Annotated in this window: 48 protein-coding genes and 2 pseudogenes (1 of these 50 running past the window's edge); 20 read left to right on the forward strand and 30 right to left on the reverse strand. The window is 54.2% G+C overall.

Annotated elements, in window-relative coordinates; translation table 11 throughout:
* Positions 1-162: 162 nt before the first annotated feature.
* Positions 163-1086, forward strand: a pseudogene (gene nhaA / locus LKO31_RS07810) (Na+/H+ antiporter NhaA).
* A 32-nt stretch (positions 1087-1118) separates the two neighbouring features.
* Here nhaA and LKO31_RS07815 read toward each other — a convergent pair.
* The 7 genes from LKO31_RS07815 to ectA are packed head-to-tail and all read right to left on the reverse strand — an operon-like array spanning position 1119 to position 8425.
* Entirely contained in the window at positions 1119-2465 is a 1347-nt protein-coding gene (locus LKO31_RS07815; RefSeq protein WP_227689742.1) for an MFS transporter, read from the reverse strand.
* A gap of 3 nt (positions 2466-2468) precedes the next feature.
* Positions 2469-3731 carry an MFS transporter gene (locus tag LKO31_RS07820; RefSeq protein ID WP_227689743.1) on the reverse strand — a complete coding sequence of 421 codons (1263 nt, stop codon included), beginning with the start codon at positions 3729-3731 and terminating at the stop codon, positions 2469-2471.
* Positions 3732-3751: 20 nt separating this feature from the next.
* On the reverse strand, positions 3752-5191 hold the full coding sequence (locus tag LKO31_RS07825) for an aspartate kinase (protein ID WP_227689744.1): 1440 nt from the start codon (positions 5189-5191) through the stop codon (positions 3752-3754).
* Positions 5188-6108 (reverse strand): ectoine hydroxylase, encoded by a 921-nt coding sequence (gene thpD, locus LKO31_RS07830; RefSeq protein WP_227689745.1) that lies wholly within the window; start codon positions 6106-6108, stop codon positions 5188-5190. Before thpD ends, LKO31_RS07825 begins: the two co-directional genes overlap by 4 nt.
* A gap of 32 nt (positions 6109-6140) precedes the next feature.
* A complete protein-coding gene (locus LKO31_RS07835) occupies positions 6141-6554 on the reverse strand; it encodes an ectoine synthase (protein WP_227689746.1) in 414 nt (137 codons plus the stop codon).
* Positions 6555-6567: 13 nt separating this feature from the next.
* A complete protein-coding gene (gene ectB, locus LKO31_RS07840) occupies positions 6568-7872 on the reverse strand; it encodes a diaminobutyrate--2-oxoglutarate transaminase (RefSeq protein ID WP_227689747.1) in 1305 nt (434 codons plus the stop codon).
* A gap of 4 nt (positions 7873-7876) precedes the next feature.
* Positions 7877-8425, reverse strand: a complete 549-nt coding sequence (gene ectA / locus LKO31_RS07845; RefSeq protein ID WP_227689748.1) for a diaminobutyrate acetyltransferase — start codon at positions 8423-8425, stop codon at positions 7877-7879.
* Between the two features lie 236 nt (positions 8426-8661).
* Between ectA and LKO31_RS07850 the strand changes: the two genes are divergently transcribed.
* Both LKO31_RS07850 and LKO31_RS07855 read left to right on the forward strand, forming a co-directional pair.
* Complete coding sequence (locus tag LKO31_RS07850; RefSeq protein ID WP_227689797.1) at positions 8662-9141, forward strand: MarR family winged helix-turn-helix transcriptional regulator; 480 nt, start codon at positions 8662-8664, stop codon at positions 9139-9141.
* Positions 9142-9316: 175 nt separating this feature from the next.
* Positions 9317-11119, forward strand: a complete 1803-nt coding sequence (locus LKO31_RS07855) for an SLC13 family permease (protein ID WP_227689749.1) — start codon at positions 9317-9319, stop codon at positions 11117-11119.
* Between the two features lie 123 nt (positions 11120-11242).
* On the opposite strand, the gene LKO31_RS07860 is transcribed toward LKO31_RS07855, so the two are convergent.
* Positions 11243-12445, reverse strand: coding sequence for a tyrosine-type recombinase/integrase (locus LKO31_RS07860; protein WP_227689750.1), 1203 nt, complete (start codon positions 12443-12445; stop codon positions 11243-11245).
* A 682-nt stretch (positions 12446-13127) separates the two neighbouring features.
* Here LKO31_RS07860 and LKO31_RS07865 point away from each other — a divergent pair.
* From LKO31_RS07865 to pcaF, 5 genes are all read left to right on the forward strand, one after another.
* Positions 13128-13451: a hypothetical protein gene (locus tag LKO31_RS07865; RefSeq protein ID WP_227689751.1), complete on the forward strand. Its 324-nt coding sequence runs from the start codon at positions 13128-13130 to the stop codon at positions 13449-13451.
* Between the two features lie 385 nt (positions 13452-13836).
* Positions 13837-15855 carry a TonB-dependent receptor gene (locus LKO31_RS07870; RefSeq protein ID WP_227689752.1) on the forward strand — a complete coding sequence of 673 codons (2019 nt, stop codon included), beginning with the start codon at positions 13837-13839 and terminating at the stop codon, positions 15853-15855.
* A 134-nt stretch (positions 15856-15989) separates the two neighbouring features.
* Positions 15990-16679, forward strand: a complete 690-nt coding sequence (locus tag LKO31_RS07875; protein WP_227689753.1) for a 3-oxoacid CoA-transferase subunit A — start codon at positions 15990-15992, stop codon at positions 16677-16679.
* A gap of 17 nt (positions 16680-16696) precedes the next feature.
* Positions 16697-17380, forward strand: a complete 684-nt coding sequence (locus LKO31_RS07880; protein WP_227689754.1) for a 3-oxoacid CoA-transferase subunit B — start codon at positions 16697-16699, stop codon at positions 17378-17380.
* The gene (pcaF, locus tag LKO31_RS07885) at positions 17373-18581 is read left to right on the forward strand and encodes a 3-oxoadipyl-CoA thiolase (RefSeq protein WP_227689755.1); all 1209 of its coding nucleotides are present in this window, start codon (positions 17373-17375) and stop codon (positions 18579-18581) included. The genes LKO31_RS07880 and pcaF overlap by 8 nt, the downstream gene beginning before the upstream one ends.
* A 156-nt stretch (positions 18582-18737) precedes the next feature.
* On the opposite strand, the gene LKO31_RS07890 is transcribed toward pcaF, so the two are convergent.
* From LKO31_RS07890 to LKO31_RS07930, 9 genes are all read right to left on the reverse strand, one after another.
* Positions 18738-19544: an enoyl-CoA hydratase/isomerase family protein gene (locus LKO31_RS07890; protein ID WP_227689756.1), complete on the reverse strand. Its 807-nt coding sequence runs from the start codon at positions 19542-19544 to the stop codon at positions 18738-18740.
* Positions 19532-20317 carry an enoyl-CoA hydratase-related protein gene (locus LKO31_RS07895; protein ID WP_227689757.1) on the reverse strand — a complete coding sequence of 262 codons (786 nt, stop codon included), beginning with the start codon at positions 20315-20317 and terminating at the stop codon, positions 19532-19534. Before LKO31_RS07895 ends, LKO31_RS07890 begins: the two co-directional genes overlap by 13 nt.
* 75 nt (positions 20318-20392) lie before the next feature.
* Complete coding sequence (locus LKO31_RS07900; protein WP_227689758.1) at positions 20393-22561, reverse strand: TonB-dependent receptor; 2169 nt, start codon at positions 22559-22561, stop codon at positions 20393-20395.
* 883 nt (positions 22562-23444) lie between these two features.
* Positions 23445-24947: an aldehyde dehydrogenase gene (locus tag LKO31_RS07905; RefSeq protein ID WP_227689759.1), complete on the reverse strand. Its 1503-nt coding sequence runs from the start codon at positions 24945-24947 to the stop codon at positions 23445-23447.
* A gap of 35 nt (positions 24948-24982) precedes the next feature.
* On the reverse strand, positions 24983-26149 hold the full coding sequence (locus LKO31_RS07910) for an aromatic ring-hydroxylating oxygenase subunit alpha (RefSeq protein ID WP_227689760.1): 1167 nt from the start codon (positions 26147-26149) through the stop codon (positions 24983-24985).
* A 71-nt stretch (positions 26150-26220) separates the two neighbouring features.
* Complete coding sequence (locus tag LKO31_RS07915; RefSeq protein ID WP_320443487.1) at positions 26221-27345, reverse strand: acyl-CoA dehydrogenase family protein; 1125 nt, start codon at positions 27343-27345, stop codon at positions 26221-26223.
* A 4-nt stretch (positions 27346-27349) separates the two neighbouring features.
* The gene (locus tag LKO31_RS07920; RefSeq protein WP_227689762.1) at positions 27350-28321 is read right to left on the reverse strand and encodes an acyl-CoA dehydrogenase family protein; all 972 of its coding nucleotides are present in this window, start codon (positions 28319-28321) and stop codon (positions 27350-27352) included.
* Positions 28322-28324: 3 nt separating this feature from the next.
* A complete protein-coding gene (locus LKO31_RS07925; protein WP_227689763.1) occupies positions 28325-29467 on the reverse strand; it encodes an acyl-CoA dehydrogenase family protein in 1143 nt (380 codons plus the stop codon).
* A 27-nt stretch (positions 29468-29494) separates the two neighbouring features.
* Positions 29495-30709 carry an acyl-CoA dehydrogenase family protein gene (locus LKO31_RS07930; protein ID WP_227689764.1) on the reverse strand — a complete coding sequence of 405 codons (1215 nt, stop codon included), beginning with the start codon at positions 30707-30709 and terminating at the stop codon, positions 29495-29497.
* Positions 30710-31056: 347 nt separating this feature from the next.
* On the opposite strand from LKO31_RS07930, the gene LKO31_RS07935 reads away from it, so the two are divergent.
* Positions 31057-31638: a metallophosphoesterase family protein gene (locus tag LKO31_RS07935; RefSeq protein ID WP_227689765.1), complete on the forward strand. Its 582-nt coding sequence runs from the start codon at positions 31057-31059 to the stop codon at positions 31636-31638.
* 12 nt (positions 31639-31650) lie between these two features.
* On the opposite strand, the gene LKO31_RS07940 is transcribed toward LKO31_RS07935, so the two are convergent.
* Positions 31651-32868 carry a cytochrome P450 gene (locus tag LKO31_RS07940; protein ID WP_227689766.1) on the reverse strand — a complete coding sequence of 406 codons (1218 nt, stop codon included), beginning with the start codon at positions 32866-32868 and terminating at the stop codon, positions 31651-31653.
* Positions 32869-32944: 76 nt separating this feature from the next.
* Positions 32945-34591: a GMC family oxidoreductase gene (locus tag LKO31_RS07945; RefSeq protein ID WP_227689767.1), complete on the reverse strand. Its 1647-nt coding sequence runs from the start codon at positions 34589-34591 to the stop codon at positions 32945-32947.
* 299 nt (positions 34592-34890) lie between these two features.
* Here LKO31_RS07945 and LKO31_RS07950 point away from each other — a divergent pair, with 299 nt between their 5' ends.
* The 6 genes from LKO31_RS07950 to LKO31_RS07975 all read left to right on the forward strand — a co-directional run bounded on the left by LKO31_RS07950 (position 34891) and on the right by LKO31_RS07975 (position 41067).
* On the forward strand, positions 34891-36078 hold the full coding sequence (locus tag LKO31_RS07950; RefSeq protein WP_227689768.1) for a cytochrome P450: 1188 nt from the start codon (positions 34891-34893) through the stop codon (positions 36076-36078).
* A gap of 206 nt (positions 36079-36284) precedes the next feature.
* A complete protein-coding gene (locus LKO31_RS07955) occupies positions 36285-36746 on the forward strand; it encodes a Zn-ribbon domain-containing OB-fold protein (protein WP_227689769.1) in 462 nt (153 codons plus the stop codon).
* Positions 36747-36777: 31 nt separating this feature from the next.
* Positions 36778-37944: a thiolase C-terminal domain-containing protein gene (locus tag LKO31_RS07960; RefSeq protein ID WP_227689770.1), complete on the forward strand. Its 1167-nt coding sequence runs from the start codon at positions 36778-36780 to the stop codon at positions 37942-37944.
* Between the two features lie 32 nt (positions 37945-37976).
* Positions 37977-39491 (forward strand): class I adenylate-forming enzyme family protein, encoded by a 1515-nt coding sequence (locus LKO31_RS07965; protein WP_227689771.1) that lies wholly within the window; start codon positions 37977-37979, stop codon positions 39489-39491.
* A 17-nt stretch (positions 39492-39508) separates the two neighbouring features.
* The gene (locus LKO31_RS07970) at positions 39509-40288 is read left to right on the forward strand and encodes an SDR family NAD(P)-dependent oxidoreductase (protein ID WP_227689772.1); all 780 of its coding nucleotides are present in this window, start codon (positions 39509-39511) and stop codon (positions 40286-40288) included.
* Positions 40288-41067: an enoyl-CoA hydratase-related protein gene (locus LKO31_RS07975; protein ID WP_227689773.1), complete on the forward strand. Its 780-nt coding sequence runs from the start codon at positions 40288-40290 to the stop codon at positions 41065-41067. Before LKO31_RS07970 ends, LKO31_RS07975 begins: the two co-directional genes overlap by 1 nt.
* Before the next feature lie 82 nt (positions 41068-41149).
* Here LKO31_RS07975 and LKO31_RS07980 read toward each other — a convergent pair whose 3' ends face one another.
* Together LKO31_RS07980 and LKO31_RS07985 are read right to left on the reverse strand one after the other, a co-directional pair.
* Positions 41150-42481: an MFS transporter gene (locus LKO31_RS07980; protein WP_227689774.1), complete on the reverse strand. Its 1332-nt coding sequence runs from the start codon at positions 42479-42481 to the stop codon at positions 41150-41152.
* 181 nt (positions 42482-42662) lie between these two features.
* On the reverse strand, positions 42663-43481 hold the full coding sequence (locus tag LKO31_RS07985; protein WP_227689775.1) for an IclR family transcriptional regulator domain-containing protein: 819 nt from the start codon (positions 43479-43481) through the stop codon (positions 42663-42665).
* A 223-nt stretch (positions 43482-43704) separates the two neighbouring features.
* Between LKO31_RS07985 and LKO31_RS07990 the strand changes: the two genes are divergently transcribed.
* Entirely contained in the window at positions 43705-44934 is a 1230-nt protein-coding gene (locus LKO31_RS07990) for an acetyl-CoA C-acetyltransferase (RefSeq protein WP_227689776.1), read from the forward strand.
* 29 nt (positions 44935-44963) lie between these two features.
* Positions 44964-45713: an SDR family NAD(P)-dependent oxidoreductase gene (locus LKO31_RS07995; protein ID WP_227689777.1), complete on the forward strand. Its 750-nt coding sequence runs from the start codon at positions 44964-44966 to the stop codon at positions 45711-45713.
* Between the two features lie 1072 nt (positions 45714-46785).
* On the opposite strand, the gene LKO31_RS15185 is transcribed toward LKO31_RS07995, so the two are convergent.
* From LKO31_RS15185 to LKO31_RS08020, 5 genes and pseudogenes are all read right to left on the reverse strand, one after another.
* Entirely contained in the window at positions 46786-47235 is a 450-nt protein-coding gene (locus LKO31_RS15185) for a lytic transglycosylase domain-containing protein (RefSeq protein ID WP_456115065.1), read from the reverse strand.
* Positions 47139-47363: pseudogene (locus LKO31_RS08005) on the reverse strand (S26 family signal peptidase); the annotation flags it as partial. The pseudogene LKO31_RS08005 and the gene LKO31_RS15185, both read right to left, overlap by 97 nt.
* 11 nt (positions 47364-47374) lie before the next feature.
* Positions 47375-47824 (reverse strand): DUF2840 domain-containing protein, encoded by a 450-nt coding sequence (locus LKO31_RS08010; protein WP_227689778.1) that lies wholly within the window; start codon positions 47822-47824, stop codon positions 47375-47377.
* Between the two features lie 451 nt (positions 47825-48275).
* A complete protein-coding gene (locus LKO31_RS08015; protein ID WP_227689779.1) occupies positions 48276-49214 on the reverse strand; it encodes a HEPN domain-containing protein in 939 nt (312 codons plus the stop codon).
* A 69-nt stretch (positions 49215-49283) separates the two neighbouring features.
* On the reverse strand, positions 49284-49532 hold the full coding sequence (locus LKO31_RS08020) for a sigma-70 region 4 domain-containing protein (RefSeq protein WP_227689780.1): 249 nt from the start codon (positions 49530-49532) through the stop codon (positions 49284-49286).
* Positions 49533-50071: 539 nt separating this feature from the next.
* On the opposite strand from LKO31_RS08020, the gene LKO31_RS08025 reads away from it, so the two are divergent.
* Positions 50072-50350, forward strand: a complete 279-nt coding sequence (locus LKO31_RS08025; RefSeq protein WP_227689781.1) for a helix-turn-helix transcriptional regulator — start codon at positions 50072-50074, stop codon at positions 50348-50350.
* On the opposite strand, the gene LKO31_RS08030 is transcribed toward LKO31_RS08025, so the two are convergent.
* On the reverse strand, positions 50313-51581 hold the full coding sequence (locus tag LKO31_RS08030) for a tyrosine-type recombinase/integrase (RefSeq protein WP_227689782.1): 1269 nt from the start codon (positions 51579-51581) through the stop codon (positions 50313-50315). The genes LKO31_RS08025 and LKO31_RS08030 overlap by 38 nt on opposite strands.
* A 747-nt stretch (positions 51582-52328) precedes the next feature.
* On the opposite strand from LKO31_RS08030, the gene LKO31_RS08035 reads away from it, so the two are divergent.
* Positions 52329-52745 (forward strand): HNH endonuclease, encoded by a 417-nt coding sequence (locus LKO31_RS08035; protein ID WP_227689783.1) that lies wholly within the window; start codon positions 52329-52331, stop codon positions 52743-52745.
* 68 nt (positions 52746-52813) lie between these two features.
* Here LKO31_RS08035 and LKO31_RS08040 read toward each other — a convergent pair whose 3' ends face one another.
* The 3 genes from LKO31_RS08040 to LKO31_RS08050 form a co-directional block, all read right to left on the reverse strand.
* Positions 52814-53308, reverse strand: a complete 495-nt coding sequence (locus tag LKO31_RS08040) for a hypothetical protein (RefSeq protein WP_227689784.1) — start codon at positions 53306-53308, stop codon at positions 52814-52816.
* Positions 53309-53352: 44 nt separating this feature from the next.
* Positions 53353-54507 carry a site-specific integrase gene (locus LKO31_RS08045; RefSeq protein ID WP_227689785.1) on the reverse strand — a complete coding sequence of 385 codons (1155 nt, stop codon included), beginning with the start codon at positions 54505-54507 and terminating at the stop codon, positions 53353-53355.
* Positions 54508-54684: 177 nt separating this feature from the next.
* Complete coding sequence (locus LKO31_RS08050; RefSeq protein WP_227689786.1) at positions 54685-57267, reverse strand: DNA-primase RepB domain-containing protein; 2583 nt, start codon at positions 57265-57267, stop codon at positions 54685-54687.
* 355 nt (positions 57268-57622) lie between these two features.
* Between LKO31_RS08050 and LKO31_RS15180 the strand changes: the two genes are divergently transcribed.
* Positions 57623-57671 carry the beginning of a LysR family transcriptional regulator gene (locus LKO31_RS15180; RefSeq protein WP_227689798.1) on the forward strand. The gene runs 278 nt beyond the window's last position, so only the first 49 of its 327 coding nucleotides appear in the window; its start codon is at positions 57623-57625; its stop codon lies off the right edge, out of view.

Here is a 57671-nt window from a genome sequence, read left to right on the forward strand (position 1 = left end):
AAAAAATCGCTGGAAACTGGCCCGCTTCCCGCTGGGACGAACTCATGCCGTGGAACTGGAAACCCGAGCTGAAAACTACACGTCAAGCAGCATAAGCGCGGCCTGCAGAACTCGCTTACGGATGGCCAGCTAGCGACATGGCTGCGACGAATTCTTCCTGGCGTGGCTGCTGCAGGTGGCATGATCATCCCTGCCTTAATTTATCTGGCTTTTAATCGGGGGCCAACTGCGGTTGGATGGACTATTCCGACAGCTACTGACATTGCCTTTGCGCTAGGCGTTATCGCGCTTCTGGGAAATCGAGTTCTCGCCTCGCTTCGTGTATTTTTGGCAGCGCTCGCCATTATCGACGACCTTGGGGCGGTTTTGATCATCGAGCTGTTTTACAACGCTGATATAGCGTAGTTTGACCTTCTCGCCGCGAGTACCCCTCTTGCATTTTTATTCAGTCTTAATTGGTGCGGCACTCGGCATCTGACGCCATATCTTGCCCTAGGAATATTATTATGAGTTTTTATGCTGCGCTCCGGCGTACAAGCGACAATACCAGGTGTTATGCTTGCGCTCACGATCCCAGTGGATCGCACCCCAGCTAAGCCGGATGCCAATACGCATAGTCCTTTGCACCGCCTTGAGCGAGGTCTACATTTCCCCGTCACATTCCTAATACTCCCGATTTTTGCGCTCGTTAATGCTGCGATCCCGATAATTGGATTGCCCTCAAGTGCATTATTTACACCCATTACATTTGGTGTTGCTGAAGGGCTGCTGATCGGCAAGGTAATCGGCGTATTTGGCTTTGCGACGCTAGCGATTCAACTGGGGCTCGCGGATATGCCAGCGAACGGGGGGCGTATGCAATTGCTCGGTGTCGCCTTACCATGCGGCATTGGCTTCACCATGAGCATCTTTATTACGCTATTGGCATTCCCCGACAGCAGCTTGCTTCAGGTAGAAGCGAAAATCGCGGTGTTAGCGGGTTCGCTAGTCGCCGGTTCGCTGGGCTTTGTTATCTTGCGCATGGCAAAACCCGAATGTCCGCCTTCTTCATGTTGGATGGCTCACCAGATTATACGCAGCGGCTGAGCGTGAACTGATCAATGTGCGCATTCTCCCCATTATTCACTTCTATTTATTTTACGTGCAAATGGATCGTCGCGCAGGGATCTGCCTGCTGTTTCCGGCATATAGCGGAGGGCCACAAGGCCGACGAGGCACGCTAACATCATATAAAATGCAGGCATTAAAGGATTACCCGTGATGCTAATCAGACCGCTGCCAATCATTGGCGCAGTTCCGCCAAATAGCGATGTGGAAACATTATAGGCGATAGCAAATCCCGCAAATCGTACTGCGGTCGGAAACATTGCTGGAAAGGTGGCGGAGATCGTGGCCAGTTGTGGGACATAGAGCAAACCAAGCAGAATGAAACCGATCATCGCGCCCACAAATCCCGTTCCGATGAGTATATATAGCGGAGCGACGAGGATAAATAGGCTGATCAGCGACCATTTCCACATTGGCCGCCGGCCTACTCGATCCGATAGAGCCCCCGCGAAGGGGATGAAAAGCATCATGAAAACCATGCCAATAATGGGGATGAGCAGGGCCTGTTCGTCAGTTAGTCCGATGCGCCGCTGTAGATAGGTCGGCATATAGCTGAGGAGAGAATAGTTGACGACATTCAGCGCAACGACGAGGCCGCCGACGACGAGCAAAGGGCGCCAGAAATGGCGTGTGAGATAGCCAATCGTTGGTGGCTTTCTATGCTCCACTGCGGCCATTTCTTCGCGGAAGATAGGCGTATCTTCCATTTTTGAGCGCACGTACATCCCAATTAAGCCAATCGGACCGGCGATTAGAAATGGAATGCGCCAGCCCCAATCATGCATCGCATCAGAACCTAGATAGAAAGAAAAGAGCAGCATTAAGGTGGCACCAAATGAAAATCCCGCCAATGTGCCAAATTCTAGAAAACTGCCGTAAAAGCCGCGTTGATCATCAGGGGCATATTCGGCCATGAAAGTGGCGGCTCCGCCATATTCGCCGCCCGTTGAAAAGCCCTGAAGCATTCGGAAAAACACGAGCAGCGTCGGTGCCCAAAAACCAATATCGGAATAGGAAGGGATGAAACCGACAGCAACGGTTGCGCCAGCCATCAACAGGATGGTCATTGCCAAAACGGATTTGCGGCCAATACTATCACCCAGCGGTCCCCAGAAAAGCCCCCCAAGCGGGCGAACAAGGAAAGATATTGCAAAGGTAGCCAGTGCGAATAGGACGGCTTCTTCTGCTTCCCCTGGGAAAAGGGCTGCCGAAATATAGGTGACGCCATAGGCGTAAATACCATAATCAAACCATTCCACAGCATTGCCCAGTGCCGAGGCACCTACGGCGCGGTGTAATTGCGTCTTCTCTGATGAGGACAAATGTTCGGATGCGTTGATCGTGACGGATTTGTCCATGTTTCACCTATTTTTTCTGTTGGTGGTGGGTGAGCTTGAAGGCGCAATGCCAGCTGGATCGAGCAGCGAGGCAACGGGTGTCGTTCGCGGCAGAATTTGGAAATCCTGCTGCTCTGTGCCGGGAACGGGATCGCTGATTATCAGGCGCCAAAGCCCGAAGACCATCATGACGATGGCTATGATGGCGATGAAATAGAATAGACCGCCTGCGCCCGCACCCAATTGTTCCATTGCGGCAGCAGCGCCCAATGGCCCCAATGCGGCCCCAACGGAATAAAGAAGTACGAGTTGGCTGCTGGCTGCGACCCGTTCCGAAGATGTGAGCCGATCATTGGCATGGGCAACACACAGCGGATATAATGCAAAGGCCAATCCGCCAAAAGCGGCGCCCAGCAAAAAGAGCCACAATCCCTTTATTCCCATCCCAAGAGCGATGCTGACGATAAAGGTCGCCGCGAAACAGACAATGATGATGTGGCGACGATCGAAGCGATCAGATAATCGGCCTAGCGGCCATTGTAGTGCGACGCCGCCCAAAATGACAGTCGTCATAAAGTTTGCGGTGCTTTGCAGATCCAAACCGCTGCGCCGCACGAATATTGCCGCCAAGCCATAAAAAGCGCCTAGCATCAATCCCGTGAAACCCGCGCCCGCGACGCCAAGAGGAGATGCTTCAAACAAGCGGTGAAAAGGGAGAGAGGCCGCATCCTGCAATATCGGTGCGACGCTTTTTGTTAGGCATACTGGCACAATAGCGAGTGAAATGAGGACGGAAGCCATTTCAAACGGAATTTGCGGTGCGCTTTGCCCTGTACTAAGAAGAAATTGTCCCAAAGCCTGCCCAGAATAAAGCGCGATCATATAAGTAGCGAGAAGCACGCCGCGGGATTTACTGTCCGCGGACTCGTTCAGCCAGCTTTCGATGCAAATGAATATCCCAGCGACGCAGATGCCATCAATCAGTCGTAACACCCCCCATAAGGCAGGCTGGTCGACCAGCGCATAGGTTAAAGTGCTGGTCGAATGTAAGGCGACGAAGACAGCAAAGGCACGGATATGGCCCACGCGGCGAACGACGGAGGCCGCTTTTAGGGCACCCATGATGAGACCAATAAAATAGGCGGTTGCCACCGTGCCAATGACAATGGTGCTGCTGCCTCCGCGCTCTAGGCGCAGCGCGATGAGTGTTGAAAGAAAGCCGCTGCCCGCCATCATCACGAAAATCGCGATCAACAGGCTTCGGACGGGCAAAATGGCTTGTAGCATGATGGATATAGTTAGCGTCCTTAAGCGGCGCGCCGTTCCTTCATGATATGCTCCACATCTTCGATAAGAGCTTTGTGCAGCGCTCTGATGGCTTCGTCGAAATCATCGCTTGGAATGATGAATTGCACATCCACGGTGCGGATTTGATGTTGCAGCGCGTTGATTGCAATCCCGTGCGCCGTTAGTGCACGGAGTGCATCGGAGACTAGGTCCGGGCGAGAAATGTCACTTCCAATGGCCGCTACCATCGCCGCGGTTTCATGTGAAATATCTGCTTCTGGAAAGGATTGCTGCAATTCTATCAGAGCCGGTTGGACGGCCTGAGCTGTTGCCGATAAATAATGGGTGATGGTATTGGCGTTGGATGATTTGCTGACAATCGGCAGATTGTGCCGCGTTAAGGTGTCAAGAATGGCAGCATCATAACCTTTTACACCCACCATATTCTGGTCAAAGAAAGTGAAGGCCTGCATTTCACGAATGCCGGTAATGATCTCAACACGGGGCACTTCGGAAATATACTTGCTGCTCACTAAGGTACCGCTATCTTCCCGATCAAAGCTATTGCGGACACGCAACGGAATATCGGTTTGCCGAAGTCCGCGCGCTGCGCCGGAGTGGATTGCCTCCATTCCCAAATTTGCCAATTGATCGGCTACATCATAATTTGTGCGACCGATTTTATGGACTTTGTCTTCCCCGACGAGCTTTGGATCGGCGCTTGATAAGTGAAATTCTTTGTGAATTACGGCTTCGCGCGCTCCGGTTAAAACCGCTAAGCGTGAGAAGGTCATTTCCGTATATCCTCGTGCATAGCGGCGAACCATCCCGCCTTCACAGCCAGCGTAGCCGGTCACAATTGGCAGGACAGACTTCAGATCAATCGTCGCGAACACGTCGCTCAAGCGGGCATCAAGACTGCGCAAATCCTGTTGATCCCACAAGGTTAGATCAATGAAACGCGCATTCACGCCGCGATCGCGCAGCAACAAGGCTGTGCTGTGCGCGCTATGTGCCTCTCCAATACCAGCAAGCAATTCGCGAACCGTCATTAGTGCATCTTTCAGGCAAAAATGACCATGCTGGCGCAGGCGGGCTAGATCGTTGAGGCAGCTTGTCACCAATGCGATCCGTTCATTAACGAAAATATTGGCTTCTTCGTGGCTATATTTATCGGTGAAGATCGCGGCATTGCGTGCATGCATGGCCTGACGGACTTTATCCATCGCACCATGCCAATGCTCATCGCCTTCATTGGCCAGAAAGCGGCCATAAACACCAGGCAATCCGCTTTTCTTGTTTTCCAACAATAAGTCGGTCATGCCGCCATAGGCGGAAACGACAAAAATACGTTTATATAGCTCTGCCTCCGTTCGATCAGCGATCAGGATGTTGTCGAACAGAGCGTCCGTAGCGGACATTGATGTACCGCCGATTTTTTCGACGCTATGAAGGCTCATGCTGCGACAGTCTCCCTGATTGGTCCGCGCTGGATCGAAATTGGATCGGGCATTCCGCGTTGGGCAAGGAACCAAGGACGCGGTTTTTCGGTGCCAAATGGCTGCTCAAGTTGATTGCTTATGGCATTGTAAACGAGGAAGGCATTGGCGCGCGGAAACGGCGTAATATTGCCATTGGACCCGTGCATCAAATTGCAATCAAACAATATGACCGTGCCGGGCTTTCCCAGCGGCGCAATAATGCCATGCTCTTGCGCCAAATCGCCCAAGCTTTGTGCATCCGGCACGCCATATTCTTGTTTCTTAAGCGAATGAAGGTAATGATCATCCGGCGTTTCCCCAACGCAGGTTAAATAACGGCGGTGTGAGCCAGGGATCAGCATGAGGGGACCGTTGTGCGGCGTATTTTCGGCCAGTAGCAGCGACATGGATAAAGCGCGCATTCGCGGCATGCCGTCTTCAACATGCCATGTTTCGAAATCACTGTGCCAATAAAATTCGCGGCCTTTGAAACCTGGTTTATAATTGAGGCGCGATTGGTGAATATAAACATCATCATTCAAAAGAAAGCGCGCCACATCAGCCAATCGCGCGTCACTTGCTAAACGGGCCATCACAGGATTTTGGGTATGAATGTCAAAGATCGACCGAATTTCGTCGCTTTGCGGTTCCGTTACGATGGTGGCAGCATTCAGCGTAGACGGTGATGCCAAAAGCTGATGGGCAGAATCCTGAAGGAAGGCAATTTCCTCATCCGAAAAGAGGTTTTCGAGAATGAGATATCCGTCTTGATCAAATTGCTGGGCCTGCTGTGCGCTAATAGGGGCTTCGTCGTTCCAACGAGAGTACAGAACGGGATCCAATCTCGGGCGCATCTCGGGTGTAGATGCGTAGCGTGAGGGGTAAAAATCTTGCATAGCGAGATTCCCTTCTTTTCATAAATTATAGTTTAATCAGTGGGAACTGGCGCGCGGAGCATGTCAGGGTCAGCGGGATAGGCGCCTGTTTCATCATGCACTTCGCGGCCCGTCACCGGGGGATTGAAAACGCACGCAGTGAGAATGTCTGTCGCGGGCCGAACGATATGCCGATCATGCTCATTGAGCACATATAGCACGCCTGGTTCCAGCTTATGGATTTCGCCTGTTTCCAAATTTTCAATTGTGCCTGTACCCTTTAAAACGAAGACGGATTCTAGATGATTTTGATAATGCATCTTAAGCTCTGTGCCTGCGAACATAGTTGTAATGTGGAATGAAAAGCCCATTCCATCATCTTTGAGCAACATGCGTGCGCTGACCCAGCCATCCGATCGGATATTGTGTTCGGAGCTACGAATTTCATTTAAATGGCGGATGATCATTATAAGAATTTCCTTATTCGGCTGCGACGGCCATGTCGGCTGCGACGGCTTCACGGATTTGCGTTTCAAGAATGTCGAGGCCCGTTTCGAGCAGGGCATCATCGATGATGAGCGGCGCTAAAACTTTGATAACTTCATCATAAGCACCGCTTGTCTCGATAACGAGGCCCGCGTCAAAACAGGCTGCTGTGATCGTGCTTGCTAAGACGCCGGAGCCCACATTGACGCCGCGCATCATTCCGCGCCCTCTGGTTTCAAAACCATGCTCTGCAGCGATACGCGTAAGCCGCTTTTCTAATAACTCGCCTTTTCGGAAGATTTCGTGCTGGAAATCCGCCGAGTGCCAGAAGTGCCGGAGTGTTGCAGCGGCTGTGACAAAGGCGTGGTTATTACCACGGAATGTGCCATTATGTTCACCGGGGGCCCACCGATCAAATTCAGGGCGCAATAAGGTCAAAGCGAAGGGCAGCCCCATTCCTGACAGCGATTTGGCTAGCGTAATGATATCAGGAACGAAGCCCATATCTTCGAAGCTGAAAAAACCTCCCGTTCGCCCGCAGCCTGCCTGAATGTCATCGATGATGAACAACGCCCCATGGGCTTTCGCGATTTCGGCGATACGGCGTAGCCATGCCGGGGATGCTACATTCAGGCCGCCTTCTCCTTGTACAGTTTCAACGAGAATGGCGGCTGGAGCATCGAGCCCGCTTGAGGGATCACTCAGGCGTTGCTCCAAGAGATCGGCTGTGTTGACCTCTGCGCCATAATAACCGTCATAGGGTTCATGGGCGACATGGCTGAGAGGAACGCCAGCTCCGCCGCGCTTCCCCGCATTGCCGGTGCAAGCTAGCGCCCCCAATGTCATGCCGTGAAAGCCGTTGGTGAAGGCAATCACCAATTCGCGCCCAGTAACTTTACGTGCGAGTTTTATGGCGGCTTCTACGGCATTGGTGCCAGTAGGCCCTGTGAACATCACGCGATGATCGAGCCCGCGTGGCTTGAGGATCAGCCTTTCAAATGTCTCGAGAAAGTTCTCCTTGGCATCGGTATGAAGGTCCAGACCATGAGCAATGCCGTCGGCGGCGATATAATTCAGCAGCGCTTCTTTGGGGACGGGATGGTTATGTCCATAATTGAGTGTGGAGCAGCCCGATAAAAAGTCGAGATAGCGCCCGCCTTGATCATCATGCATCCAAACATCTTCGGCGCGGTTAAACTGGCGCGGCATAGATCGTGCATAGCTACGAACAGCAGATTCTCGCCGTTCGTAAATCGCCCTGTCCGGAATTGAGCCAGACGGATATGGTATCATATTCATATTCTTACCCCCGTTTGTTCTGGATTTTTTCGCTGCTGGCTGGGCGGATGACCGCCAAATATTCCGTGTTATGCGTTCCCGCGAAATGGATGTTTCGCTCGAACAAAGCACTGCGCTCAAGCGTTGCGCCCCAATCACGTGCGAGGCTGCGGAATAGGGCCCAAGAAGCCTGATTATCATCTGTGACCGTCGTGAGGAGGTGCGTAACGCCGCGCTGCGCGGGCCGTAAAAGCAATTCTGTGATCATCCGGTTTGCAAGTCGGCGGCCTCTACCTTCGGTTGCAACGGCAACTTGCCACACAAAAAAGGCGTCTGGATTAGAGGGCGGCCGATAACCGGATACCCAGCCCATGATGCGCTGTGAATTTTCCGCAACAATACAATGGTCTGCGAAATGCTCGCACTGCAAAAGATTGCAATAGCGCGAATTGCGATCCAGCGGCGGACATGCGGCAATTAACGTTGTGACGGCAGGGCCGTCCTTAGAGCGGGGTGGCCGGAACCGAACATCCGCCGATAGAGATGGCACGTTAAATTCCCTGTTTTGAAACAATGGTATCGCTTCATTGCAATTTTCGTCCTTTGTGTGACGATTTAATATATTTCATCTCCCGAAATAGATTTTTGAGCCTCACATATATGCAGCCCCATGATTCGACGGAAATCATAAGGAAAATGAAATCTCCTTCAACCCCGAATGGGAATTTTATTTCAAAAAATGAAATAAAATATTGTGTCGCCGTAAAAAATTAGATTTGGCAGATGTCTGAGGACGAGCTAGGATTTGGTATGGATTCAGAGATCGCCAATGCCACGTTGAAAGCGTTGCGCCGCGTCTTGCGCGCAACGGAGGGGGGCACGCGTAAATTGGCTGCCGCAACCGGCTTGACGCCGTCGCAATTATTAGTGCTTCGTGACATAGATTCAGGTCGTGACGTGACGCCAGGGTTTGTTGCGCAGAGGCTGCAATTTGGCCATGCGACAATTACAGCGATTGTCGATCGCCTTGTTGCATTAAAGCTGGTTACTCGCTCGCGTAGTGAGCAGGATAAGCGCCGTATATTGCTGAATGTTACGGAAGCTGGTCAGCAATGCCTCATGGACGCGCCGGATATGCTGCAAGAAATATTTGCTGTGCGCTTTGCAGCATTGCCGATGTGGGAGCAGGCGATGATCCTCGCTGGGACGGAGCGTTTAGCATATATTTTGGGAGCGGCGGATATGGATGCGGCCCCGTTATTGGATGTTGGATTAATCGATCGGGCTTGATCGACTGAATTGCATTTCATTTTCCCAATTGCCTCTGAACATTAGAGCATTAGAGCATATTGCTCTGCGCCCATGGGAGGCAAAAAAATATCTCCTCGCTTGCATCCTATCTGCGGATGAATAATCATTCTGCAACAAGAACCTAATGCGGGAAGCGCGTAAGTAAGGGAGCATTATGAACGATATCATCACGGCGTTGATGACCAATGATGCTCTTCAAGGTTTGATTTTCATTGTTGTCCTATTTGTTGTTTTTGCTGCAGAGCGCCTTCCGCCAGTGACCATTGCGGTCATTGCTGCGGCCGCGATGATCTTATTCGGCTGGCTTACGCCTGATCTTATCACGGCGGCCTTTGCAAACCCCGCACCGATTACCATTGCTAGTTTTTTCATTCTCTCGGGCGCGCTGGTGCGAACAGGTGCCGTAGAGACAATAACGAGTTTTATTATAAGGCGAGCGCGCCTATTGCCGCAGCGAACGATCGCGGGCGTCTTTGCAGGTGCGGGGATTATTCCTGCCTTCGTCAACAACACGCCGGTTGTTATGATATTGATCCCTGTCGTCACCCGCTTAGCGCGTGCAGTAGGGATCGCATCAACACGTTTGTTGATCCCTTTATCTTATCTGTCAATTTTGGGCGGAACGCTAACCTTGATCGGAACATCGACCAATTTGTTGGTTGACGGTGTCGCCCGCGCAAATGGCCAGCCGGGTTTTGGTATATTTGATATCACGGCAGTGGGCCTCGTTTCCATGACGGCAGGGGGCATCATATTGCTTTTGCTTGGTCCGCGCCTGTTACCAGACCGCCCAGATGGGAATGCAGCAGACCCGCACCGGCTGGATTATTTGACAGAATTGAGCCTTACCCCGCAATATCACGGCAAAGTGGGAAGCATTGCCGATCTCTCCTTCTTGAAACGGGATGCGGTTCGGTTGATCGCGGTTAAGCGCGGCGCAACAATTTTAAGAGACATTGGGCCATCTACATTGGTTGAGCGCGGTGATCGATTTGTTGTTGCGGCGTCTGCTGATGAATTGGATAGTCTTGCACGCAGCAAAACCGTTGTGGTTGGATTGCAAAATGTCGGCCACCAAATACGACTTGCTGAAGATGAGCGGACCAGTGACGTGCGCTTGGTCGGTTTAACAATTGCGCCGTCTCATCCAGCTATTGGTGGTCGCTTGGACCATATTCCATTCCTCTCAAATTTGCCGGCGCGTATTCTTGGCATTGGGCGCGCTCGGCATTTGCCTGGGCCTGATATTGCTAGCGTTCGCTTGCGGGCCGCTGACAGTTTATTGGTGGCCGCCGAAGCACCAGCCGTTGAGGCTTTGCATGGCAACATGCACCTGATTGCTGAAGATACCAGCCGTGTTCGGCGTTATCGCCGAAATCGCGCGCACGTCGCTATTTTAACGCTTGCAGCCGTTGTGATGTTAGCGGCGGCATCCGTGGCACCCATCCTTTCCTTAGCCCTAATTGGCGTAGGAATCGTCTTGGTAACGGGATGTATTGATCCAGCGGATGCGTGGGATTCTATCGACGGCAGCGTGCTGGTTCTAATTTTTGCGATGCTAGGTATCGGAAGCGGGCTGGAAGCGATTGGCACGATAGATCTAGTCGTTGACACAGTCGCGCCATGGCTTCGTGGTTTGTCGCCATTTGCGATCATTATAGTGTTATATTTTCTGACATCGCTTTTGACGGAAACGGTAACCAATAATGCAGTTGCTGTCATAATGACACCAATTGCCATCGCATTAGGGCAAGCCACACATCAGGACCCACAAGCCTTGATTGTGGCTGTGATGTTTGCAGCGTCTGCCAGTTTCGCAACGCCTATTGGGTATCAAACTAATACGATGGTTTATGCCGCTGCAGATTATCGTTTCTCTGATTTCCTGAAATTAGGGATTCCAATGAACATCGGTGTTGGAATTGCTACCTGCATTGCCATCCATTACCTCATTTAAACTGAATCCGACCTCTATTTGCTAGCTAAAGAATCGGGATAAAGGGGCTCGTTAATAGCAGTTAACGCGCTTTTATTCCTCAAAACCCGCCAGTCCGAAAACGGCCCATTAGCTGCCCCTTCGTCACATCGGAAGCCCCTTCCCCTGTAACTTCAAGGCATCCAGATAGTCACTCCACCATTGATACATGTCGACCCTCTCATTCCAATATTGGCTACGATTATAGATACGCCGAATAGCGTCTCGGTCGACATGAGCCAAAGACCGCTCAATGGCATCAGCACTCCACTTCCCGCTCTCGTTTAACATGGTCGACGCCGTCGTACGCAAGCCGTGTGCCGTGAGCTCCTCTGAGGAGTAGCCCATGCGCCGGAAAGCCTGATTGATTGTATTCTCGCTTAGCGGTCGTCGCGATGTATGAAATGCTGGAAGTATGTAACCGCTCGGTCCGGTCAGTTCATGCAGCTCTGAAAGCATTTGTAGAACTTGGCGCGACAGCGGGACCGCATGCGCTTGCCTCATTTTCATGCGCTCGGCAGGGATCGCCCATATCGCCGTTTCAGCACTAATCTCGTCCCATGTAGCTTTACGCAATTCGCCCGGCCGTACCATTAGATGAGGCAGAAGTCGCATAGCCATGCGCGTCAGCTGGTTACCGGAATAATGTTCTACCGATCGCAAAAGTTCGCCAACTGCACTAGGATCCAGAAGAGCGCTTCTGTGCTTTACGGTGGGAACAATTAAAGCCCCCTTCAAAACAGCTGTTGGGTCAGCCTCCGCACGTCCTGTTGCCACAGCGTAGCGAAATACTCGGCTAGCAAAGGAACGGCTTCGCCTTGCTGTCTCATATTTTCCGCGGGCTTCTATACGCTTTAAAGCAGACAAAACTTCGAGTGGCTTTAACTCGCTTACAGGAAGGGATGCGATCGGAGACAGTTGGTCCAGTATCCAGTTCGCCTTGACGATTGTTACATCGGCCAGTCCATCTTTGACCATCTTGTCAATATATTCGCGGGCTACGTCGCCAAAGCTGTTCGCACCGCGATAAGCGGCCACCAACTTGTCCCGCTTTCTTTCCGAGACTGGATCCAAACCGTCTTGAATTTGGCGCCGGGCATCGTCTCGCGCTCGGCGCGCATCCGCCAAGCCAACATCTGGGTAGCGGCCGATAGCTATACGCTTATCCTTCCCAGCCAACCGATATTTGAAACGCCACAACTTCGAGCCATTGGGATGAACCTCTAAATAGAGGCCCCGCTCATCAGCTTTCTTATAAATGCGGTCACGGCCAACAAGGGCGCGAATTTCCAAATCCCTGAGTGCCAAGGCATCTCTCCCAATTGATCATCGGGATTTGCCGCCGCTATGCCATCTGATAACGTCCTTTTCAGGTCCAGGGGGCCACCACAATTCATGATCTTGGTAATGGCCCAAACGATGGCCCTATTACCCCATGAGATGGCCCCAGATCCGATGGAACGCCACGAGACAAATCCAAGAACAAATTGGCAGTTTTCTGCCGTTTTGTCGATGGCTGCGAGATGTTTTGGGAATAGAAAATGGTGCCGCTTACAGAACTCGAAGACAGGATCAATACACTGATTTATATCTCTAAAACGATAAAATAATTTTTTGTTACCGCCAATCTGGCGACTACATTGGACTGCGGCGGTGGTTAGATCCCAATTATCGACGAAGCGTTACTATAGCAAGATGGGGCGTACGTTGATTAGCTCAATTTCCGACTTTTACAGTGCGAGCCTTACGTATGCTTGATCACCTAATCCATCTCCCTTTGCGAGATCAAAGCACTCGGGTGACCAGCCAGAACCGATACCGCCCCAATTCTCGCCGCAAGCAAATCCAACCGGCTGCAAAGTGTATCGCAGCTGAAGCCGTCCCATTCCATCAAAAGATGGATCTGTCCCCTTCTGAGTGCTCCAAAATATCATCAATTTTGGAGCACTCAGAAGGGGACAGATCAGCAGGAGTTTGACGGTTTAGGCCGATGACCAAGGCACTCATCGGTATGAGGGCGCGAGCATCCCTATCGCTGCAAACGCATGATCTGTTTGGCGGACTAAGAATTGTCCTTGCAGTGTCAAAATATGGAATCCCATATCCGCAGAGTCTTGATTGGTGGTCCGCGCGGCGGATGTCCGAGCGTGAAGGTCTCGATATCACAGACATCTGCCCGCAGCAGCAGGGCCACAGCGGGATCGTTGATACCGCCACCCCACTTTGGCCGTCTTCCCGCGGCGAGGCAACCTTCAGCAGTTTGCGTGCCAGCGCAATGCTGCCTTCGCGCGTTAAGCTCGCCAGCAAGCCATAATGACGGATGCCATGGCACATGAAGCAAGAAGCGGTGGATGAACTCATCAGCGCTCAGTCTCATTGTTTGGCGGCGCTCCGTACCGCTGCGGCGCTAGGGTCAGGCCCCATTGAAATGATCGACATCGTGCGCAGTTGACACACTAGAAAGAAATGTCATATATCGTCCGATAGATCGATAATCGCACATTTGTTCAATTGCGAATTTTAAGGGGAGAGGCACGTTGCCCAAGCCGCAGTTTATTTCACTTGTTTGCCGAGGCGCGTCGCTGAGCGCGTTGGTTTTAGCAACATTGCAACCGGTTTCCGCGCAAACCCTGGCAGGTTCGAGTGGTGATATTCGCGCGCAGACAGCAGATGATGAAAACGGGGCGAATGACATCGTCGTGACCGCGCAAAAGCGCAGCGAGCGCCTGCAAGACGTTCCAATTTCCATTTCGGCTGTGACATCTGATACGCTGCAAAAACAAAGCGTTATGCAGGTTTCTCAACTTTCATTAGCAGTCCCTGCTGTACGCATCGACTTCAGCGGAAACACGGTACAGCCAACCATTCGCGGCGTCGGTAGCGCCATCGCTGGGCCGGGCACCAATTCGAATATCCCAACCTATATTGACGGATATTATATCCCGAATCCTGTTGCGACCGATCTTGCTCTGATCAATATCGCTGGCCTCAGCGTTTTGAAAGGGCCGCAGGGCACATTATTCGGGCGCAACGCCACGGGCGGCGCGATTCAGGTAACCACCAAAGCACCGCAGCATGACACCAATATTCTCGCGCGGTTAAGCTACGCTTCCTTCAACCACATCACAGCGGGCGTTTATGGCTCGACCGGCCTGACGCCAAATCTCGCGATCGACCTTGCCGCCTCCTATGAATATGGTGACGGCTTCAAGCGCAATATCGTGACGGGCCAAAGAAATGTTGGCCAGTTCAGCCGCTGGTCCGTGCGGTCCAAGGCTCTGTGGGAACCAACCGACGGCGTCATCTTTACGCTCGCTTATGGCCACACCTATAGTGACGATCCGACACCCAATATGGTCAACGCCCGCAACGGTATGAGTGCTGGCGCGCTGATTCCAGGCAATGTGGTGGCCTCGGGTCGTCGGGACATGTCAAACGGCAGCCCCAATTATGATTATCTGACGACAGATGCCGTAACGCTGACCAGCAATTTTGATCTCGGTTTTGCCGATTTGACGTCTTACACGGCTTATCGCAAAGAAAGTGATGATCAGGGTTTTGATTATGATGCATCCCCCGCTTTCATTCAGGCGGCGAAATGGACGATTCCGGAAAAAACCTTCACACAAGAAATCAACCTGACATCCAAGGGCGGCGGTCGCTTCAACTGGGTGCTGGGCGCGTTTTATCTGTATAACAGCAGCGAATATCATTATAATATCGCGGCGGGTAGCAATGACTATAGCCGCCTGTTCGACAGCCGAAACAAGACCAATTCCTATGCGGTTTTCGCAGACGGCACCTATGAAGTGATGGACAAGCTGTTTGTTACGGTCGGTGGCCGTTACAGCATCGACAAACCCCATGTCGCGTTCAACCTGATGGACACGGTAATAGACGAAGGCGGCGCTACCTTTAAGAATTTCTCGCCGCGCGCCGTGGTACGTTATGAAATCAACCGTGGATCAAGTGTCTATGGCTCTTTCACCAAGGGTTATAAGTCCGGCATTCTGCCTGCGGCTTCCTTCTCGACCGTCGCGGTGGAGCCAGAAAGCATCGATGCCTTTGAACTGGGTTATAAAATTTCCCAAGGGCCGCTGCGCTTCAACCTCGCCGGATTTTATTATGACTATAAGGATGTGCAAGTTGCATCCTTCTTCGCGCAGGGTGTTTCCGTCGTGCGCAACGCCGCCAGCGCGGAAATCTATGGTGTTGATGGTGAACTCAGCTATGATGTGACGCCTGATTTTACCCTGTCGGCCAGCGCGGCTTATACCCATGCGGACTATAAAAAATTCCAGAACGCTATCGGCTACGAACAGGATCTTGACCCAAGCAGCCAAACATATTCGACGTTCCAACCCGTGAATGTTGATGCATCGGGCTTTCAGGTTCTGAGATCCCCTCGTTTGGCGTTTAATGTTGGGGCCAATTATGGCTTTAACTTGGCGAACGGCCGCATGGCGTTGAACGCCAACTATTATCGCACCAGCAAATTCTACTTCGATGCGGTGGAACAATTTGGCCAAAAAGCTTATGGCCTATTGAACTTGCGCGCGACGTGGACGGACCCGTCGGAACGGATGGATGTCTCTATTTTTGGCACCAACGTTACCAACACCAACTATATCACGCAGACGCTGCCTGATACGGTCGCCATCCGCCAAGCCTATGGCGAGCCTGCGGCCTTTGGTGCGGCACTGACCTTCCGCTACTAAGTCAAAAATGGCTGGCTTTCCTCTCATCTGGAAGGCCAGCCATTGTTTTTTTGTTGAGCAGAATGTCGATTGCGACCTGCTCGGCCCATGCCGATCATTTTTACAGCCATTTGTGTATTAGGAGCAATTTTGGGATGATCGATAAAAGCATCGCCTCCGCTGCCGATGCCGTCGCAGACATTCAAGATGGTGCATCGGTGATGATCGGGGGCTTTGGCACGGCCGGTATGCCCGATCAGTTAATTGACGCCCTGATTGCCCGAAATGTGAATGATTTAACGATCATCAACAACAATGCTGGCAATGGTGAAACGGGCTTAGCCGCTTTGCTAAAAGCAGGGTGCGTCAAAAAAATCATCTGCTCCTTTCCCCGCCAATCGGACTCCCACCATTTCGATGCCCTATACCGATCCGGCCAGATAGAATTGGAATTGGTACCACAGGGCAATCTTGCTGCGCGTATTCAAGCCGCAGGGGCAGGATTGGGTGCGATCTTTACCCCCACAGGCTATGGAACATTGCTGGCAGAGGGCAAAGAAACGCGCGAGATTGAAGGCGTAAATTACGTGCTTGAATATCCTATTCACGCCGATTTCGCGCTGATCAAAGCGCAACAAGGCGATCGTTGGGGCAATTTGGTGTACCGCAAGACGGCGCGCAATTTTGGACCAATTATGGCGATGGCAGCCAAGACGACGATCGCCCAAGTTTGCGACATTGTCCCACTGGGCAGCCTGGACCCTGAAACGGTCATCACCCCCGGAATATTTGTTCAGCGCGTGGTCGAAATTGGCGGCGTCGCCAGCGTTGCCGCTGAAGCTTGATCCAGAAAGCCAAGAATATGATCCGTTTGACCCGCGACCAAATGGCCGCCCGCGTCGCCCTCGATATTCCCGAAGGTTCCTATGTCAATCTGGGCATTGGCCTACCCACCAAAGTTGCCAATTATCTGCCCCAAGATCGCGACATTTTTCTGCAAAGCGAAAATGGCTTGCTGGGCATGGGCCCTGCCCCTGCTTCGGGCGAAGAAGATTGGGATTTGATCAATGCTGGTAAACAAGCCGTAACCTTGTTGGCGGGCGGCAGCTACTTTCATCATGCCGATAGTTTCGCGATGATGCGCGGCGGCCATATCGACATCTGCGTTTTGGGTGCATTTCAGGTCGCTATAAACGGCGATCTGGCGAATTGGCACACCGGCGAAGCAGACGCAATTCCTGCTGTTGGCGGGGCGATGGATTTGGCCATCGGCGCCAAAAAAACCTTTGTGATGATGGATTTGCTAACCAAGCAGGGACAAAGTAAATTGGTTGAACACTGCACCTATCCCTTAACCGGATTGGGCTGTGTTTCGCGGATTTACACCGACCTTGCGATATTCGACGTCGGGCCACGCGGCGCGCAAGTGGTCGAGATGGTCGACGACCTTTCGCTGGACGAATTACGCACATTGACGGGCGTACCGCTTGTCATGACCACCGCCAATATGGCGGAAGGTCTGCCAACAGGAACAACCCATGACTGAAGCCTTTATCTGCGACGCCATCCGCACCCCAATTGGCCGATATGGCGGCGGCTTGTCCGAAATCCGCACCGACGATCTGGGTGCCATTCCCCTGCGGGCGCTGATCGCTCGCAACCCACAATTGGATCCGGCGGCGATTGAAGAGCTATTTTACGGCTGCGCCAATCAATCGGGCGAGGATAATCGCAACGTTGCGCGCATGAGCCTGCTGCTCGCAGGCCTGCCATATCAGGTGGCGGGGGTAACGCTGAACCGCTTGTGTGCATCTGGCCTCGAAGCGGTTGGCGCGGCGGCGCGGGCAATCCGTGCCGATGAAATGCAATTAGCGATGGCAGGGGGCGTTGAAAATATGACGCGCGCGCCCTTTGTTATGGGCAAGGCAGACGGCGCCTTTGGCCGTAACCAGAAAATCGAGGATACAACCATGGGCTGGCGCTTCGTCAACCCAGCCCTTGATGCGCTATATGGCACCGAAACCATGCCCCGCACGGGCGAAAATGTGGCGGAGGATTATGGCATCAGCCGCGCGGATCAGGATGCTTTTGCACTGCAAAGCCAGTTGCGGGCCAAGGCCGCTCAAAATAATGGCTTTTTTGCGAAAGAAATTATTCCCGTCATCGTCCCCGGCAGAAAACGCGGTGAAACATATGAGTTGTCAATCGACGAACATCCGCGCGCGGATACGACATTAGAAACGCTGCAAAAACTACGGCCTTTATTCGGTCCAAATGGCACCGTTACGGCGGGCAATGCATCGGGTATCAATGATGGGGCTGCCGCGATGATAATAGTCAGCGAAGCGGCTGCAAAGGCCCATGGCCTTGTGCCCCGCGCGCGTATTTTGGGCATGGCGTCGGCTGGCGTCGAACCGCGCATCATGGGTATTGGCCCCGTTGCGGCGACGCAAAAACTGATGACCCGCCTTGGCATGTCGATTGGCGATTTCGATGCCATTGAATTAAACGAAGCCTTCGCCAGTCAGGGGCTTGCTGTCATGCGCCAGCTCGGCCTTGCGGATGATGCCCCGCATGTAAACCCTAATGGCGGGGCGATTGCGCTTGGCCATCCGCTGGGCATGTCCGGTGCCCGCATCGCGATGACGCTGGTGAATCATTTGGAACAAACCGGCGGCAAGCGCGGCCTCGCCACGCTGTGCATCGGCGTCGGCATGGGGCTGGCGCTAGCCATCGAGCGCGTCTGACGTCAGCGCGCCGAACCGGGCGAGTGACTAACAAAGAAAAGCTGAAGCGTCTTGTCGCCAGCTGCATCAGAATTTGATTATATCACATAAAAAAGCGGACGGGATTTGAACAACCCCGTCCGCTTTTTCATGATGATGCCGTCATGGCGCGGTCGGTTATTGACCCGTGAATTTTGGCGCACGTTTTTCAAGGAACGCCTTGGTGCCTTCGGCATGATCCTTGGTAAACAGCGTCAGTTGATCATAGGCTTGCGACATTTCAAAAGCGCCTGCGGTCAATTGCTTGATCATCAAATTGATCGACATCTTGCTATAATTAATCGCCAGCGGCGCACCTGCTGCCAGTTTCTTGGCATATCCATCTACAAAATCATCCAATTCTGCATCAGGCACGCAATAGTTGATCAAGCCCATTTCCGCTGCTTTCGCCGCATCAATGGGATCACCCGTCATCATATATTCCTTGGCTTTATGAAAACCGATCAGCAGCGGCCACAGCGCCGGACCGCCATCGCCTGCGGCAATGCCCATGCGCACATGGCTGTCGCAAAAACGCGCGCCTTCCGCTGCAATCACCATATCCGCCGCAATGGCAACATTCACGCCAGCGCCATAAGCTGGGCCGCGCACTTTCGCGATAATCGGCTTTTCGCAATCAAGCATGTTCCAAAACAGACGTCGCGCCGCGCCCGTCATAGGTTTTTTCACGCGGCCCGCTTCATTTTCGGCATCCTGCACGCTCAAATCTGTACCAGCGCAAAAAGCATTGCCCTCGCCCGTCAGGATGACCACACGGATATCATCATCCATATCCACATCGGCCCAAATAAACTGCAATTCACGGTGCATGGGCCGCGACAGGGCATTTTTCTTGGTCGGATTGTTCAAGGTCAGCGTCGCGACCCCATCATCCCGCTTGTCGATCTTAATCCATTCATATTTACTGGGATCTATCGCTGGCATATCGTTAAAACTCCTATTTGGTCATCCGTGTCAGCACAGCCACTGGGCATGGCGACATAATCTTTGTGTCCGGCGCGCCAACGTTCCTGCACAAACTCTTCCTGCGCAAGGGCGCGATCCAGCGCAACGCCATCTTGATCGTCTAAGGCCTGCATCTGCCACTGAACCGAGCGAGCGTCACAGGCCGCAATCAGGGCCGCTAGCGCAAGGCAGCGGTGCATCAACTGGTCGCTGGGCACCACTTCATTGGCGATGCCCCATGCACAGGCGGTTGGTGCATCAATGAAATCGCCCGTCAACATCATGTGGCGGGCCCGGCGCAACCCAATGGCGCGCGGTAACAAGGCGCTTTGGCCCCATGCCGGAAAAATACCAATTTTTGCGTGCGTATCCGCAAAGGTCGCGCGATCCGATGCGATAATGAAACTGCAACTCAGCGCAATTTCCAATCCGCCCGTAACACACGGCCCATCGACCGCCGCGATGATCGGTTTACGCAAGGCGCGAATGGCCTCGGCAGGATGCGGACGCACGAGCGGCCCCGGATCCGCCCGACTTTCGCGAATATCCGAACCAGCGGTGAACACACCGTCCGCGCCCGCCAAAATAATAGAATGGACGCTGGGATCGCTGTCGGCCTCTGCCAACAAGATCGCCAGCCTACGTCGCATCGCACGGGACAGCGCATTACGCGCTGCTGGCCGATAAAAAATCAATATGCGCACGCCGCCATCATCCTGAACGATGATCCGCGCATTTCCATCGTCCGTCATATCCGGCCTGCCATCAGCGCCGGATGAACCATCCCATCATAAAGCAAAGAGAATAGGTTCATCCGGCCACCCTGATTAATGAAAGCGGAACTGAACCGAAGCACCGACAGACGCCGGTTCGCCATAGCCTTGCTGCACAGCCGCCGTGGCGGGCTGAACCTGATTGCGATAAGCTTTATCCGTCACATTCGTACCATAGATCGAGAAGGACCACGCCGTGTCGGGCAAAGTATATGTCGCCCGCAAGTTGAGCAGCGCATATTTATTCTGATAAAATTGTTCAACCGGATCAAAATAAATGCGGCTGGTGTAGTAAAGATTGCCATTTAACAGCAATTCGCCGCCACCCACAGGCAGCTTGTAATTCACATCCGCCGATCCTGTAAAACGGGGCGCGCGCTGCATTGCAAAGCCACTGGCATCAACCGTTTCGACAGCGAAGAATCCCGATGGCTGCTGCACATAGCGTACCGCGGTATCAAAATCCTTGTACTGGCCATGGGTATAGGCACCGCCCAAAGTGACGCTGAAGCGAGGGGTAAGTTCGGCGGTGATTTGTGCATCCACACCATAGATTTCGGCAGACGCCGCATTGCGAACAATCGATCCTGGTGACAGGAAAGCCGTTACCTGAAGATCCTTATAGTCATAATAATAAGCCGACATATCGAACCGCAGGCCGGGCCGTGCCATTTTATAACCAATTTCAAACGCGTCGATTTTTTCGGGATCAACAGGCAGAATACGGTTGCTGCTGGCGGGAAGCTGGCCTGATTTAAAGCCCTTGCTGTAGGACGCATAAATGCTGGCACGATCCGCCACTTCATAGCGCACGACCGCGCGCGGGGTCAGGCTTTTCCATGTGCGCTCGCCATGATGGATGCCATCGCTGGGCAAATCCAGATGCAGATCGGCCTTTTCGATGCTGTAACGAAGCCCGCCCGTCAGGAACAAACGATCGCCAATCTTATAAGTACCATCGGCAAATATAGCATAAGCATTGGTGGTGTTGACCGACCCTTGCGTTTTCACAAAGGGTGCACCGAGTGATGAAACATTGACCGAAGGATAGGCAATGTCATTCCAGAAATAATATCCGCCTAGGAACCAGTTAAAACGGTCCCCCATGCTGCCAGACAGATTCAGTTCTTGCGTGAAGGCCTTATCGATGGATTGATAATTGGAATGCACAATCGATTCCGACGATGAATCATTGTCATTAGCAATGAAAACCCGTTCGTCGCGATATTGCGTATAGGATTTTAGGGTCACATCACCCAGATCAAATTCACCGGTCAAATATACCGCATCGCCGTTAATGCGGCTTTGCGTTTCATAATTATTGGCAACATCGCCGCGATCCGATGGGATTAAGGCACCGGAAACTTCCGATCCGGCAGACAGGCCACGATAGACATTTTTGGCCACAAAGGTTGGGTCATCCGAACGCTGATGCGAATAAGCCAAAGTCAGCTTGGCATGGTCGCTCAATTCGGCAAGCAGCTTGGACCGCACGGCCCATTTTTCGAACCGCGCTTCGGAATGGCCGTCGATCAGGCTTGTAACAAATCCGTCGCCGCGCTCATAATATCCGGTCACATCCAAAGCGAGCTTGTCGGTCAGACCGGTGGACGCGTAGAAGCCCAAATTCAGACGATCAAAGCTTTGATAGCTAGCCCGCGCCATCATCGTTGGGGTGAAAGACGGGGCCTTGGTGGTCACCAAAATCGCACCACCCGTGGCATTGCGGCCAAATAAAGTGCCTTGTGGCCCCTTAAGCACCTGCACATTTTCCACGCTCATGAACGACAGATCAGACGTCAGGCTGTTCGGAATATAAAAACCGTCAACATAGGTGCCAACATTGGAACTAAGGCCCGGCCCTGCGACCGAGCTGCCCACGCCGCGAATGGTCGGCTGCGCGAAAGTACCGGACTGGTCAAGGCGCAAACCGGGAACCAGCGCTGGCAATTGGCTGACCCGCGTAACGCCTGAATTTTCCAGCGCCGCGCCGCCGATGGACGCAATGGAGATAGGCACATCTTCCAAACGTTCTTGCCGCCGCTGTGCGGTGACGACGATGTCCATGGAATCGACCACAGCCTGCTCCTGAGGCAGCGCGGTATCCTGCGCCAAGGCCGCACCGCCCACACCCGCCAGCACCAAGGCAGACATGGCGGCAGATACCCGCAACCCACGCGCAACGGCGCGAGGCGAATGCAGATAGGAAACAGTGATCGTCATAACATCTCCCAAGATGTACGTTATTCGTACGTTTGTAACCATTTATTATATAAGTCGGCAAATTTTTTCTGTCAACGGCGTATGTTTTGCAAGTCGCTGAAACAGGAATGGAAATTATGAAACGCCCATCCAAACTGCGCGCGGGATGTGCCGCTAGCGAGCAGGATCAGCCATCGCGCAGGTAAAATTAAAGCGCGCTATGCGCTGCGGTGCGGTCCTAAATATCATCGCCCCGTGCGTCGCGGCGGCATCATGGCTGGCAAATCCGATCAACATTGCGCGGCCCCCGCAACGGACAATGGACCGCTTTCGGAATCAGCGCCCACGCAGAACCGCTTTGTAACCATTATGCGTGCTGGCGCTCCGTTTCAGCGGCGATAGATTATGCGTCCCCACCAACATCAACGGATATCATCTGCGCTGCCGTCCGCGATCATCCAGTCCAACAATTGGGCGCATGATGATTTGTGATGAAACAAACCCTGCACCAGCCCGCATCCCAATCCGTGGATGAACATGACAGCCACACCCATGTGCACCGCAGCGCGCACATGGCGCACAGCCGTGCATTTATGGATGATGGGAAGACCGCTGCCTTAGACACATCGCCTTGCTCTTGCGGTGTATATCCAGCCATTTCGACAATGCTGACCCCGCCCTTGATAATAGCCTGATGATAGTTGGCACAAGATGGCGGGGTCATGGTCGGCAAAATGGTCAGAATAAAACCACAGGATGATCAGTCATCGCGCGTCAGCTCGGTCAGCCGCCCCTACCCAGCGGCGTTCGAAACAGCCGCCGCCAGTTCTGCTCGGCCAATTCATTACATCCGGCCCTGAACGATCAGAAGGGTGACACCGACTTGCGGTGCCACGCCAGAGGATCATGTGGCCGGCGTCTCGGCTTGACGATGCGAGGGCATGCCATCAAGCAACAACACCTTGGTTTCCAAATAAGGGCGCAGTCCCTCTATCCCACCTTCACGGCCCACGCCGGATTGCTTGTAACCACCAAAAGCAATGGTGAAATCCATACGGATCGAATTGTGACCGACGGTGCCGGAACGCAATTCGCGGCCCGCCGCATAGGCTCTGTCCACGTCATTGGTGAAAATCGAGCCATTTAGGCCGAATGGGCTGTCATTGGCGATGGCCAGCAGATCCGCTTCGCTGTCGGCTGGAATAACCGACAGGACAGGTCCGAATATTTCTTCCTGCGCAATCACCGATTTATTGTCGACATGGCCAAAAACAGTTGGTTCAACAAAATAGCCCCGTTCCAGATGCGATGGACGACAACCGCCCGTTCCCACCGTAAAGCCGTCGGCCTTGCCCTGTGCAATATAGCCCTCCACCCGTTCGCGCTGGCGTGCCGTTGCCAGCGGCCCCATGCCGGATGCGGGATCAAAAGGATCACCCACCCGCACCTTGCCCATTTCCGCGCTTAAGGCTTCCAGCAATTGGTCGTGGCGATGGCGGCTGACGATCACGCGCGTCAGCGAGGCGCAAACTTGCCCCGTCATATCCGGCGCCGCAGCAGCAATGGTGCGCGCCGCCGTTTCGATGTCATAATCATCCAAGATAACAGCGGCGGATTTTCCGCCCAATTCCATGGTGTAACGCGCCATGCGGCCACCCAGAACCGATGCGATATTTTTCCCCGCAGCAGTCGACCCCGTAAAAGAAATCTTGTCGATGCCGGGGTGGCTAACCAAGGCTTCCGATGGGCCGCGATCCGCCGTGACCACGTTGATCACGCCGCGCGGCAAGCCCGCCGCTTCGGCGATTTCAGCCATCAACAAGGCATGGCCAGGCGCTTCTGGTGACGCTTTAATCACCACGGTGCAGCCAGCGATTAAAGCGGGAGCAAGCTTGAACGCAATCAAGGAAATGGGGCCATTCCATGGAATGATCGCGCCGACTACGCCCACCGGCTCACGCACCAGCAATCCAGCCTTGGCTCCCGAAAATGTACGATGCTCTTCTTCGAACGGGAAACGTGTCGCCAGACTGGCATAATATTTATACAGTCCGCTGACGCCTGTGGCGTGGGCGCTGGCTGTGCTGTGCAATATGCCCATTTCATTGGGCCAGATATAAGCAACATCGGCGGCGCGTGCATCAAGCAAACGCGCCATTTCCATCATATAGCCAGCGCGTTCAACATGGCTCATGCGCGGCCATGGACCGGTATCAAATGCCGCGCGCGCCGATGCGACAGCGCGGTTGATATCAACTGCTGTCGCGGCGGCCACACGCACAAATAATTCTTCGGTCGCGGGTGCAATAACGTCAATCGTTTCGCCGCTAGAAGCAGCGACCCATTCCCCATCAATAAACAGCTTGTCAGCTTGGCTGATCGGAAAGTCGCGGATGGCCTGTGTCATGATCGTCTCCAATTATTTTTGAACCGCAGCGCCGATCAGGCCTGCCCTGCCTTTTTCAGACGGTCGGTTACCGCGTCCTGAAACATGCGAATTTGGATTTCCATGCCGCCCAGATGAACTTCCTTCATCGTGCCGGAACGCAGGCCCTTGTCACACATTTCAGCCGCCCAATAATCTTCCTGACCAAAAGCGCGGCCCATCAGTTCAAACGACCGGCGCATACGATTTTCCGTCTTCTCATCCGCCGGTGGCTGATTAATCAACATATAATAATCGACTTCGCATTGATCGGTGGCGATCGGGCGCACGATACCCAGACTGATAAATTCCGGGCTGGCGACAATGATGCCGTTCGGGAATGGGATATAAGAAAACACCATCATTTGGCGCATTTCTTCGAAATCTGTCGAAATCTTGGTTTTTTCGAAATTGCCACGATGCGCTGCGTTGCGAATATGCGGTCCGATGCGATCAATGACATTTTCGGAATCAACAAAGAAACGGGCCAAACTATCCTTGTGCAATCGCGTCACATGATAGCTGTCGAGCATGGAATCCATGACCAGCTTCCAATTCGCACCAACCTTGAACGTGGTTCGATCATAAACCTGCATCCGGCCCAGACCCAGCGCATCAAAATCGGCTTCCAATTCGCCGCGCACCTGTGCGAAATCTGGCGGATTATCGGCATCAAGACCAACCCAGATCAACCCGCCCGCTTCCACGCAAGGCAATGGGAACAGTCCCAAATCCTTCTTGTCCAAGCCCGGAAAAGTTTCCGCGCGCGGCAAGCCAATCAGCGCGCCGTCCATATCATAGGTCCAAGCATGATAAGGGCATACAATGCGTCCAGCCTTCACTGGATCATTCGAAACGCACAATTTCATGCCGCGATGGCGGCACACATTGGCAAAGGCTTTCGCTTCGCCATCTTTGTTGCGGGTAATCAGCACGGGCATCCCAGCCAGATCGACACGGGTATAAGCCCGCGCTTCGGGCAGCAAAGCCGAAGGACAAGCCAAAACGGGTTCACGGCGGAAAATCGTTACCATCTCTGCGTCAAAGCGCGCAGGATCGATATAATTGGCAGCGGGAATGGCATCGCGCACTTGGGGAAAAGCGCAATCCGCCAATTCCGGCATAGCGTTTAGCAAACGCTGTTGGCCTTCGGTAAGCGTGGTGTTGATCATATCCTGACCCATGATGTTCTCCATCAGATCCTGTTAAACTCTAAGCGGAGGAATTTGCGTTGCTGATTTGCCGACTGGTCGCCTTAACAGCCGTCCTCGGCTGCTATCCCAAACCCAGGAAAAGCAAGGCGTGCGACCCGTTCTTTATGCTGAGCGCTGTTGCCAAAAATTTGTTGGTTCAGCTTCGCTCGCTTCAAGAATAAATGGCACACATGCTCCCATGTGAAACCAATGCCGCCGTGCAACTGAATGGCGTCGGCCGCCAAAGCGGCATAGACATCGCAGCAATAAAATTTTGCGCTGGCCGCCAAAGTTTCGGCATCCGCTTCTTGGGCAGCGACGGCTTCGGCGGCATGGCGCGCCAAGGCGGTTGCCGCTTCCAACTGGACTTTCCAATTGGCCGCGCGATGCTTCAACGCCTGAAATGAACCAATGGGCCGTCCAAATTGTTCGCGCACGCCCAGATATTCAATCGTCCGCTCCAACGCCGCAGCCGCTCCACCAACCGCGTCACAGGCCAGCGCAACGTCACCATGGCTGCGTAAAATGGCAAGCAGCCGATCCGTTAGCGGGATCAAGTCTTGGGCCTGCACCGCAACATCGGTCAGGTGGACGGCGCCAAGGGTACGGGTCAAGTCAACCGCAGGCTGGCGGCGCACCGACACACCATCGCCGTCCGCCTTCAGCAGCGCCAGACCCAGCGTCGCATCAGCCTGAACGACGGGCAGCAAAAACAACGACGCGGCATCGGCAAATGGCACATGATCATAGACGCCATTGATCCGGCCATCGACCACCGCTGGCAAAACCGCCGAAGCCGTTACGGCAAAAGGCAGCATGATAGATGCCATAACGCCGCCAGCAGCCATGTCGGGAAGCCAAGCCGCTTGCTGGGCATCGCTGCCGCCTTGACCAATTGCCTCAGCAGCAATCAGCGTGGTTGTCACGGGAACAGAAGCAAGGCTGCGCCCCAATTCTTCATGCAGCACGGCCACATGCGCCGCGCCCAATCCCAGCCCACCAAATTTTTCATCAATGCCCAGCGCCAGCCAGCCAAGATTGGTCATTTGGGCCCATAAATTTTGATCAAGCGGGCGCCCATTCTCGTCGGGAATTTGATCCCCTACTTGGGCGTGATGTTCGCTCAGAACCTGCCGAATTGAATCGCGTAATTCGTCAAGCGCAATGCCATTTTCTTCCATTGCCATCTCCTTACGCCGCTTCGCTGCGCGCTGCGCTGGTCAGATTTACAGGCTGCGTTCCATCTGACCATAGCCGGTCAGCAATATCGATCGCTGCGCCATAAACACCGCCCGCTTCGGCTTGTAATGCGCGAATGCGATAGGTCCAGAAATGCAACATATGTTCCGTTGTCACACCCATTCCGCCATGGAATTGATGCATATCAAACAATAGTTTCTGAACGCCCTGCTGGGCATGGCAGGCCGCAAAATCAGCATGGACCGGATCGGCGCTCCACGCCGCCCGCATAGCCAGATAATGGGTGGCCATGGCATAGGCTTTGCATTGCACCAATCGATGCTTCACCGCTTGGAATGAGCCCACGGGCTTTCCAAACACATGCCGCTGCTTCACATAATCCACGGTGAAATCAATGGCCGCCATGGACGCCGCTGCCGTTTCAACGGCGATGGCCACACGCCACCATTGCCGCAGCACCGCGCCCTGGCCAACCAATAGCCGAGCCGTCGCCAAATCTGGCGGCGTCACAAAGCGGCCATATGGATAGCCATAGATGCTGTTAACGGGCTCTACTTGCGCGGGATCAATGGTCAAAATGGCAACATCATCGCCCATATCGACCAGCATGGTTTGGGCGATGGTCAGATTGCGGTGCGCTTTTTCAAGATTCCGCACGCTGGCCAGCGCCACCGGACCGGCCAGTTTTTCGCCCGCCAGCACCATCGGTGCCACCAGCCCCGTTGCGGATGTTTCCACCATCACGGGCAATTTTGCTGTTTCAGCCACCACCAGCGCGGCTTCCAAGGCGCCGATGTCATGACCAGCGTCCAGAAAACCACTTTCCGTCAAAATTTTCTGAAGCGTTTCATTGAAATAGCAATAGCTGAAACGCTCCGCCTGCGGCAGTTCGGCATGGTCCTGCAAAATTGATTGCAACGCGCAAACCAGGGCATCCTGATCTTCTGTAAAGTGAAAGTCCATAAATCAGCCCCGTGGCAGACCCAGCCCATTATGGGCCACCAAGTCTAGTTGGATTTCATTGGTTCCGCCGGTAACCCCCGCCGGAATATTGATGCGGTAATAATCCTCCAGCAAGGGGTCGCCCCCAGCCAGCGCATCGGGCAGAAATTCTGCCAGAAAGTTCATCAGGTCCGTCACCGCGTCCAAGGAGCCAACGCGCGACAGATTGGCATCAGTATTAGGTGGCAAACGCTTCACGCGCTGATCCACCACCAAATAGGTCAGCATTCTTGCGCCTTCAAATTTGGCAGCAATCATCCCAGCCCGCGATTGGACGATGGGATCATTGTCATATCGCCCTTCTTGCTTCAGTTGTTCGATCGCCAGCTTCAACGCTTCCAGTCCGACATGATAGCGCGGCACACCCACACGTTCATAGGACAGAGCATGGGTCACAATCTTCCACGCCTCGCCCTCTCCGCCCACGCGATTTTCCACAGGCACACGCACGTCTGTAAAGAAAACTTCGTTCAGATGCCCGTCCTTGATCAGCCCAGGGAAAGAGGTGACCGACACGCCTGGCGTATCCATCGGCACGAGCAAAATGGAGATATCTTTCCGGCTTGGTCCCGTGCGCGCTAACAGGAAACACCAATCTGCTAAACGCGCATAGGATGTCCAAATCTTGGATCCATTGACGACATAATGATCACCATCGCGCTCAGCTCGCGTGCGCAGCGACGCCAGATCCGTACCCGCATTGGGTTCGGAAAAACCCTGACACCAAATTACTTTGCCACTGGATATTCCCGTGACATGTTGTTGTTTTTGCTCTTCCGAACCATATTGCATCAGCGTGGGGCCGATCCAATTGACGTTCATATATTGCGGCCCGCGCGGCTCGCCTGCGGCCTTCATTTCTTCGCCAAGGATGAAATGATCCCAGTCCGCACCGCCAGCACCGCCAAATTCCGGGGGCCAATGCGGCACTAGTAAACCACGCTGGGCTAGTTTCGCGCAAAATTCGCGTGAAAACTCAATTTGCAAATCCGAGGCATAGCTTTCTGGAACATAGGTTTCGTCCCAATTATCCGGCAACAGGTCATCCAACGCCGCGCGAACGCGCTGACGATATTCTTCCTGCTGCGATGTCCATCCAAACTCCATGTCACCACCTTGTCGATTGTGCGGCCGTCACTTGACGCCGGCCAGCTTGGGTTCACGCGGCAAATTGAGCGCGCGTTCCGCGATAATATTGCGTTGAATTTCGCTGCTGCCGCCGGAAATGGTCCACGCCCAGGAATAGAGATAATCCTGCATCCAATTGCCGGTTTCATTGCCGCAACCCATCAGCACAGGCTGTAGATATTGCGCGTTCGCACCGCCCAGCGTGACCCCCAGATCGGTAAAATCGCGCAGCAAATCACTATAATATACTTTGATGATCGACGGTTCGACACCAGCCCCAGCGCCTTCCATCACGCGGGTCAGCATATTGTTGACTAACAGCCGCAGCGCCTGAATGCGCGCATATATATCAACCAGTCGGCGACGAATTTCATCATCGTCAATCAATCGGCCACCCATTGGTGACGGCGATTGGGCAGCATCCAACAGCATTTGAAAACCATGGCGCATCCGTTCAGCCAGTTCCAAAATGGTCAGGCCGCGCTCCGACGACAAGGTCGATTGCGCCACAGCCCAACCGCCATGTTCGGGACCAATCAGATTTTCGACTGGAATTTTGACATCATCCAGAAAAATCTCGTTAAAATGCGATGCCCCCGTGATCTGCTTAATCGGCCGCAGCGACACGCCGGGCGTTTGCAGATCCAAAATCATATAAGATATGCCGCGCGTTTTGGTCGCCGTGGGGTCGGTCCGCGTCAGCAACAGGCAATAACGGGCGTGATGCGCATTGGACGACCATGTTTTTTGGCCGTTCACAACATAATGATCGCCGCGTCGTTCGGCACGGCAACGCAGACTAGCCAGATCGGACCCCGCATTGGGTTCCGAAAAGCCCTGACACCAAATTTCGTCGCCGCTTAACACCGCTGGCAAATGGCGACGACGCTGCTCATCCGTCCCCCATGCAAGCAAAGTCGCAGGCACATGGTAGAGCGCGATAAAATATAAAATCAGCCGAGGTGCGCCCGCGCGTGCAATTTCTTCATACAGGACAATTTGCTGCGCAAAAGAAAATCCGCTGCCGCCCCATTCGGCGGGCCAATGCGGAGCGCCATATCCGCCGTCCATCATTTTGCGGAACCAGAATTTCTGGAAAGCAACATGCTCTTCCTCAGACGCTCCGGTCATCCGTTCTTGCCAGTCTGCCGGCAGGTTGGCCTGTAACCAGCCCCTGACCTCTTGCCGGAATCCTTCAAGATGCTTCAACTCATTGATCATATAAGCCCCTGAGCATTATCCCGACATCCTTATTCCCTATGCGATACGCCGCCCTGTCGCTTGCGCAACAATGGCCAAAACCAACCACTGCTGAAGACGCTGCGGGCGATCACCCAATTCCTCCGATTCTGATGGGAAACCCCATCCATGGAAGAAAAGAGTCCGTCTTTCGCATTTTCAATTTGTGCGATTAACGTTCGCGTGTTCTATATAAGATCATTGTCTTCTTTTACGATGCTTGTCAAGCGGTTGCCGGACACAGAATCTAACAAGTGGATCAGGATCAGGCTTTGCCAGCGATCATCCCGTAAAAGCTGCGCAAGAAGGGCGAAAAAGGCTGTTAAAAAATGCGACTGGGAATCATTTCCGATATTCATGGCAACGCCGCCGCGCTGAATATGGCGCTGGAAAAAATGGGCGACATTGATCAACTTTTTTGCCTAGGGGACGCCATCGATCAATTTCGTTTTTCCAATGATGTTGTCGGCATCCTCAAGGAACGGGATGCCCTGACCATTTGGGGCAATCATGAAGAGATGTTCTTCAGCCCCCTGCATTCCCGCGCGCGGTCTGCGGAATGGATTGATCCAGAACTGCTGGAGTGGCTGAGGACAAGGCCTCGCCGCCTTGAACTCGACATGGATGGCCTGCATATTTTGCTGACCCATGCGACATCATGGTCCGATCGCTATGACTATATTTTCCCGCACAGTCCCGATTTCACTCGCTTCGGCGATTGCGGCCGTGACCTCTTATTCTATGGCCACACGCACCATCCGGTTTTGCAAATGGTGCAGGATGTCTATGTCGTCAATCCGGGATCGCTGGGCCATGGCCGCTTGGTCGATGACCAGAACATGCTCAGCTACGCCATATTTGATACCCAAGTTGGTGAGGCGGAGATCGCCGATTTCTGCCTCACCAATTGATATAGCCTATGCTTAGGCCTGCGGCTTGTCCCACTGTAAATATAAATCAGACAGGGCCGCAACGCCGCCGGCGCGCCAATGGGCCTGCGTGCCCGGCTTAATCCAAAAGCGTGGAATACGCCGCGTCCATTCCTGAACCATGATGCGCATTTCCATGCGCGCCAGAAAATTGCCGATGCAAACATGCGGGCCGGTAGAAAATGCCAGATGGCTGCGATTGGCACGATCAATATCGATCACGTCTGGATTGTCATTCTTGCGATCATCCATTCCGCCCAACATCAACGGACAGGACACCATGTCACCCACATGAAAATGCGCGCCTGCCAGTTCGAAATCCTTTTTCACGACCCGCGTTTGCTGCACGATGGAACAGCGCCGTAACGCTTCTTCGACAAAATTTTGCGCGCATTCAGGATCCGCGACCAAGCGATCCTGTAAAGTGGGATGCAGCGCCAATTGGCGGAATGTGAATCCCAGCGTATTGGCAACTGTATCCAACCCCGCAATAAACAGCAAAAACCCGATGGACTGCAGTTCTTCGTCCGTTAGCGGGCGCCCCTTTACCTTTTCATTGACCAGCTTGGTCATCAAATCGTCACGCGGATCGGTTTTGCGCTGTTCAAATTCGTCCCACATGACTTTCATCATATGCTCCTGCAATTCGATGCGGCGTTCCAACGTGGTCGGACCAAAATATTCCAGCACAATCACCCGAAATTCTTCGAACCGTTCCAGCGGCAATCCCATAAGTTCCATGAACACCGATACGGGGAACGCAGCGCCAACGCCTTCGGCAAATTCGCATTCACCCTTGTCGATCACCGCATCAATCAGCCGATTGGCCCATTCCCGCAGCTTTGGCTCCATGGCGCGGATGGTCTTGGGATCAAAATGCCGCATCAAAGCCATGCGGAATGGCAAGTGATCCGGCGGATCAAGGTTCAGCGGAATCATCACAAACGGGCTGTTGGATTTGGGGATATCCAGTTCCCGATTGGAAAAATGCTCGGTATCGCGCAGCACTTTTTCCATCAGGTCATAGCGTGTTACCACCCAAAAACCGCCATTGCGCGGAGTATAGAAAATGTCCGGCGCCTCGCGGTGCAGGCTGCTATACCCTTTTTGCAAGTCCACTTCGAACCGGCGATCCATAAAATGGTCAAATTCAAAAATCTGCTCGTCTTTGACATAATCTGGGACGAGCGCCCGTAAGGACTGATCCGTCATATTCTCTCTCCTGTGGATCGGGTCATCCCTCGATCGTCATATTGTTTAAAAACCTAGGTCTCGTCGGGCACTGATGTCATTTTCCGGCGGTGAACCCAGCCGCATCTTCCAAAATCAAGTCCGCACCGCGCCATGCCAGCGCCATCGCTGGTGCCTGTGTATTGCCCGCCAACATAAACGGAAAAACAGACGTATCGGCTACCCGCAATCCATCGACGCCGCGCACGCGCAAGCGTGGATCAATGGGCGCACTATCATCTTGTCCCATTCGGCATGTGCCGCAGGCGTGATAATTGGCATAACCAAATCGGCGATGCGCTTCCGCCAGTTCATCGTCACTTTGATATTGCGATCCCGGCCGCGTTTCCTCGATCACATAAGGGGCGAGCGCGGATTGCTGAACATAATCGCGTGCATGTCGCATCAATGCCAGCATGTGGCTGCGATCTTCGGTTGCGGTCGCAAAACGCGGAGATATGACAGGCAGATCGGTGGACGCCGCCGTACGGATCATTACGGTGCCAGTGGATGCAGGGCGCAGCATATAGGCACAGATATTGATTCCACCAAATGGCTCCACCCGCAATTTCGGACTGTCATAGTCAAAGGTATAAGGTGCAATCAGAAATTGGCTGTCCAGTCTTGTGCTGTCCGGCAACAGCTTGAACCAAGCCCCGATTTCATAGGCCGCGCTGGCCATGGGGCCATTTTTACAAAGTGCATAACGGATGGCGTTACGCACCAGACGCCAGCCCTGAAATTGGCGATTTTCCGATGCCTTGTCCCGCACCCGCCATTGCATCACAATGCCGCGATGTTCGCGCAAATTGGCCCCAACTTCCGGTGCATCCTGAACCACATCGATGCCAAGGGCCGACAATGGACCAGCCGGACCAATGCCCGACCGCTGAAGTATGGCCGGTGTGGCCAAGGCCCCAGCAGTTAGGATCGTGTCCCGCGATGCCCAATATTCCACCGATGCACCGTGCCGCGTGCCGCGAACGCCCGCGACGCGGCGCCCGTCAAACAGCAAATGATCCACAACCACGCCCGTGACCACGGTTAAATTGGGACGTGACCGAATGGGATGCAGAAACGCCGTCGCCGCGCTTTCCCGCTTGCCACGATAGATAGTACGCGGCGCATAGCCCACACGCGCATCGTCGGACGGATCATTGACGTCCCGTTGCTCGGCATAGCCCATTTCGACACCGGCCGCGATGGCAGCATCCGTTAATGGGCTGCGGTCCGTTGGCATGGTGACGTGCAGCGGCCCTTGATCGCCGCGCGTTTCCGCTGCGCCCAATTCGTGCTGCTCCAGCGATTTATAGGCGGCACCCATATGCGCCCAGTCCCAATCAGCGCTAGTCTGTTCAGCCAGTGCATCATAATCCGACGCCTGCCCCCGCACATACATCATGCCGTTAATCGCGCTCGAGCCACCCAATGTGCGTCCACGCGCCCAATATTCGCCAGCATTGTTGGATGCGGGCTCGGCCTCGGTCATAAAAGGCCAGATCAGTTTCAAATTGCCAATGATTTTAGCCAAGCCCTTGGGCATATGAATGAAGGGGTGACGATCAGCGCCGCCCGCTTCGATCAGCAAAACGCGATGCGCCGGATTTTCCGACAGGCGATTCGCCATAATGCAGCCTGCCGACCCCGCGCCGACAATGATATAGTCATATTGGTCGCCCATCCGCTCTATATAAGCCGCGCTCATGCGAAGCCACCGGATGCTACACTGCGAACCATCATGTAAGACATTCCATTCTCTCCGCGTAAGTCGATTATCGCTCATACGTGCTGAAATCGACTTACGCTAACAAACTCACTGACGTCAAGATTCCAATCATATCCCAAGAATATGATCCAAAACCTAGCACTGCATTTCATGTGGCGGCTCGGAAATTCGCACGCGCGCATCACCAGCGGATCACGGCTTGACAGTGCCCATAACCCGCGCTCAAAAGTGCGAATATATACCATATGAACGATAATCGCCCGAATGTCGGAGACTATATGCCACAGCTCATTTTGCCAGACCTTGATATACACGCACCCGATGCCCGCGACGGGGCGGAAGAGATCTGGGCTGCTATGCGCGACGCCGATGGACTGGCTTTCATGCCCAGCCATGGCGGCTTCCATATTGTCGCACGGCATCAAGATTTGATGACCGCCCTGCTCGATCCCCGCCGCTTTGCTTCGGGCGATGGCATAACGGTGCCAGCCCCCGACGGTGTTCGCAGCCCCCATATACCAGCCGAAGTCGATCCCCCGCTGCATCGCGGCTATCGTGCTTTGCTCACTCCTTTTCTGACCCCTCAAAAAATACGCGAACGCGAGCCGTCCGTTCGCCGCATTGTGACGGGGCTGCTGGACAAGATTGGTGATCAATTGCGATTTGATGTTGTCGACCGTCTTGCTCGGCCGTTGCCCGTATTGGGGACCATCGATCTGCTGGGCCTTCCCATGGACGATGCGATGGTGCTGGACGAATTGGTCGTGGAATTGCACCAAGAGGTCGCGACCGGCGTACGAACAGGCGCCGCACAGAAATTAACCGATTATGTCGGTCGGATCATCACCGAGCGCCGCCCCCATGCCAAGGACGCAAAAGCAGATTTGCTTTCGTCCATTCTGATGGGAACGGTCGATGGCCGCAATTTAACCCACGACGAACAAGTGTCGATGATCCGCCTGTTTCTGATTGGCGGATTTGATACAACAGCCATAGCCTTGGCAACCGCGATCTGGTGGCTGGCCCAGCACCCTGATGATGTCGCACGTCTTCGGGCAGACCCTGCCCTTATCGACAATCTGATCGAGGATGCCGTGCGCTTTGCTTCACCCTCCACCTATTTGCGACGTATCGTAACGGCGGACACCCAATTGGGCGGCACGTCATTGCAGGCGGGGGACCAATTGCTCTTGGCCTTTGCCGCGGCCAATCGCGATCCGGCACATTTTGACCAACCCGACGATATCCGGCTTGATCGTTGCCCGAACCAGCATCTTGGTTTTGGTGCGGGCCATCATCGCTGCGTCGGATCTTTTTTCGCCAAGTTGGAAATGCGCGTGGCCTTACAGGAAATATTGGCACGCTATGCCAATTTTCAGCTCGATCCCGAACGGCCCTGCAAATTGGGATCAGGCCTCAATCAAGGCTTGACCAGCCTGCCCATGATTTTCGAACGCCATAGCTGACAGCCCAGCCATGGGCGGCGCGCAATATATGCACTATATGAAACGGATACGCCGCCTAGTTTTGCGGATACAGGCCAGTAATGTTGCAAAGCAGATTGCAGCCCGTCAAACTTGGCGCTATACGATGATCGACCAAACGTACTATATTCGACCATTCTCACTTCATGGGAATGGGGCCTAGCATAAGCAGGCCAGAGGGAGCAGAGATGGACTATAAGTTCGAGCAAGTGAAGATCGTGGGCGGCATTGGCGCAGACGATGAATTTTGGCGCGGGCTGGAACGCGGAGAATTTTGCCTTCCAACATGCGCATCCTGCAACACGTGGATGTGGCCCGCACATTTTCGCTGCGGCAGTTGCGGCGCGTGGGAAATGCGCTGGAATGTCGTCGAGCCAAAGGGCAAAATTTTCACATGGACGCGCAGTTGGTATGCGTTTGATCGCGTATCTGAACGCGCCGAGGACGTGCCTTATGTTTCAGCGGTGGTCGAAATTCCCCATGCTGGCGGCGCGCGCGTGATGGGTATGTTCGACGGCACAATGGATGGCCTCAACGAAGATCCGCGTATTGGAACGGATGTTGTCGGCCACATTCTGCCCCCATCAGAAAAGACAAAGGGATATCCCTCCATCGTCTGGCGGCCCGTGGCATCGGGCCTTCGCGCCTAAGGCGCTTTTTCCCATATTTCTAAAGGATATTATGATGTCGAAGTTGCGCGGCGCAGCCGCCATAGTCGGGATCGGCCAGACGCCTTATTATAAGCGCGGCGCATCCCCCCATCCGGAACTGAAGCTGGCGTTGCAGGCAATTGTCGGCGCGTGCGAAGATGCAGGCATCGATCCTGCAGATGTCGACGGCTTTATTTCCTATGCTTCTGAACGCAATGACGCGCAAAAACTCATGTCGGCGTTGGGCACGAAAGAAGTGCGCTTTGCATCTCTTGCATGGATCCACGGCGGCGGCATTCCTGGCGCGCTTAGCATTGCGGCCATGGCCGTTGCCACCGGACAAGCCAAAGCGGTCGTCGTCTATCGCGCCATGGCGGAAAGCAGCACGCAGCGCCTGCGCGTTATGGTGGCACAAGGCGATACGGCGGCCCAATATCTGGTCAACGGTCTGGAATCGCCAGCCCAAATCCTTGCCCTGCGCAGCCAGCGCATGATTGAAAAACATGGCGTCCCGCGCGATACACTCAAAGCCATGGCGCAAGCGACCTATCATCATGCCCGAACCAATCCGCGCGCTTATGGTCGCAACACCGTGTTGGATGATGAAACATATGACAACGCGCGCTTGATTTCAGAACCCTATAATCTGTTCGATTGTTCGCGGGAAAATGACGGTGCCTGCGCTGTCTTGGTCGTGTCCGCAGAGCACGCTCGCGATCTGGCCAAAAAGCCAGCCTATATTTTGTCCGCACCCATGGGCACATTAAACGGCGGCGGTGCCTTGGAAGAAAATATCCGCCCCTATAGCTTTGCCGGACAAGTGGGTGTCGCAACCCGCATGTGGGCTGAATCGGGCTATGGTCCAAAAGATGTTGATGTCGCGCAAATTTATCAGAATATGACCGGCATGGGCGTTGGTTCTTTGATCGACCATGGGTTTTGCACGCCAGAAAATGCGGGCGAATTCATCCGGTTCGACAATTTGATCGTATCGGGCGGAACATTGCCAGTGAACACGTCGGGCGGCGATCTGGCCGAAGGCTTTATTCACGGCATGGGTTTGGTCGCCGAAGCGGTACGCCAGATACGCGGAGATTCCGTCAATCAGGTAATGGGCGCCAAATTGTCCCTCATGACCGGCGGCCCCGGCGATACGATGAGCAGCACCGGCCTGCTGGGTAGCGAAGAAACATTATGACCCCAACCACATCCACACGAAAAGGCCGATAAATGTCCTTTACCGTTGCCAGCGCCCTTAATTGGTGGGCGAGAGAAATTCCCGACAATGTTGCACTCAGCGTTGATGATGACGCGGTCAGCTATGCCCAAATTCATGACTGGTCCGCCCGTGTTGGACACCATCTGCTGAACAATGGCGTGCGGTCCGGTGATCGGGTCATGATCGTATCGCTCAATTCCCTGCCCTATGCTGTTTTGATTTTGGCATTGGCCAAAATTGGGGCCATCGGTACACCATTAACCTTTCGTTCCAGCCCCCTAGAAATTGCTGAAGCGATTGAGAATTTTGAACCAAGCTTCTTGTTTACCGATGCCGAACGCGAAGCGGTGGCAATTGAGGGATTGGGTGATCGCGGTACCACCATCTTGCGTAGCCTAGATGACATCAGCGCCTTGCGCCACGGCGCGCGGCAAGATTTGCCGTTGATGGCCGATGAAAATGCCCCAATGTTCGTCATCGCCACCAGCGGGTCTACGGCCAAATCCAAGGGCGTTATCCAAACGCAGCGCGGGGTCATGACCTATGCCTGCGAATTTGCGGTCATGGAACCGCGCTGCGGCAAGGGCGCACGGTTTCTCTCGCTTGGACCGTTCAGCTCTCAATCGGGATATTTGTTGTTTCTGCAATTTCTGGCGACCGGCGTCAGCATTTATATGGAAACCAAATTCGAACCGGAACGCGCCTTACGCCTGTTGGTCGAAAAACAGATCAGCATGTTTTTGGCCGTGCCTATCTTTTTTGAACGCATAGCCGCCCTTCCTAGCTTTGCGGATGCCGATCTTTCCAACCTATATTTCGGTCAGATTGCGGGCGCCCGCGTCAAGGTATCGCTGCTCAAATTATGGCGCGACAAGGGCGTTATTTTGCGCCAAGCCTATGGCTGTACCGAAGCTGGCGGCGGCTGGGCCGCGCGCGACGATACCGCAGTCGTCGCACCGGAAAAATGCGGCCGTGGCGGCTTGTTTAACGAATTCGCTATTGCGGGCGAGGATGGCCAACTGGCCCCGCCCGGAACCGTCGGTGAAATCCTGTTTCGTGGATCGTCCCTGATGGGCGGATATTGGAATAATCCCGAAGCAACAGCCGACGCGCTGAAAGACGGATGGTTTCACACCGGCGATTTGGGCCAAGTGGATGAAATCGGCAATGTGACCTTCGTGGATCGTTTAAAAGATATCATCATTTCCGGTGGGCTGAATATTTCGGCGGCGGAAATTGAAAAAGTGATCGCGGAAATCGACGGTGTCGAGGAAGTGGCTGTTATCGCAGCCAATGACGATGCTTTTGGCGAAACGCCTATGGCGGTAATTTATGGCGAAACGGCAAAATTGTCGATCGCGGATATCATCGCCCACTGCGACCGCGCGCTCGCTAGCTATAAAGTGCCGCGCTATGTCACGCTAGAGGATGAGCCACTGCCCCGTCTGCCATCCGGCAAAATTTCAAAGCCCGCTTTGCGCGCCCTCTATCAAGATGCGTCCGCCCGCCTTCAACGCGTGCGCTGACCAACAAAGGATAATTTATGATCGTTTCCGGATGCTCCGCCGTTGTAACCGGCGGGGCCAGTGGCTTGGGCGAAGCAACAGCACGCGCTTTGGCGGCGGCTGGTGTCGAAGTCGCTCTGTTTGACCTAAACCGCGAACGCGGTGAAGCCGTCGCCGCCGACATCGGCGGCCTGATGTGCGAAGTGGATATTACTAGCGATCAATCGGTTGCCGCTGGATTTGAAAAAGCACGGGCCGCCCATGGGCAAGAACGTATTTTGATCAACTGTGCAGGGCGCGGCAATTCGTTTAAAACCGCATCGCGCAACAGGGAAACTGGCGCGATTGAAACCTTTCCTCTGGATGGTTTTGAAAAAGTAATTTTGCTGAACATCGTTGGCACCTTTCGCTGCATCACCCAAGCGGCAGCGGGCATGATGACGCTCGACCCCATGGAAGATGGCGAGCGCGGCGTGATCATCAACACCGCATCTGTCGCGGCAGAGGATGGCCAAATGGGTCAAGCCGCTTATGCATCGTCCAAAGCGGCCATCGTGGGCCTGACGTTGCCCGTCGCCCGCGATTTGATGCGCGAAGGCATTCGTGTGAACGCCATTCTTCCTGGCATTTTCGATACGCCTTTATTCGCTACAGCCAAGCCGCAGGTCAAAGAAACGCTTGCCGCCAATGTGCCCTTCCCCAAGCGTTTGGGCAGCCCAGCGGAATATGCCAGCCTCGCGCTGGAAATGTGCCGCAACAGCTATTTCAACGGCGAGGACGTGCGCTTGGATGGCGCGCTGCGCATGGGGCCGCGCTGATGAATTATGAATTTATCACGGTGGATCGGGACGGGCCGATCACCACCATAACGCTGAATCGGCCACAATCCCGCAATGCGCTGCATCCCCCCGCGCATTGGGAATGCCATCATGCCCTCGATGCATTTGAAGCGGATAGCGATCAGTGGGTCGCCATCATCACTGGCGCGGGGGATCAATCCTTTTGCGCTGGTAATGATTTGAAATTTCAGGCCAGCGGGGTTACGCCCGTACTGCCGTCGTCGGGCTTTGCTGGACTGACGGCTCGTACCAATAACGTAAAGCCAGTGATTGCGGCGGTAAATGGCTATGCGCTGGGCGGCGGTTTTGAAATTGCCTTGGCCTGTGATATTTTGCTGGCAGCGGAAACAGCATCATTCAGCCTTCCCGAAGCACGGATCGGTATGGCCGCGCTGGCCGGAGGATTGCACCGTTTGCCACGGGCGATCGGCCCACGCCGCGCGATGCAGATGATCATGACGTGCGAGCGCGTATCCGCACAACAGGGGCTGGAACTGGGCTTTGTGAACGACGTGATCGGCGAAGAAGGCGTTCTTCCCGCCGCAAAACGCTGGGCCCGCGAAATTTGCAAAGCCAGCCCGCTGGCCATTCAAGCGGCAAAACAAGCCATGCAGCATGGCCTAGATCGCCCCATCGCGGACGCCATGATCGCCCAATGGGGATGCCAAGCGATGCGCGACCTTCGCACATCCCAAGACTGGGTTGAAGGCCCGCGCGCCTTTGCTGAAAAACGTGCCCCAGTTTGGACGGGGCGTTAACGCCCACAAAACAGCTCCTATCAGAACCCAGCCATTAATCGCCGACCCGAATAGGTCGGCGATTTTTTTGTCTTCGTAATGCTCATGCCAGATATTTCAGGTCCAGCCGACTACGGGCATGATAACGCAAGGTGAAGGCCAGCATCGCCATAACAATCGGCAACACCGCCCCCGCAAGGATCGACAAGGAAAGCGACATAGGGTGATCCGCAAACCCCAGATTGTCACTGATCAAACCCGCCAACACTGGACCAAGGCCCGTTCCAAACATCGCCGCCACCGCCGCCAATACCGCCAGCGCTTGTGCCCGCAAATGAACGGGGGCAATATATTGGAATGGCAAAGACGACAGACTGGTTACCGAACTCAGCAGAAACAGGGCAACACCCATTAAGGCCAGTTCAAGATGAAAAGACGATCCAAGCAGGCCAAATGCGCCAATAGGCCACAGCAACGCCAACATCAGCAGCATATAGCGTAAAATCGCCTTCACGGGATCAGTCCCCCCGCGTAGGCTAATCAAAATACCCGCCGAAATTGTGCCGCTTGCCCCCGCCAACAAATAAATCGGGCCAAATAAAGTGCCCATTGTCGCCTCGTCCACACCCTTGGATCGCATGATGGCGGCGGGCAGCCATGTGACATAGCTGCTCAACACCGTCATCAACAGGCCGACCGCCAGACAATATACGCCTGCAACGCGCCATTCCTGCCGGAAGAACTGCACCAATTCGCCAACGCCCTTGCGTTGCACATGGACGGGCGGTTTCTGATCGCGGATCAGCAACAGCAGCAAGGCCGCAATCAAACCCGGCGCGCCGACAATTAAAAACACCCATTGCCAATCTTCGAGCCCCGAGAATATCGGCAGATCCGTCCGATCCCAACGACCAATTGCGGCATAAAGCGCCCCGCCGCCAGCCAAGGCAAACCCTCCGCCCAAAAAGGGCGCCAGCATGAAGAGAGACGTGGCGGTGGCCAGTCGACGGGTGTCAAAACGGTCGGCTAGGGTGGATAGCGCCGCAGGAGGCAAACCGGACTCGCCCGCCGCAATGCCAATACGCGCGGCCAGCATTTGCCAGAAGTTTCCGGCAAAAGCACAGGCCATCGTCATCAAGCTCCAAAAGGTGACGCACACACTAATCAAGCGTGAACGACGTGTTCGATCGGCCAACCACGCCAACGGCAACGACGCCGCCACATAAAAGAAAGAAAAGCTAACCCCCTGCATCAAGCCGAACTGTGTGTCTGTAAGTTCAAGCGACCGCTTGATGGGTTCAATCAGCAGGCTGATGATCTGTCGATCAATATAAGACAGTGTGTAGCAGGCCGCCAACAGCGCCGCGATCAGCCAATTGCGCCAACCGGCCCCCTTTTCGGTCCCCGCTTTACCCACAATCTCAGCATCGGCCATATAAATATCCTCCCCAACGATATCGCTAGATAGGATATCATTTTATATTCGTACAATAGTGCGATATTTGACTAATATAAAATGCCGGTCAACCGCTAAATGCTAATCGAACCAAAGATATGGGGTAAGTTTTGGGGCGGCATTATCCACCGCCCCTTTCGTTCATCGAAAAACGCGAGCCTTACGGCAGAATGGCAGCCAACTGTGCCCGAGCGTCCAGCAGCGGCGGCAAAATCTCTTCGCGCAGGCGATCAATCTCCGCCCGCACCGCATGCACCCCCACAGTGATCGCAGCGATTGTCTGTCCCGAAAAATTCACAATTGGCACAGCAATGGATCGCGACCCGATTTCCATTTCCTGATCAATAATCGAATAACCATTTTCCCGCACCTGCTTCAGTTCAGCCATAATGTCCGAAACCTTGGTTAAGGTATGACTGGTGATCGCAGGACGTTCGCTATTGGTCAAAATAGCTTTGGCCTGATCCACTGGCAACGCCGCTAGCATCACGCGGCCAAGCGACGAACAAAAAGCAGGCAATCGGCTGCCTGGATGCAACCCCGGCCCAATAATGCGGTGGTGCGCCGCGCGGGCGATATACACCACCTCATGCCCATCAAGCACCGCTGCAGAGCAGGATTCAAGCAGCTTATCAGAAAGTTGGTCCAGCGTCGGCTGAATCAGTCTGGGCAATGATGCCGCCAAATAAGAATGGCCCAATCGCAAAATGCGCGGCGTCAGTTCAAAATAGCGCCCGTCCGTTGTCGCATAACGCGCCTCGACCAATGTCAACAAGCATCGCCGTGCCGACGCACGATCAAGCCCGCTCAAGCGCGCGACCTCGGCAATCGTCAATGTATTGCGCCCTTGTCCAAAAGCCTCAATCACGGCCAAGCCTTTGGCAAATCCGCCCATGCGGTCGACACTTTGCAAATAACGACCCTCCGGCGGGCTGCTGCCTTGCAGCTCTGCACCGGTCTTTGCAATTTTGGTGTCCACTCTAGCTTAACTCCTTATATCCCCCCAACCGCACTCTATGTGCGATTATTGACCAAACCTCTCACAATTTATGCCATCTCGTCAAGCCATTGAAGGGATTGACAGCAGCGTGAAGATATTAGAACGGGTCGAATATAGAACATACGGACTAAAATCGCCCATATTAATCCAATATGCGCTTGACGATGGTCCAGATTTTAATAGCTGACCCAAGGAGCATGATGTGGAAGATGTTTGGATTATCGATGCAGTGCGAACACCACGGGGCATCGGCAAGGCTGGCGCAGGCGCATTGGCCGACATTCATCCGCAACGCTTACTCTCATCTTTGCTGGTTGCCCTACAGCAACGGCATGCGCTGACTACAGCCGATGTTGATGACGTCATTGCCGGCGTCAACACCCAGCAGGGAAAACAAGGCCTGAATCTGGCGCGCATGGCGGCGCTGGATGCAGGTTATGACTATAAAGTCCCCGGTTTTTCGCTTGATCGCTTTTGCGGGTCGGGGCTGACGGCTCTGAATTTGGGTGCCATGGGCATTATGTCGGGCGCACAAAATCTGGTGATTGCAGGCGGCGTTGAATCCATGTCACATGCCCGCACATTGCCGCGTGAATTTATGATGGATTCTGGAAATCTCGCGCTCCGCAAGTGCATCCCCCAACCCCATCAGGGCATTGCCGCTGATTTAATCGCGACATTAGACGGTATTGGCCGCGCTGAATTGGATGCACTGGCGCTGCTCAGCCAACAACGCGCCGATCAGGCCATTCGCGAAGGGCGCTTTGCCAAAAGCTTAATTCCCGTTTTGACGGAAGCTGGTGACGTAGCGCTGGACCAAGAACAATATCCCCGCCCGCAAACGACCGCCGAAGCGCTCGCCAATCTCAAGCCGGCCTTTTCGGCATTGTTTGATCGCGTGATTGATGACGAAGGCAATAGCTATGGCTCGTTATTACGACTGGTCTATCCCGATATCGACATTCAATATATCCATACCGCCGCGACCAGTTCCGGCGTGGTCGATGGCGCAGGTGCGCTGTTGCTGGCCTCGCCTTCCTATGCAAAAGCCAATGGCCTAAAACCGCGCGCGCGTATCCGCGCCTTAACAACGGTTGGCGATGATCCGACATTGATGCTGAACGGTCCGGTGCCAGCCACCCAAAAGGCGCTGGCGCAAGCCGGGATGGAAATTGGCGATATTGACCTGTTCGAAGTGAACGAAGCCTTTGCCGTTGTCCCCTTGAAGTTCATGCGCGATCTGAACGTCGATCCGGATAAGGTCAATGTGAATGGCGGCGCTTTGGCGTTGGGCCACCCGATTGGTGCAACAGGCGCCATTCTTGCGGGCACATTGTTGGATGAATTGGAACGCAGAGATTTATCGACAGGCTTGATTACCATGTGCGCCGCTGGCGGATTGGCCCCTGCGACCATCATCGAACGCATCTAATCCTATATTTTGATAAAAGGATAAACCAAATGGCCACTTCGTATAAAACAGCTATCGTCACCGGCGGCGGCAGCGGCATCGGTGCCGCCACCGCCATGTTGCTGGCTCAGGAAAATTGGCGTGTCATGGTCGCCGATATCGATGAAGCGGGTGGCCAAAATATTGTCGATACTATTCGGAATATGGGCGGCATCGCGGATTTCATGGCAACAAATGTCATGCACGAAGACAGTGTTTCCGCCCTAGTGGAAGCTACACTGGAAAAATTCGGACGACTGGATGCCGCCGTGAACAGCGCAGGCGTCGGCCAACGCGGCCAATCCATATGGGAATTGGATGCAGATGCATGGGATCATTGTCAGGAAATTAACCTGCGCGGAATGTTCCTGTGTATCAAGCATCAATCTGCAGCGATGGTCGGCCAAGGCGATGGTGCCATTGTCGCCATTTCTTCGGCAGCAGCAACAAAGGGACTAATTAATAGTAGCGATTATTGTGCAGCAAAGGCCGGTGTCACCGGCCTTGTACGGGGAGCCGCCGTGGATTGCGCACCGCATAATATCCGAGTGAACGCCTTATTACCTGGTGGCACCAACACGCCGCTTGCCGAACGATCCAGTGCCTCCACCCCCGGACTAGCAGGCACATTACGTGTTCCGATGAATCGGATGGCCACACCACATGAAATTGCGGCCACGGCCACATGGCTCGTTTCCGATGCGGCATCCTATATAACCGGCGCGAGCATCGCCGTCGATGGTGGCATGGCAATCGCCTAAGCAACAGACAACAGCGGCGGGAAGGATGCAGCAGCATCATCCCGCTCGCATTCGAAATAAAGATAGGATCATATTATAAGTTATTAATTTTAAATTATAAAAATTAATTATTTATCACATAAGCCTGCTACTTATGGATGTCAATTTTGCGGCTGTCGCAGCGAAAATCATACAACCGTAATGGGAAGCAAAGCAGTACTACTAGCGCAACCGCAGCCCAATCCGAACACACGCTTCAACTCCATCGTTCTTCTTGCTGTCATTTGGGCCCCGTCAATCGCCCTCACCGCGATTCCCATGCGGTCTTCCATTTTTTTCCATCACCTGATGATCGGTTCGCCGAACCAGCTTCGCGCTGCGCTCCTGCCGTTCTGCTACCAGCTCCGGCGTGAGCTTCACGCCTGGCCTTCGGCCTGTTTAGCTCCTGGTTTTCGAGGTGGTTTCAGCTTTCAAGCCCTGCTGTCGTTCGAATTCGACGGGTGACAGCATCTCCTTCAAGATATGCAAGGCACGGCGCCATTGACGCCGCCGTATATCATAGCTGTGTACCGTAGAATACGCATCTTAACGATGCCCTGCCGGTCGAAAGAATGACGTCAGCGCCGTGGGGGTCTAATCGCGCCGCGCCCAAAGCGTGATGCACCGCTGTGCCGCAGCTGCGGATCCGCCCCAGACGCACCTGGAAATCATCATCTGGACTGCTCATCTGGGCGAGGCCGTCATTGGCGGATAATCTGCCATACGCGATTGTATGGATTTATCGTGATTTTGAGGAATGAAAGCTGGCAGGCCTACGCGTCTGCCATACAGAAAAATCCTACCTAACCAATCACATAGACCTCGCCTTCTGGCGGTCCTTTTATCTTGCCATCCCCTCTCCCTTCCCCCCTGCCTCCCACAGATTGTCCGCCAAGCCCCGCCATTATAAGCAAATCTACTATTGCATGCGATCAACGAGATCATCGCGGAGCTCGCTGAGAAAGGGCTACAAATAGGCTCGTTTCTAGTTCTGGAGCAGGTGATGTTTGCGGTTTTTCAGTCACCTGATCGATAGCCGCCGTGTCGCTTTGCCTCAGCACTGGCGGCACATTATCCTAGCGCAGAAACAGCGGCGCGTGCGCCCATGAGCCTTTAGCGGCGCTGGCATAAACGGGCCGTTTGACGATACCCCGTCCACCGATCGACTGAGCTTAGTAAGATAGCTGCGTGTTTCATGTGGGAGTGGCCGTCCGTTCTTGAGATGCTCGTCATAGCGTCCAGGTCCCGCATTATAAGCAGCCAACATGCCGACCGGATTACCGTATCGATCGTGCAGTTCGCGCAGATATGCTGTTCCAGCGATGATGTTGTCGCGCGGACGCCGAACCTGCAAACAACCTGCCCAGCGACCGCCGCGATTTCTTTGATCAGCGGTAGGCCAAGCGGAAGATAGCCGCGCTCCGCTAGAAAGCCTGCAACGGTCGGAGGCGGCATGATCGCGGCCAAATCGCCACTCCTCGGCATAGTGCCGACATCCACCCAATAGAGGCCAATCGGCACGCTCGGGCTCGCATTCCACAGCAATCGCAGCGTCGGATCGATCATCATGACTGCGGCGGTCGCGCAAATGGCAGCCGCCATAACGGCTAATGTTGTACGCGCGTTCTTCATTGCACCGCACCTTACCGAGCAAGCCACGCGTCATGACGCTGCACCGTGTAAGCGCGGGGCGCGTCATGTGCCGTCATCCGATTGTGCACATGGCGCCAATGATCGGGAGCCACATCCGCTGGATCGATCCTCAATGCGTCAACGATCGCTTCCAATACGCGCTGAACCTTTGGCCAGCCGGATTGTCGCAGAAGCAGCTCTCCGCCTGGATTGACACTGGGGATCGTCTGATAGCCTTCACCCAGTCTGACAGTGCGAACGATGTCGATCCTCGACATTGCGGTGCCATAGTCGTTGGCTACCCAGCGTATGAAAGCAAACACGCTGCCTGGCAAACGCCGGCGACGTCGGTCTAAGACTTGCTCCTCGGCGACCCGGCCAAAGCGGATCCAGTGCTCGACGCGGCTCTCGATCCACAACAGATCAACCGTAGCGCCACCTTGGAAAGATACAGCGCTCATGCTGCCCTCTCCTGCTCACAATCACCTACTGCCTGATGCGAGATCACCCGGCAGCAGCGAGATCGAGAGGGCCGCATTCCGCCTGCTCGCCGCCGCGCGAGCGCTCCTCTCGTTAGCAAGAATCCGAAGGATTCTGTGTTAGCATTGTTAAGGGCCAGATTCGGCGCTGTGTTCCAATAGCTTGGATGCACTTTCGGTTTTTGATAGTCCGAGTCTTCGGTTACCGATAGTCCGAGTCCGGCGGTTAATGATAGTCCGAGTCTCATGGCAAGTTATCCACAGGCCAGATGAGATTTATCATGAGAGCTAGAGGGTCGCCTTCTTGCCTACTCAGAGACGATTCTCCGCAACCCAAAACGAAGGGACGCAAGGGCGCAGATCAGCCATCGCCCACCGCGGTGCATTCTCTTTGCTTATCGTCAAAGCCAATATATTGAAGCTAAACGGAGCGTCAGGCCTTTGGCGGCAGCACGCCAGCGGTTCGGCGCAATTCCGCAAGCCGTTCTGAACAAATTGCATGCACGACCTGGCCAAGTTCTTCAACGCGGGCTTCAAGCCAGCGAAGTTCATCTTCAGTGATGCGGTAGTGCTTCGAATATCGCGCTTTCACATAGGCTTCTTTGAGCTTTTCGAAGCGTGAACGATCCGACTTCAGCTCGCGCGGCCAGACATCAACCAGCCGCATGTCTATGCGCTCAGCTTGCGTTCGCAGGAACGCCAGATTGTGAACGTGTGGCGTATAGAAACTGCACACAAGAAGGACCGTATGGAACAGTCGCTCAGTAGATTGGTGCAGGTCAAATGCAGCATCCTTTAGATGCCCTTGTCCTCGATAATACTGCGCTCCACCGAAGCGCTTCATTGCACTGGGAAACCATTCATCAAAATACTCCTGTGCCATGTCAAGCGCCTGATCGGGCGTCTTCGGTCTAGGCTTGTGGAGCGGCTTGTCGTCGGACTGATACAGCGCGATGCCGTCCTTCGCGACGTCCATGAAGAAGTAGCGCCCATGCGCCAGTCCATCATTCACTTCCTGTAGTGTGTGCACGATGAAGTTGACCGGTGTGTGCAGCGTCTTGTCGATGATCAGCTCACGGTTCAGCCGGTCTTCCAGCTTCAGCCAATAATCGACCTTGTCGGTTAGGCGCTTGTCGCTGACGATGATCAGCAGATCAAAATCTGAGCGATACCCTTTGGCGGTGTGCGGCTCATCCACCCAGCCGCCGCGCGCATAGCTGCCATAGAGCAGGATCTTATCGATCCGTCCCTTCTTCTTCCAGCTTGCTGCGCTCATCGCCATGGCATCTTCAAACTCTTCGAAGATGAGTGTCGTCACCCGTTCCAGCTCACGCTGTTTGTTGGCCGGAAGATGATCAAGATCTGTGCGCATATCGCTGGTCACCCTGCAAGGCGATGGGCGGGATGGCAAGTGTCATCCCGCCCATCGCGATTTCTAATCCTAGAAACGCAGCCACCACGGGTCTTTCTCCTCCAAAGTGACAGCCACGATTGCTAAGCTGCGGCATAAGGACCGCTCCACCTCTTCGGTCGTGATCCCAAACTGTGCCGCCAGCTCACGGTAGGAAAGGTCCTCGACAATATGGCCGAGGAAGATTTGCCGATCGACGTTGCTCATCCGCGTCGCCGCGCGCTCATAGCGGCGCAGTTTTCTCCGCTCGTTTCGGTATTTCAGGACCTTATGTCTCATATCCCTTCTCCTTCAAACCACCGCAACCGGCCCGAAAGGGGGCTGGGTGGGTGGCAGGAGAGAGCGGGTTGGCCCGCACCACCGGGCGGGCTGCATCCGCAGGACCGAAACTAAGTGGCGGACCCGCTTGCGGGTTGCGGCCCGTCCGAGCGGGACTAAGGCGAAGGACGCCCACCTAGCCCCCTTCATGTCGGTACCAACAACGCCGCCGCGGTGCGGCGACCATTTGGCGCAGCGGCGCCACCAGACTTACGAATCAAGAAAAGTTCACGCCGCACGCGGTGTGTCATTTGAGAAGCGCGGCCGCGATGAGCGGCCCCAATTGCCTGAGCCACGACCCCAAAGGGGATATTGGCGAAAAATATTTCCCTTACGCCATCGCCGCACGGAGAACGCCGCGACAAGCCGCGTCACGCCATTACCCTACGCCATGCTACGACACAGAAAATCACGACTTTCTCAGGAGTTGACGCATCCAGAAAGCTTGGTCTTCTTGAGGCATCAGAAAGACAAAATCAGCTTATTGGGAGAGGTCCGCCATGATATCACAGCCGCATCTTCGCTTCTTACGCCTCAACCAAATTCTCGATCTCACAGGGCTGAGCCGTGCCACCCTCTACCGAAAAATAGCCGCCGGCACCTTCCCGCCGCCGTATCGGATATCGGAGCGCTGTTCTGGCTGGCGAACCGGCGAAGTCGAGGTGTGGCTCCACAACCCCGTCTCCTTCACCATGGATTATCTTGACCGCACGGACATCGCCCCGCCCATGACGCCCACGCTTACCAAACCCTATCGCCGGACCCAATTGCCGAACTAGCCGCAGCGCTTTGCCGGCGAGGAAAGCGGCCCCGCGCCGGAGCTCCGCCAGCCTGCAGCTCATCGAGCCGGTTCGACCAATATTCCATCATCTGAACCCGCTCGGCCCAATGTTCCCCGCGCACATAAGCACGGCGAACATCATTATTCTCCAAATGTCCTAATTGGCGTTCGATCGCATCGGGATGCCATTTGCCGCATTCGTTGAGAATGGTCGCCGCCATCGCCCTAAAGCCATGGGCTGTCATTTCATCCTTGGCATAGCCAAGGCGGCGCAGCGCGGCATTCAGCGTATTATCCGACATCGCTCGGTCCGCCGAGCGTACGCTGGGAAACAGCAGCTTGCCTGCCCCCGTCATAGCATCCAGCTCCTCGAACAAGGATAAGACTTGGTCGGTTAGAGGGACCTTGTGCGGGCGGCGCATTTTGGTGCGCTCCGCAGGTATCGCCCAAATGCCAATCTCAAAATCAAACTCCGACCAAGATGCCAGTCGCAGCTCACCAGGGCGCATAAACAAATGGGCGGATAGCAACAGAGCAATGCGCACGATCTTACTGCCATCATAGCCGTCAATGGCCCGCAATAGGCCGCCCACCTTTGCGGGGTCCGTAATCGCCGCGCGGTGGGTCACCTTTGGTGTGATCAGCGCCCCGCGAAGATCGCCAGCGGGATCTCTGTCCGCGCGGCCCGTCGCAATCGCAAAGCGGAACAAGGAACTGAGCGTTCCTCTCAGTCGGTTGGCCGTCTCATATTTGCCGCAAGCCTCGATCTTTTGCAGGACCTCCAAAAGATCTGGCGCATGGATATCCCGCATCCGGCGCTTGCCGATAAACGGCCGGGCATGCTCCATCAGCCATATATTCTTCCCGATGGTTGCCTCGGAGCGCCCCTGCATTCGCAGGCGGCGGATATATTCATCGGCCAGAACATCGAAGCAATCGCTCTCGACCGCTTGCAAAGCATTGGGCCGAACACGCCGCGTCGTAGAGGGGTCTTCTCCGTTTGCGACTAGCCTGCGGGCAGCGTCTCGCTTCGCGCGAGCATCGGCCAAGGTGACATCAGGATAAAGTCCAAGCGAGATGGTTCGGCGCTTGCCTTCGAATCTATAATCGAAGCGCCAACGCGGCGCGCCTTTCGGCACCACGACCAAATATAGGCCTCGATCGTCCCAAAGTTTATAAGGTGCAGATTGCGGCTTGGCCTGAGCGACAGCTTTAGCGCTTAATTGCATGGCAAACTCTCCTGACGGTATCTTTTGCGTTTTAGATACCGTCAACCATGCAAAAAAGGGGCTGAGATGCAAATCGACGCCCTGAGACGTCGCGAACCATTAAATGGCCTATTTACAATATTTTAGTGATTTTCAATGAGACCAGTTGAGATGTTCTGATGAGAACAAATGGTGCCGCTTACAGGACTCGAACCTGTGACCCCATCATTACGAATACAACTGAAGGGTTCGGACAGGCCGAGCATTTCCAATGATCGCACATTGTTTGGTGTGCCGATTTCGCGACGAACCCATCGACGACCCAAACCGGCCAAAGTCCGTATATGAATTTTATCAATCGGCCAGCCTTAGGTAAGATTGGACACCCAAAAGTGGACCCATCCCTGCCCCACGCCCAAATTAATCTATATTTTTCATGCCGATGATTTCGCTACCAGATGCCTATGGCGATTGCGGGCCGCTTGAAGCCCAAATTTCGCTTGCCTCAACTGACGAGCCGACATAATTTCGCCACCGAGATTTGCAGTAGCAATCCGATTGAGGACAGTGGGGCGCGTTTTAGACGGCCTAGTATGCGAGCAGTAAGCTCTCCCGCCTCAGGACGGCCTAGCGCCGTTGCATACCACTTGGGGACAGTGGAGGCACGCTATAGACGGCCCAGTATGCGAGCATGAGCTCACCCGCCCCAGGACGGCCAAGTGTCGGTGCATACCACAATGATTTTTTTGATCATTGAGGGTATTGTTGATGAGAATACAGAAAATCCGGTATCAGAAGTTCATCGAGCAGAAGGGCAAATGCTTCTATTGCCAAAGCCCCATGTGCGCCCACGATATCAGCACCTTTGCCAAGCAACATGGTCTAACATCCCGGCGGGCTCGCCTGTTTTTCGTCACGGCTGAACATCTGACCGCCAAATCTTGCGGTGGCCGAGACACCCATCAGAACATCGTCGCTGTTTGCTTATACTGCAACAGGACACGGCATTTCGCCAAGCGCCCACTTGATCCGCACAGATATGCGGTGAAGGTGCAGGCGGCCTTAGGTCGCGGAAAATGGCATGGATGGCAACAGGCGGCACAACGGCAACATTCTACTAGCCATCATGACCAGCCGGTTCGCCCTGTCGATCTTCATGAGATAGAATGCCGCATATCGATTTAAAAAAATAAAGGCCAGCCAGCCCTAACTCCATATGATGAAGCTAGGGCCGGTAGGATCGCTATTTCATCCTAATTGCAAATGGTTTGATTGCCGATGATGTGGCAAACTGTTCCATCGCTATTAAAAATTTGATTACCTATTTGCCGCGAGGTTGTTCCATTGCTGTGGTATGTGCCATTACCAATGCGAGTGGAGGTAGACCCATCGCTGTGATAGCTGTGATTGCCGATATGCGTCGAATTGGAGCCATCACTGCGAAAAGTCTGATTTCCAATTCGAGTGGAACTCGAGCCGTCGCTGTGAAATGTGTTGTCTCCTATCCGAGTTGATGTGGAGCCCGCCCCTCCGCTGTTAGGAGCCGGGTTATAAGGGTTCTGATACACATCGGGCACCACCGGCTGCACCGTGCTCGGCACAGGATTCCACATTATTTGTTGTGCGCAGACAGGCGTAGCACCTGCCAACAGCAACACGGTAAACAGCTTTTTCAATGCACCCTCCTCTTGATATCGAATCGAGCCAGCCTTCTCTACCTGTCCCGTTAAAATCGAATTAAACGACATTCAGCCCTAACTCCATATGATGAAGCTAGGGCCAGTTGGTTTCGTCAGATTGTCATTGCGTTCGCAGCACCGGCCTCGACCGCCGCCAGCAGGGTATCATCGGCAAGGTGGCTGTAACGCATGGTGGATTGGTAATCGGCATGTCCCAGCACCTTTCCTACGGCAAATAGGTTCACTCCCGCATTGATCATGAACGATGCCGCAGAGTGCCGGAGATCATGGATACGCAGCTTCGGTAGCCCCGCTTCCCTTCGCGCCACCTGCCAAGAATGCTTGATGTCGGTGAAGGGCAGCTTAGTAGCCGGATTGGGGAGAAGCCACGGGCAACCAGTGAGACGAGGAAGCCCATCGATGACGCCCAACGCTTGCTGCGACAAGGGCACATAGCGCGACTTTGCCGTCTTGCTGTCTGGGATCAACCACTGGCGCCTTTCCTGATCGACATGCTCCCATTTGGCCGTCAGCAGCTCCATCTTGCGAGCACCCGTCAGCACCAACAGTTTCGCAATCGCTTCAAGGCTGCGGTTCTGCGATCCAGCACAGGCACGGAACAGCTTCTCGGCCTGCAGCGGCGTCAGAAACGTCTCCTTTTTGTTATCGAAACGAAGCTTCTGCACTGCCCGGACAGGATTGGTTGTGACGCCCGCGACCTGCCATTTGATTGCAAGCTCAAACGATCGGTTCAGAGTGACACGGATCTTTTCCACCGTAGCCGGTGCAAGACCATCTTTGCGCTTGTCTGCCAGCCACTCACCAATCGCTTGCGGGGTCATTTCAGTGACACGTACCTTGGCCCATTTTGGCAGCAGGTGACATTTGATGATGCGATCGGTGTTTTCTGGCCGCTTCTGATAGGTCGAGTTGTGTTTGATGTGCATGACCGCAAGCTCACCATAGGTTGGAATAGCCTTACGCTCAGCTTTCTCGGCCTTCGGATCACTGCCAAGCTGCGTTTCGGCCCATAGGCTCTGCGCCTTTTTGCGAGCTTCAGCATTGGAGACGGCGTTATAGTCGCTGATCGTGGTTTGGGCCTGTTTGCCATATTGATCGCGGTAGCGGAACGCATAGGACTTTCCGCCACTGGCTCGGCATTCCAAAATGAAGCCCTTGATGATCGTATCGTAGTAATCTGTCCGCTTCTTACCAGCCTCGACCGTAGCGGCCTGACAGAAGGCGTGATCCAGCTTTGCTTTAGGCATAGTGGCATCCTTTCGATTTTGGGAAAATGAGGGGCCAGAGCGCACGCGGGGCCTCTGGGATGGGATGGTTAGCGCACCCGAGCGAGGCACCTCTGGAGGCCGCGCTGGGGCAAATTGGGCATATTCCGGCCCAGGGTGGGAGCGCCGAAATCGACGCCCCCAGCATTTCCGTTTCCGCTAAAAATTAGCGGCAGGGGCAGTTTTGGCACCGACGGACGGCTCCAAAGCCGGTAAAGGCGGAGAAACGGTCCCGGCGACCTCCCCCTTTACCGCCTTTACCACCTTCCAACCCTTCCGTTCGCTCATGGCTACAGCCTGCAAACTGTATCCCCCGACAATACGATTTGCGTTCTTCTTCAAATACCAGCCGAGCTTGTACCGGTTGATGGTTCCGCCTTGCTGTCCAGGAAGGTCTTCAAATTCTTCATGCAATTGGACGACATTCATGTCTGCCAAGATTGCCCGGACAGTCTTAGCTTGCTCCCCATAGGCACGATACCACACACCCAGTATTCGCTCGAGGTTTTGCGACTCCGGATCTACGCACATTTGATCGATCAGACTGCTGGCAGGATCAGGAAGGCCAAGCCAGCAGAGGGGTTGCCGGCAAAGTTCGGACCAGTCTCCATTATAACTCGCGATCGGTGGAATATCCGCTTTGGGCCGCCCATTTGCTTTCCAAGCTTCAATAATCGTCAAGGCCGCCGCCACGTACATACCTCGGTTCTCGCGCAACATGCGGACTGGTTCGACCTTATAGGCAATAGTGCCCGGCACGGCTGTCCGTGTATCCAAGTTAATGGTGGCAACCCTCCGTCGCAGATCGCGCAGAGGCTCTATATTATTCCCAGACCCAATCACCAAGGCGCGGGTCGACACGGTCACAGTCCGGCTGTGACCCAACAGTCGTTCACTAATAGATGAAGACGTTAGCATACGATTGATCATGCCGTGCGGAATCCAATCGCTATCCATGTCATCAAATTCTATGACCGCAGGCGACGATAGCAACGCAGCGGCCATCGCCTTAGATGCTTCCTCAGAAGACTTCGGGTAGCTCATCCGCGAAGGCTCTCCACCCCCTGCAAAACCACTGATAATTTCACATAGATAAGACTTTCCCGACCCCGAGGCGGGCGCGGTAACATTAAAGGCTGGGGCAAGCTCGAAACTTGAGCGCACAACAGCCGTCAAGATAGCGGCCAATGCGGCTGCCCGATCAGTTTCTGATCCGAAGTGAAATTCGCTAAGCAGATCTGTGATCACACGAAGTGCCCGCTCTGCGTCATCTCGAGATGTGCCTACAGTTGGGAAGTCTGCGCTGTCGAACACAGCCAACATCTTTGTCTGCTGATCATATCCAGCCGCCGTGATGAGCCGCCCATCTTCAGCAAAATATGGTTGGCGTGTTAGCCCCGCCACCTGCCGTAGATGTTTAAAACTGCTGCTTCGATGCAGACTTCGCACATATAGGCCATTTGGATCTTTACGAGCCCACTTATCCTTACCTGAATTGAACTGTTCCCAAGTGGCAGCCTTGGAAAGGATACGCATCAACTCATCCTCCCCAAGCGCAAATAAACGCCAATCCTTTACATCTTCCTTGTAAACCGCCTTAACGATTGAACCGCCACTCACATACACGTTCGGTTGTCGTGCCAATATCTGCTCGGCGGCATCGACGATCCGGTCCATTTCGCCTGGAACCATGCGGATGACAGGCTTATTCGCAGCTTGCGCGATGGTTAGGCCAAATTGCTCAACGACCTGCTGAATATGATATTTATCACCATGCGAATGCTGGCAGCGAAAGCCACCAACGTCGGACATATCGTTAGGTTCATAATACACCGCACCCGTGTCGATCCGGTCCGTATGCTCATCAACCCATGGGCAAGTGACATCATGCTTCCCATGCTCCAATTGTTTCTTGTGGAGCCCCGCATCAATGAATGCGGATAGCACGGGATTCACAGATGCTTGCGGTTGAAAAACATGGCAAGCAGCCCGATCACCGGTCCCGACTGTCATCGGCACGCTCACCTGCGCAATGGGCGTTGCAGGCGACAAGCCAAGCGTCTCTGCGAGTTGCTCCACCGAGAAGGCCTTGCCGGGATTCCATTCGATTAACTTGCAATCAAATGGTTTACCGTCAGTCCGATACTTCTCCTTTCCGTTGATACCCTCAGGCAAACGCATCCAACGTGCCATCCCACCGGCACCTTTGTCCGACAGGCCAGCTTGGACGATGCGCTTTTGCAAGGCTTCCACTTCAGCAACATTGTGTAGCGGAGGGCTTAGCTTGAAGCCCACTTGAAAGTTATCCGGGCTCGTTTCCAGCTTCCATGTGGGCACAACGCCGTCAAGCAATTGCAGGTTAGCCTTCGTACCAACATCATCCAGCACAAGGACGTGATACGATGCAGCCTGATCTTTCTTTGCAGCGAGCCCCCCATCCGCGTCAGGGACAAATGTGGAACAATTGAAATAGTTATTGTGGTTCGGTGAGCACAACCCGCCCACCTGATCCATCGGGCTCGGCAACCAAGACCCGAATTGCGGATCACCCGATTTGGACGCGACAAGGCCCACTTCGCCTTCCCCGCGATCCGAAAAGATCACTTCGCAAAATTCTGCGTTGCTGACTTTAAAGCCGGAAAAGGGGGTAATGTCACCATCTCCCCCGCCTTTACCGCCTTTACCAACACTCGACGTATTTTCAGCGGGCAAAGTTCCGCCGTTCAGCGATGGACGTTCCATCTCCGTTCTCCTTAATTCGATCTAAAAATTGAAATGTCAGACAGGCTCTCGAGCCCGGCCATGCCCCGCTGTCAGGGCTAAATGTTTGGCGTCATCCGATATCCTCCAAGCAACAGTGGCCAGCACCCAAGTCCGATGCGGCTGACCAGCTAGGGGGGTGAATGACCTCGTCGGAAAAGCATGTAAACCCCTGCCAAATTTCTGAGATATGCGAGGATTAAAGCTAAATTTTTTCCAATCAGACTTACGCATCTTTACTAGATACAGAAATTGCATAACCCCCTAACTGCGACCCAGAAATTTTTTTTATTGATGGCGCTTGGCCACCGACTTTTCGGTGTTTGGAGTAAAGATTGTGGCGAGAAACGACCGAATCGCTAACCTACGGACCGCTTGGCTGCAGG

This window comes from Sphingopyxis yananensis (genome assembly GCF_020687785.1).
GTDB classification, from domain to species: domain Bacteria; phylum Pseudomonadota; class Alphaproteobacteria; order Sphingomonadales; family Sphingomonadaceae; genus Sphingopyxis; species Sphingopyxis yananensis.

What these genes read in the sequence shown, in the direction of transcription:
- LKO31_RS07815 (WP_227689742.1), bottom strand. Translation starts at nt 2,465, where the DNA reads ATGGACAAATCCGTCACGATCAACGCATCCGAACATTTGTCCTCATCA.
- LKO31_RS07820 (WP_227689743.1), bottom strand. Translation starts at nt 3,731, where the DNA reads ATGCTACAAGCCATTTTGCCCGTCCGAAGCCTGTTGATCGCGATTTTC.
- LKO31_RS07825 (WP_227689744.1), bottom strand. Translation starts at nt 5,191, where the DNA reads ATGAGCCTTCATAGCGTCGAAAAAATCGGCGGTACATCAATGTCCGCT.
- thpD (WP_227689745.1), bottom strand. Translation starts at nt 6,108, where the DNA reads ATGCAAGATTTTTACCCCTCACGCTACGCATCTACACCCGAGATGCGC.
- LKO31_RS07835 (WP_227689746.1), bottom strand. Translation starts at nt 6,554, where the DNA reads ATGATCATCCGCCATTTAAATGAAATTCGTAGCTCCGAACACAATATC.
- ectB (WP_227689747.1), bottom strand. Translation starts at nt 7,872, where the DNA reads ATGAATATGATACCATATCCGTCTGGCTCAATTCCGGACAGGGCGATT.
- LKO31_RS07850 (WP_227689797.1), top strand. Translation starts at nt 8,662, where the DNA reads ATGGATTCAGAGATCGCCAATGCCACGTTGAAAGCGTTGCGCCGCGTC.
- LKO31_RS07855 (WP_227689749.1), top strand. Translation starts at nt 9,317, where the DNA reads ATGAACGATATCATCACGGCGTTGATGACCAATGATGCTCTTCAAGGT.
- LKO31_RS07865 (WP_227689751.1), top strand. Translation starts at nt 13,128, where the DNA reads ATGACCAAGGCACTCATCGGTATGAGGGCGCGAGCATCCCTATCGCTG.
- LKO31_RS07875 (WP_227689753.1), top strand. Translation starts at nt 15,990, where the DNA reads ATGATCGATAAAAGCATCGCCTCCGCTGCCGATGCCGTCGCAGACATT.
- LKO31_RS07880 (WP_227689754.1), top strand. Translation starts at nt 16,697, where the DNA reads ATGATCCGTTTGACCCGCGACCAAATGGCCGCCCGCGTCGCCCTCGAT.
- pcaF (WP_227689755.1), top strand. Translation starts at nt 17,373, where the DNA reads ATGACTGAAGCCTTTATCTGCGACGCCATCCGCACCCCAATTGGCCGA.
- LKO31_RS07890 (WP_227689756.1), bottom strand. Translation starts at nt 19,544, where the DNA reads ATGCCAGCGATAGATCCCAGTAAATATGAATGGATTAAGATCGACAAG.
- LKO31_RS07895 (WP_227689757.1), bottom strand. Translation starts at nt 20,317, where the DNA reads ATGACGGACGATGGAAATGCGCGGATCATCGTTCAGGATGATGGCGGC.
- LKO31_RS07900 (WP_227689758.1), bottom strand. Translation starts at nt 22,561, where the DNA reads ATGACGATCACTGTTTCCTATCTGCATTCGCCTCGCGCCGTTGCGCGT.
- LKO31_RS07905 (WP_227689759.1), bottom strand. Translation starts at nt 24,947, where the DNA reads ATGACACAGGCCATCCGCGACTTTCCGATCAGCCAAGCTGACAAGCTG.
- LKO31_RS07910 (WP_227689760.1), bottom strand. Translation starts at nt 26,149, where the DNA reads ATGGGTCAGGATATGATCAACACCACGCTTACCGAAGGCCAACAGCGT.
- LKO31_RS07915 (WP_320443487.1), bottom strand. Translation starts at nt 27,345, where the DNA reads ATGGCAATGGAAGAAAATGGCATTGCGCTTGACGAATTACGCGATTCA.
- LKO31_RS07920 (WP_227689762.1), bottom strand. Translation starts at nt 28,321, where the DNA reads ATGGACTTTCACTTTACAGAAGATCAGGATGCCCTGGTTTGCGCGTTG.
- LKO31_RS07925 (WP_227689763.1), bottom strand. Translation starts at nt 29,467, where the DNA reads ATGGAGTTTGGATGGACATCGCAGCAGGAAGAATATCGTCAGCGCGTT.
- LKO31_RS07930 (WP_227689764.1), bottom strand. Translation starts at nt 30,709, where the DNA reads ATGATCAATGAGTTGAAGCATCTTGAAGGATTCCGGCAAGAGGTCAGG.
- LKO31_RS07935 (WP_227689765.1), top strand. Translation starts at nt 31,057, where the DNA reads ATGCGACTGGGAATCATTTCCGATATTCATGGCAACGCCGCCGCGCTG.
- LKO31_RS07940 (WP_227689766.1), bottom strand. Translation starts at nt 32,868, where the DNA reads ATGACGGATCAGTCCTTACGGGCGCTCGTCCCAGATTATGTCAAAGAC.
- LKO31_RS07945 (WP_227689767.1), bottom strand. Translation starts at nt 34,591, where the DNA reads ATGAGCGCGGCTTATATAGAGCGGATGGGCGACCAATATGACTATATC.
- LKO31_RS07950 (WP_227689768.1), top strand. Translation starts at nt 34,891, where the DNA reads ATGCCACAGCTCATTTTGCCAGACCTTGATATACACGCACCCGATGCC.
- LKO31_RS07955 (WP_227689769.1), top strand. Translation starts at nt 36,285, where the DNA reads ATGGACTATAAGTTCGAGCAAGTGAAGATCGTGGGCGGCATTGGCGCA.
- LKO31_RS07960 (WP_227689770.1), top strand. Translation starts at nt 36,778, where the DNA reads ATGATGTCGAAGTTGCGCGGCGCAGCCGCCATAGTCGGGATCGGCCAG.
- LKO31_RS07965 (WP_227689771.1), top strand. Translation starts at nt 37,977, where the DNA reads ATGTCCTTTACCGTTGCCAGCGCCCTTAATTGGTGGGCGAGAGAAATT.
- LKO31_RS07970 (WP_227689772.1), top strand. Translation starts at nt 39,509, where the DNA reads ATGATCGTTTCCGGATGCTCCGCCGTTGTAACCGGCGGGGCCAGTGGC.
- LKO31_RS07975 (WP_227689773.1), top strand. Translation starts at nt 40,288, where the DNA reads ATGAATTATGAATTTATCACGGTGGATCGGGACGGGCCGATCACCACC.
- LKO31_RS07980 (WP_227689774.1), bottom strand. Translation starts at nt 42,481, where the DNA reads ATGGCCGATGCTGAGATTGTGGGTAAAGCGGGGACCGAAAAGGGGGCC.
- LKO31_RS07995 (WP_227689777.1), top strand. Translation starts at nt 44,964, where the DNA reads ATGGCCACTTCGTATAAAACAGCTATCGTCACCGGCGGCGGCAGCGGC.
- LKO31_RS08010 (WP_227689778.1), bottom strand. Translation starts at nt 47,824, where the DNA reads ATGAGCGCTGTATCTTTCCAAGGTGGCGCTACGGTTGATCTGTTGTGG.
- LKO31_RS08015 (WP_227689779.1), bottom strand. Translation starts at nt 49,214, where the DNA reads ATGCGCACAGATCTTGATCATCTTCCGGCCAACAAACAGCGTGAGCTG.
- LKO31_RS08020 (WP_227689780.1), bottom strand. Translation starts at nt 49,532, where the DNA reads ATGAGACATAAGGTCCTGAAATACCGAAACGAGCGGAGAAAACTGCGC.
- LKO31_RS08025 (WP_227689781.1), top strand. Translation starts at nt 50,072, where the DNA reads ATGATATCACAGCCGCATCTTCGCTTCTTACGCCTCAACCAAATTCTC.
- LKO31_RS08030 (WP_227689782.1), bottom strand. Translation starts at nt 51,581, where the DNA reads ATGCAATTAAGCGCTAAAGCTGTCGCTCAGGCCAAGCCGCAATCTGCA.
- LKO31_RS08035 (WP_227689783.1), top strand. Translation starts at nt 52,329, where the DNA reads ATGAGAATACAGAAAATCCGGTATCAGAAGTTCATCGAGCAGAAGGGC.
- LKO31_RS08040 (WP_227689784.1), bottom strand. Translation starts at nt 53,308, where the DNA reads ATGTCGTTTAATTCGATTTTAACGGGACAGGTAGAGAAGGCTGGCTCG.
- LKO31_RS08045 (WP_227689785.1), bottom strand. Translation starts at nt 54,507, where the DNA reads ATGCCTAAAGCAAAGCTGGATCACGCCTTCTGTCAGGCCGCTACGGTC.
- LKO31_RS08050 (WP_227689786.1), bottom strand. Translation starts at nt 57,267, where the DNA reads ATGGAACGTCCATCGCTGAACGGCGGAACTTTGCCCGCTGAAAATACG.